General features: G+C 45.4%; 57 protein-coding genes, 4 tRNA genes and 1 pseudogene (1 of these 62 only partly in view). 37 read left to right on the forward strand and 25 right to left on the reverse strand.

The window, feature by feature from the left end; all coding sequences use genetic code 11:
* The first annotated feature begins 11 nt into the window (after positions 1 to 11).
* From rpsP to MHN00_RS13715, 5 genes and pseudogenes are all read left to right on the forward strand, one after another.
* Positions 12 to 263 carry a 30S ribosomal protein S16 gene (gene rpsP, locus MHN00_RS13695; RefSeq protein WP_014948832.1) on the forward strand — a complete coding sequence of 84 codons (252 nt, stop codon included), beginning with the start codon at positions 12 to 14 and terminating at the stop codon, positions 261 to 263.
* A 23-nt stretch (positions 264 to 286) separates the two neighbouring features.
* Entirely contained in the window at positions 287 to 808 is a 522-nt protein-coding gene (gene rimM / locus MHN00_RS13700) for a ribosome maturation factor RimM (protein WP_014948833.1), read from the forward strand.
* Entirely contained in the window at positions 809 to 1,570 is a 762-nt protein-coding gene (gene trmD, locus MHN00_RS13705; protein WP_014948834.1) for a tRNA (guanosine(37)-N1)-methyltransferase TrmD, read from the forward strand. It abuts the gene before it with no gap.
* An 18-nt stretch (positions 1,571 to 1,588) separates the two neighbouring features.
* On the forward strand, positions 1,589 to 1,948 hold the full coding sequence (rplS, locus tag MHN00_RS13710; protein WP_024015986.1) for a 50S ribosomal protein L19: 360 nt from the start codon (positions 1,589 to 1,591) through the stop codon (positions 1,946 to 1,948).
* Positions 1,949 to 2,077: 129 nt separating this feature from the next.
* Positions 2,078 to 2,706 (forward strand): annotated as a pseudogene (locus tag MHN00_RS13715) (trimeric intracellular cation channel family protein).
* Positions 2,707 to 2,803: 97 nt separating this feature from the next.
* Here MHN00_RS13715 and MHN00_RS13720 read toward each other — a convergent pair.
* Positions 2,804 to 3,520, reverse strand: a complete 717-nt coding sequence (locus MHN00_RS13720; RefSeq protein WP_014948837.1) for an enoyl-CoA hydratase/isomerase family protein — start codon at positions 3,518 to 3,520, stop codon at positions 2,804 to 2,806.
* Between the two features lie 429 nt (positions 3,521 to 3,949).
* On the opposite strand from MHN00_RS13720, the gene MHN00_RS13725 reads away from it, so the two are divergent.
* From MHN00_RS13725 to MHN00_RS20565, 7 genes are all read left to right on the forward strand, one after another.
* On the forward strand, positions 3,950 to 5,038 hold the full coding sequence (locus tag MHN00_RS13725; RefSeq protein ID WP_014948838.1) for a 3-deoxy-7-phosphoheptulonate synthase: 1,089 nt from the start codon (positions 3,950 to 3,952) through the stop codon (positions 5,036 to 5,038).
* Positions 5,039 to 5,113: 75 nt separating this feature from the next.
* Positions 5,114 to 6,268: a bifunctional chorismate mutase/prephenate dehydrogenase gene (gene tyrA / locus MHN00_RS13730; RefSeq protein WP_014976023.1), complete on the forward strand. Its 1,155-nt coding sequence runs from the start codon at positions 5,114 to 5,116 to the stop codon at positions 6,266 to 6,268.
* A gap of 45 nt (positions 6,269 to 6,313) precedes the next feature.
* Positions 6,314 to 7,606 carry a pepsin-like aspartic protease gene (locus MHN00_RS13735; RefSeq protein WP_239219035.1) on the forward strand — a complete coding sequence of 431 codons (1,293 nt, stop codon included), beginning with the start codon at positions 6,314 to 6,316 and terminating at the stop codon, positions 7,604 to 7,606.
* Positions 7,607 to 7,631: 25 nt separating this feature from the next.
* A complete protein-coding gene (locus MHN00_RS13740; RefSeq protein ID WP_014948841.1) occupies positions 7,632 to 8,402 on the forward strand; it encodes an SAM-dependent methyltransferase in 771 nt (256 codons plus the stop codon).
* Positions 8,402 to 8,905 carry a GNAT family N-acetyltransferase gene (locus MHN00_RS13745; protein WP_239301471.1) on the forward strand — a complete coding sequence of 168 codons (504 nt, stop codon included), beginning with the start codon at positions 8,402 to 8,404 and terminating at the stop codon, positions 8,903 to 8,905. The genes MHN00_RS13740 and MHN00_RS13745 overlap by 1 nt, the downstream gene beginning before the upstream one ends.
* Before the next feature lie 171 nt (positions 8,906 to 9,076).
* Positions 9,077 to 9,289 carry a hypothetical protein gene (locus tag MHN00_RS13750; protein ID WP_239219039.1) on the forward strand — a complete coding sequence of 71 codons (213 nt, stop codon included), beginning with the start codon at positions 9,077 to 9,079 and terminating at the stop codon, positions 9,287 to 9,289.
* 17 nt (positions 9,290 to 9,306) lie between these two features.
* The gene (locus MHN00_RS20565; protein ID WP_239219041.1) at positions 9,307 to 11,067 is read left to right on the forward strand and encodes a GGDEF domain-containing protein; all 1,761 of its coding nucleotides are present in this window, start codon (positions 9,307 to 9,309) and stop codon (positions 11,065 to 11,067) included.
* A 42-nt stretch (positions 11,068 to 11,109) separates the two neighbouring features.
* Here the strand turns inward: MHN00_RS20565 and pheA are convergent, their stop codons facing one another.
* The 3 genes from pheA to yciH all read right to left on the reverse strand — a co-directional run bounded on the left by pheA (position 11,110) and on the right by yciH (position 13,843).
* Positions 11,110 to 12,291: a prephenate dehydratase gene (gene pheA, locus MHN00_RS13760; RefSeq protein ID WP_239301473.1), complete on the reverse strand. Its 1,182-nt coding sequence runs from the start codon at positions 12,289 to 12,291 to the stop codon at positions 11,110 to 11,112.
* Between the two features lie 355 nt (positions 12,292 to 12,646).
* Positions 12,647 to 13,447: a response regulator gene (locus MHN00_RS13765; RefSeq protein WP_014948846.1), complete on the reverse strand. Its 801-nt coding sequence runs from the start codon at positions 13,445 to 13,447 to the stop codon at positions 12,647 to 12,649.
* 63 nt (positions 13,448 to 13,510) lie between these two features.
* Positions 13,511 to 13,843 carry a stress response translation initiation inhibitor YciH gene (yciH, locus tag MHN00_RS13770; RefSeq protein WP_014948847.1) on the reverse strand — a complete coding sequence of 111 codons (333 nt, stop codon included), beginning with the start codon at positions 13,841 to 13,843 and terminating at the stop codon, positions 13,511 to 13,513.
* 171 nt (positions 13,844 to 14,014) lie between these two features.
* Between yciH and MHN00_RS13775 the strand changes: the two genes are divergently transcribed.
* The 8 genes from MHN00_RS13775 to MHN00_RS13810 all read left to right on the forward strand — a co-directional run bounded on the left by MHN00_RS13775 (position 14,015) and on the right by MHN00_RS13810 (position 22,947).
* Positions 14,015 to 14,320: an STAS domain-containing protein gene (locus MHN00_RS13775; RefSeq protein ID WP_014948848.1), complete on the forward strand. Its 306-nt coding sequence runs from the start codon at positions 14,015 to 14,017 to the stop codon at positions 14,318 to 14,320.
* Positions 14,321 to 14,363: 43 nt separating this feature from the next.
* Positions 14,364 to 16,040: a fused response regulator/phosphatase gene (locus MHN00_RS13780; protein WP_049585867.1), complete on the forward strand. Its 1,677-nt coding sequence runs from the start codon at positions 14,364 to 14,366 to the stop codon at positions 16,038 to 16,040.
* Positions 16,041 to 16,291: 251 nt separating this feature from the next.
* A complete protein-coding gene (locus MHN00_RS13785; RefSeq protein WP_239219043.1) occupies positions 16,292 to 16,732 on the forward strand; it encodes a TerB family tellurite resistance protein in 441 nt (146 codons plus the stop codon).
* A gap of 181 nt (positions 16,733 to 16,913) precedes the next feature.
* Positions 16,914 to 18,986 (forward strand): EAL domain-containing protein, encoded by a 2,073-nt coding sequence (locus tag MHN00_RS13790; RefSeq protein ID WP_239301475.1) that lies wholly within the window; start codon positions 16,914 to 16,916, stop codon positions 18,984 to 18,986.
* Between the two features lie 298 nt (positions 18,987 to 19,284).
* Positions 19,285 to 19,566 (forward strand): calcium-binding protein, encoded by a 282-nt coding sequence (locus MHN00_RS13795; protein ID WP_223866688.1) that lies wholly within the window; start codon positions 19,285 to 19,287, stop codon positions 19,564 to 19,566.
* 60 nt (positions 19,567 to 19,626) lie between these two features.
* The gene (locus MHN00_RS13800; protein WP_014948855.1) at positions 19,627 to 21,024 is read left to right on the forward strand and encodes a HAMP domain-containing sensor histidine kinase; all 1,398 of its coding nucleotides are present in this window, start codon (positions 19,627 to 19,629) and stop codon (positions 21,022 to 21,024) included.
* A gap of 1 nt (position 21,025) precedes the next feature.
* A complete protein-coding gene (locus MHN00_RS13805) occupies positions 21,026 to 21,610 on the forward strand; it encodes a hypothetical protein (protein ID WP_014948856.1) in 585 nt (194 codons plus the stop codon).
* Entirely contained in the window at positions 21,607 to 22,947 is a 1,341-nt protein-coding gene (locus tag MHN00_RS13810; RefSeq protein WP_014948857.1) for a sigma 54-interacting transcriptional regulator, read from the forward strand. The genes MHN00_RS13805 and MHN00_RS13810 overlap by 4 nt, the downstream gene beginning before the upstream one ends.
* Before the next feature lie 86 nt (positions 22,948 to 23,033).
* On the opposite strand, the gene MHN00_RS13815 is transcribed toward MHN00_RS13810, so the two are convergent.
* Both MHN00_RS13815 and MHN00_RS13820 read right to left on the reverse strand, forming a co-directional pair.
* Entirely contained in the window at positions 23,034 to 23,519 is a 486-nt protein-coding gene (locus MHN00_RS13815) for a GAF domain-containing protein (protein ID WP_061094617.1), read from the reverse strand.
* A 128-nt stretch (positions 23,520 to 23,647) separates the two neighbouring features.
* Entirely contained in the window at positions 23,648 to 24,499 is an 852-nt protein-coding gene (locus tag MHN00_RS13820) for a DUF72 domain-containing protein (protein WP_239301477.1), read from the reverse strand.
* 248 nt (positions 24,500 to 24,747) lie between these two features.
* Between MHN00_RS13820 and aspS the strand changes: the two genes are divergently transcribed.
* The 17 genes from aspS to MHN00_RS13905 all read left to right on the forward strand — a co-directional run bounded on the left by aspS (position 24,748) and on the right by MHN00_RS13905 (position 37,028).
* Entirely contained in the window at positions 24,748 to 26,508 is a 1,761-nt protein-coding gene (aspS, locus tag MHN00_RS13825; protein WP_239301479.1) for an aspartate--tRNA ligase, read from the forward strand.
* Between the two features lie 3 nt (positions 26,509 to 26,511).
* Positions 26,512 to 26,952 carry a dihydroneopterin triphosphate diphosphatase gene (gene nudB / locus MHN00_RS13830; protein WP_014948861.1) on the forward strand — a complete coding sequence of 147 codons (441 nt, stop codon included), beginning with the start codon at positions 26,512 to 26,514 and terminating at the stop codon, positions 26,950 to 26,952.
* Complete coding sequence (gene ruvC / locus MHN00_RS13835) at positions 26,952 to 27,470, forward strand: crossover junction endodeoxyribonuclease RuvC (RefSeq protein ID WP_014948862.1); 519 nt, start codon at positions 26,952 to 26,954, stop codon at positions 27,468 to 27,470. The genes nudB and ruvC overlap by 1 nt, the downstream gene beginning before the upstream one ends.
* Before the next feature lie 36 nt (positions 27,471 to 27,506).
* Complete coding sequence (ruvA, locus tag MHN00_RS13840) at positions 27,507 to 28,127, forward strand: Holliday junction branch migration protein RuvA (protein WP_014948863.1); 621 nt, start codon at positions 27,507 to 27,509, stop codon at positions 28,125 to 28,127.
* Positions 28,128 to 28,195: 68 nt separating this feature from the next.
* On the forward strand, positions 28,196 to 29,200 hold the full coding sequence (gene ruvB, locus MHN00_RS13845) for a Holliday junction branch migration DNA helicase RuvB (protein ID WP_014976035.1): 1,005 nt from the start codon (positions 28,196 to 28,198) through the stop codon (positions 29,198 to 29,200).
* Positions 29,201 to 29,786: 586 nt separating this feature from the next.
* Entirely contained in the window at positions 29,787 to 30,185 is a 399-nt protein-coding gene (gene ybgC / locus MHN00_RS13850; protein ID WP_014948865.1) for a tol-pal system-associated acyl-CoA thioesterase, read from the forward strand.
* A complete protein-coding gene (gene tolQ, locus MHN00_RS13855) occupies positions 30,175 to 30,864 on the forward strand; it encodes a protein TolQ (RefSeq protein WP_014948866.1) in 690 nt (229 codons plus the stop codon). Before ybgC ends, tolQ begins: the two co-directional genes overlap by 11 nt.
* 29 nt (positions 30,865 to 30,893) lie before the next feature.
* Entirely contained in the window at positions 30,894 to 31,313 is a 420-nt protein-coding gene (gene tolR, locus MHN00_RS13860; RefSeq protein ID WP_014948867.1) for a protein TolR, read from the forward strand.
* 7 nt (positions 31,314 to 31,320) lie between these two features.
* Positions 31,321 to 32,172 (forward strand): cell envelope integrity protein TolA, encoded by an 852-nt coding sequence (gene tolA, locus MHN00_RS13865; RefSeq protein ID WP_239301481.1) that lies wholly within the window; start codon positions 31,321 to 31,323, stop codon positions 32,170 to 32,172.
* Positions 32,173 to 32,176: 4 nt separating this feature from the next.
* Positions 32,177 to 33,532, forward strand: a complete 1,356-nt coding sequence (gene tolB, locus MHN00_RS13870) for a Tol-Pal system beta propeller repeat protein TolB (protein ID WP_239301483.1) — start codon at positions 32,177 to 32,179, stop codon at positions 33,530 to 33,532.
* A gap of 40 nt (positions 33,533 to 33,572) precedes the next feature.
* A complete protein-coding gene (gene pal, locus MHN00_RS13875) occupies positions 33,573 to 34,139 on the forward strand; it encodes a peptidoglycan-associated lipoprotein Pal (protein WP_014948870.1) in 567 nt (188 codons plus the stop codon).
* Positions 34,139 to 34,933: a tol-pal system protein YbgF gene (gene ybgF / locus MHN00_RS13880; RefSeq protein WP_239301485.1), complete on the forward strand. Its 795-nt coding sequence runs from the start codon at positions 34,139 to 34,141 to the stop codon at positions 34,931 to 34,933. The genes pal and ybgF overlap by 1 nt, the downstream gene beginning before the upstream one ends.
* A 292-nt stretch (positions 34,934 to 35,225) precedes the next feature.
* Positions 35,226 to 35,301, forward strand: a tRNA-Lys gene (locus MHN00_RS13885).
* A gap of 24 nt (positions 35,302 to 35,325) precedes the next feature.
* Positions 35,326 to 35,401, forward strand: a tRNA-Lys gene (locus MHN00_RS13890).
* Positions 35,402 to 35,439: 38 nt separating this feature from the next.
* Positions 35,440 to 35,515, forward strand: a tRNA-Lys gene (locus MHN00_RS13895).
* 244 nt (positions 35,516 to 35,759) lie between these two features.
* Complete coding sequence (gene nadA, locus MHN00_RS13900; RefSeq protein WP_239301487.1) at positions 35,760 to 36,815, forward strand: quinolinate synthase NadA; 1,056 nt, start codon at positions 35,760 to 35,762, stop codon at positions 36,813 to 36,815.
* A gap of 122 nt (positions 36,816 to 36,937) precedes the next feature.
* Positions 36,938 to 37,028 (forward strand) — tRNA-Ser (locus tag MHN00_RS13905).
* Positions 37,029 to 37,135: 107 nt separating this feature from the next.
* Here MHN00_RS13905 and MHN00_RS13910 read toward each other — a convergent pair.
* The 19 genes from MHN00_RS13910 to MHN00_RS14000 all read right to left on the reverse strand — a co-directional run.
* Positions 37,136 to 37,399, reverse strand: a complete 264-nt coding sequence (locus tag MHN00_RS13910) for a hypothetical protein (protein ID WP_239301489.1) — start codon at positions 37,397 to 37,399, stop codon at positions 37,136 to 37,138.
* A gap of 13 nt (positions 37,400 to 37,412) precedes the next feature.
* Positions 37,413 to 40,247 (reverse strand): PKD domain-containing protein, encoded by a 2,835-nt coding sequence (locus MHN00_RS13915; protein WP_239301490.1) that lies wholly within the window; start codon positions 40,245 to 40,247, stop codon positions 37,413 to 37,415.
* Position 40,248: 1 nt separating this feature from the next.
* Positions 40,249 to 41,043 (reverse strand): hypothetical protein, encoded by a 795-nt coding sequence (locus tag MHN00_RS13920; RefSeq protein WP_239301491.1) that lies wholly within the window; start codon positions 41,041 to 41,043, stop codon positions 40,249 to 40,251.
* An 11-nt stretch (positions 41,044 to 41,054) separates the two neighbouring features.
* The gene (locus MHN00_RS13925; protein ID WP_239301492.1) at positions 41,055 to 43,946 is read right to left on the reverse strand and encodes a hypothetical protein; all 2,892 of its coding nucleotides are present in this window, start codon (positions 43,944 to 43,946) and stop codon (positions 41,055 to 41,057) included.
* A complete protein-coding gene (locus MHN00_RS13930) occupies positions 43,939 to 45,363 on the reverse strand; it encodes a hypothetical protein (protein ID WP_239301493.1) in 1,425 nt (474 codons plus the stop codon). The genes MHN00_RS13925 and MHN00_RS13930 overlap by 8 nt, the downstream gene beginning before the upstream one ends.
* On the reverse strand, positions 45,360 to 48,716 hold the full coding sequence (locus MHN00_RS13935) for a fibronectin type III domain-containing protein (protein WP_239301494.1): 3,357 nt from the start codon (positions 48,714 to 48,716) through the stop codon (positions 45,360 to 45,362). Before MHN00_RS13935 ends, MHN00_RS13930 begins: the two co-directional genes overlap by 4 nt.
* Positions 48,704 to 49,120 (reverse strand): hypothetical protein, encoded by a 417-nt coding sequence (locus MHN00_RS13940; protein WP_239301495.1) that lies wholly within the window; start codon positions 49,118 to 49,120, stop codon positions 48,704 to 48,706. The genes MHN00_RS13935 and MHN00_RS13940 overlap by 13 nt, the downstream gene beginning before the upstream one ends.
* Entirely contained in the window at positions 49,117 to 49,758 is a 642-nt protein-coding gene (locus tag MHN00_RS13945) for a hypothetical protein (RefSeq protein ID WP_239301496.1), read from the reverse strand. The genes MHN00_RS13940 and MHN00_RS13945 overlap by 4 nt, the downstream gene beginning before the upstream one ends.
* The gene (locus MHN00_RS13950; protein ID WP_239301497.1) at positions 49,755 to 50,366 is read right to left on the reverse strand and encodes a hypothetical protein; all 612 of its coding nucleotides are present in this window, start codon (positions 50,364 to 50,366) and stop codon (positions 49,755 to 49,757) included. The genes MHN00_RS13945 and MHN00_RS13950 overlap by 4 nt, the downstream gene beginning before the upstream one ends.
* A complete protein-coding gene (locus tag MHN00_RS13955) occupies positions 50,363 to 53,035 on the reverse strand; it encodes a tape measure protein (protein WP_239301498.1) in 2,673 nt (890 codons plus the stop codon). The genes MHN00_RS13950 and MHN00_RS13955 overlap by 4 nt, the downstream gene beginning before the upstream one ends.
* On the reverse strand, positions 53,032 to 53,373 hold the full coding sequence (locus MHN00_RS13960; protein ID WP_239301500.1) for a hypothetical protein: 342 nt from the start codon (positions 53,371 to 53,373) through the stop codon (positions 53,032 to 53,034). Before MHN00_RS13960 ends, MHN00_RS13955 begins: the two co-directional genes overlap by 4 nt.
* A 20-nt stretch (positions 53,374 to 53,393) precedes the next feature.
* On the reverse strand, positions 53,394 to 53,726 hold the full coding sequence (locus MHN00_RS13965) for a hypothetical protein (RefSeq protein ID WP_044446733.1): 333 nt from the start codon (positions 53,724 to 53,726) through the stop codon (positions 53,394 to 53,396).
* A gap of 91 nt (positions 53,727 to 53,817) precedes the next feature.
* Entirely contained in the window at positions 53,818 to 54,765 is a 948-nt protein-coding gene (locus MHN00_RS13970; RefSeq protein ID WP_239301502.1) for a hypothetical protein, read from the reverse strand.
* The gene (locus MHN00_RS13975) at positions 54,762 to 54,968 is read right to left on the reverse strand and encodes a hypothetical protein (protein ID WP_239301504.1); all 207 of its coding nucleotides are present in this window, start codon (positions 54,966 to 54,968) and stop codon (positions 54,762 to 54,764) included. The genes MHN00_RS13970 and MHN00_RS13975 overlap by 4 nt, the downstream gene beginning before the upstream one ends.
* Positions 54,965 to 55,390 (reverse strand): hypothetical protein, encoded by a 426-nt coding sequence (locus tag MHN00_RS13980; RefSeq protein WP_014976438.1) that lies wholly within the window; start codon positions 55,388 to 55,390, stop codon positions 54,965 to 54,967. The genes MHN00_RS13975 and MHN00_RS13980 overlap by 4 nt, the downstream gene beginning before the upstream one ends.
* Entirely contained in the window at positions 55,390 to 55,812 is a 423-nt protein-coding gene (locus MHN00_RS13985) for a phage protein Gp36 family protein (protein WP_239301506.1), read from the reverse strand. The genes MHN00_RS13980 and MHN00_RS13985 overlap by 1 nt, the downstream gene beginning before the upstream one ends.
* A gap of 23 nt (positions 55,813 to 55,835) precedes the next feature.
* A complete protein-coding gene (locus tag MHN00_RS13990) occupies positions 55,836 to 56,186 on the reverse strand; it encodes an HI1506-related protein (RefSeq protein ID WP_239301508.1) in 351 nt (116 codons plus the stop codon).
* Positions 56,187 to 56,263: 77 nt separating this feature from the next.
* Positions 56,264 to 57,196, reverse strand: a complete 933-nt coding sequence (locus tag MHN00_RS13995; protein ID WP_239301509.1) for a Mu-like prophage major head subunit gpT family protein — start codon at positions 57,194 to 57,196, stop codon at positions 56,264 to 56,266.
* A 42-nt stretch (positions 57,197 to 57,238) separates the two neighbouring features.
* Positions 57,239 to 57,671: the 3' end of a phage protease gene (locus MHN00_RS14000; protein WP_239301510.1), read on the reverse strand. 779 nt of this gene lie beyond the right edge of the window; 433 of the gene's 1,212 nt are visible here — the last part of the coding sequence; its start codon lies beyond the right edge, outside the window — the gene reads right to left on this strand; it ends in the stop codon at positions 57,239 to 57,241.

A 57,671-nucleotide genomic window follows, 5' to 3' on the forward strand; every position in this document is an offset into this window, starting at 1 on the left:
TTGAGGCATTTATGGTTACTATTCGTTTACAGCGTGGTGGCGCGAAAAAGCGTCCATTTTATCAACTAGTGGTGGCTGATAGCCGTCGTGCAAGAAACGGTCGTTTCATTGAAAACATCGGTTTCTTCAACCCAACTGCACAAGGTCAAGCGGAACGTCTTCGCGTAGATCTAGAACGTGTTGAATACTGGGTTGGTGTAGGCGCGAGCTTATCAGATCGCGTTTCTAGCTTGGTAAAAGAAGCGAAAAAATCTGCAGCGTAAGCTGTTATTAACTGGTGGTATAGATGAGTCTAGCGTCTGACAAAGTGATTGTTGGCAAAATTGGTGCACCGTACGGTGTTAAAGGTTGGGTCAAAATCAACAGCTATACAGAAACGCCAGAAGGTATTTTTGATTACGCGCCATGGTTTCTTGGCGATGAAAAAGAATACCAAATTGACCAGTGGCGACCGCACGGTAAAAGCCTCGTTGCAAAAATTGTGGGCGTTGATAGTCGAGATGATGCTGAGCGCATCAAAAACTTGGATATCAACATAAATGCTTCACAGCTGCCTGATTTAGGCGACGAAGGGGTTTATTGGCGTGAGCTCACCGGCATGAAAGTAGTAACAACGCAAGGTTACGACTTGGGTGTGGTGAAAGAAGTGTTTAATACAGGTGCTAACGACGTGATTCACGTTAAAGCGAATGTAGGCGATGCTTTTGGTCAAAAAGAAAGACTATTACCTTTTGTGTTCGACGAAGTCGTACAAGAGGTGGATAAGGAAGCGAAGGTCATTAAAGTTGACTGGGACCCGGGGTTTTAAGTGACACCGGAAAAGTGGTTCGGCGTTGTTAGCCTGTTTCCAGATATGTTTGCCCCTTTTACCCAACAGGGTGTTATAGGTCGAGCAGTTAAGTCTGGAACGTTATCGGTTGACACCTTCAACCCCCGTGACTTTACACATGATCGCCATCGTACAGTAGACGATCGCCCCTACGGAGGCGGACCCGGTATGCTGATGATGGTAAAACCGCTAACCGACGCAATACAAGCTGCCAAGAAAGTTGGTGGCGAAAAAAGTAAGGTGATCTACTTATCACCACAAGGGAAACCCCTTGACCAAGCAGGCGTACAGCGCCTTGCTAACATTGACCGCACAATTTTAATTTGCGGCCGATATGAAGGTATCGACGAGCGAGTAATCGAAAGCCATGTAGATGAAGAAGTCTCTATTGGTGATTACGTGCTAAGCGGCGGTGAACTGCCAGCAATGGTTCTTATGGACGCGGTTGCTCGATTAGTTCCTGGCGTGTTGGGGCATAAAGCCTCAGCAGTTGAAGATTCTTTCACTGACGGTCTTTTGGATTGTCCGCATTATACGCGGCCCGAAATACTTGATGGTCAAAAGGTACCTGATGTGTTGTTAAGTGGGGACCATGAAAAAATTAGGCAGTGGCGATTGATGCAATCATTAGGTAGAACCTGGCAGCGTCGCCCTGAATTGTTAAATCACCTAGCTCTGACTGAGGAGCAGCAGCGTTTGCTTGAATTATTCCAAGCGCAACTGCAGCAAGATGACAGTTAACTAGGACGAGAGGATATGATGAGCAAAGTCAGTCAAGATATCATCAAAAAAATCGAAGAAGCACAGCTAAAGACTGATGTTCCTGCGTTTGGTCCAGGTGACACAGTAGTTGTTAAAGTTCGCGTTACCGAAGGTGACAAAGAGCGTCTTCAGGCTTATGAAGGTGTTGTTATCGCTAAACGTAACCGTGGTCTGCACTCGTCTTTTACCGTGCGTAAAATTTCTAGCGGCGAAGGCGTTGAGCGTGTGTTCCAAACACACAGCCCGGCAGTTTCTTCAATTGAAGTGAAACGTCGCGGTGCGGTTCGTCGTGCTAAGCTTTACTATCTACGTGAGCGTTCAGGTAAATCTGCACGTATCAAAGAGAAGCTTAACTAAGATTACTAATCCTTGCGTTATTGTTAACTTCGAAAAAGCCCGCTTTAAGCGGGCTTTTTTGTGCCTGAAATTCGATCCATTCAACCTGTTTTTTAATACAAACATTAAGGTTTCTTAATAGAGAGAAGGATGAGTACAGAATACTTTATCGTGTTAGCGTTGTTGGCGTCGCATTTTTTGCTGTATCGGGCGCATTACTGGGGCATGACAAAAGTATCAATGGGTTTGGCATCGTCGTTGTCGGCGTGATGACAGCCCTTGGCGGAGGTACTTTAAGAGACCTCCTATTAGGAAAACCTATTTTCTGGGTAGAAACCTCAGAGTATCTACTAGCAACCTACTCAGCTATATTCGCGACAGTCTTATTCATTCGCTATATGCCTTCTCCTTCCAATTTTTACTTTATACTTATCGACACCATAGGGCTTGCTATTTTTAATGTCATAGGCATCGAGAAAGCACTCATTAGTGGAACCGGAATGATTGTCGCCCTAACGATGGGTATGACAACCGGTATCTTCGGGGGCTTGATGCGCGATGTGGTTTGCAGAGAAGTACCTTACGTTATGCGTGGAGATGTTTACGCGAGTGCATGTTTTGCAGGTGGTCTCACTTACGCCGCCTTTTTTGCCCTAGACATCCCTTACATTTGGTGCATTTTAGGTTCTATCTCTGTAACAGTTTTAATGAGAATTGCATCGTTGCACTGGGGGGTTAAAGTCGATCTTTTTAGGAAGAGAACACCAAGGCCTAACTAACAGTGTAGAGCCCAACATCGATATGCCCATGAAAAGACTTATTAGCAAATATCGGTGAAGCGTCTTAAGTGACGCTTCACCATAGTGCCTATTATTGTTATGCCATGAGTGAAAGCGATTCTATTAACGGTTTGTTCTCGTTATCGATAGTGTGGATGATATGTTTGTGTAGACGCTTTTTGTGTTCGCCAAAAATGCCACGCTTTTTATCAAAGGTCTTAGCGTAATTCAGCGCACCTTCCATCAAGCTTTCTTGTGTATCGTACGCCTTTTCTACCACGTGATCTTGCTCTAATTCTTTACCAGATACACGCCTTCCGGAAAGCTTCATTTCATTAAATCTGTAATACGGCATCGCTTTTTTAACAAACTCAATCATACCGGGCAGAAAGGGGATTGATAAATCTACTTCAGGGAAACAGAAGAAGCCTTTGTCTGCGCGCATAAATCTGAAGTCACAAGCGCACGCCAAAATTGCTCCGTTTCCGAAGGCGTGTCCGTTGATTGCAGCAATAACCGGAAGAGGGAACAGAAGCAGCGCTTTAAACACGTCATCCATACCGTACATAAATTGCTTTATTTCCTCAGTGCGAGCTGCTTTCATTGCTGGCATTAGCCAGTCTGTGTCTATACCTAGACTAAAGCATTTCTCATCATTTGATGTGATCACTAGCGCTTTACAGCTTTCATTACTTTTAATGGTATTTAACGCTGAAAGCATCTCCTTTGCGAAGAGAGGATTGTGGCGGTTCTCTCCATTTTGCATGGTTAGAATGGCCACGTCGCCAGTGTAGGTTAGGGCTAAATTTTGCATTGTGTTCTCATTATTATTTCATTGTCGCAATGATACAAAATCCTGACAATAAATGAGAAATTTAGCTTATTTATGTTGGTCAATTACGCCATTAAATTCGTGGAGCATTTGAAAACGTAAGGGCGGGATGTCACTACAAAGCGTTTGACTAATGAGGTAATTCGGAACAAGCCTCACTGTCGATTAAAAATTGTGCTATCCCTATGCACTATTGCCATTCAGTCATGCTCATTCGCTTCGAATCTACCCTAGATTAAAGTATTATTCGTTATTACTTGCGCTATTACGCTTGAGTTGCTAAAAAGTCAATGACGTTAAAGAAATATAGAAAAAGCTGGTTGTACAATAAAGTTTACATGCAGATTGCACACTCTTTTGGCGTTTAATTTTCCGTTTTTTATTTGTAGTTAAGAGAGTAAGAGAGCTCCCATGATCAAGGACACCGTAAATAATGTTCACGTAAGTACCGAAGATGTACTTATAACCCCTGAAGCGCTTAGTGCTGAATTGCCTGTGTCAGACAAAGCGTTAGCGGCTATCTCTGAGTCTAGAAAGATTGTTTCAGATATCATTCATCGTCGCGACCATAGATTGCTTGTAGTGTGTGGACCATGTTCTATACACGACGTTGAAGCCGCGAAAGAGTACGCACTTAAGCTTAAAGAGCTTCATGAATCATGCAAAGACACACTATTTATCGTTATGCGTGTGTACTTCGAAAAGCCGCGTACCACAACAGGTTGGAAAGGTTTAATTAACGACCCGCATATCGACGGTACATTTGATATTGAAACCGGTCTTCGTAAGGCAAGAGAGTTGTTAATTTGGCTTGCAGAATTAGAGCTGCCTGTTGCAACAGAAGCACTGGATCCAATTAGTCCACAATATCTTGCTGAGCTATTTAGCTGGGCTGCTATCGGTGCGCGTACCTCTGAATCGCAAACCCACCGTGAAATGGCCAGCGGCCTGTCTATGCCTGTAGGATTCAAAAATGGTACAGATGGAAGCCTAGATATTGCCATAAACGCCCTTAAATCGGCGGCATCGGGTCACCGCTTTATGGGAATCAATAAGCAAGGCCAGGTAAGTATTATCGGGACCAGCGGTAATCCAGATGGCCACATTATTTTGCGCGGTGGAAAGCAGCCTAACTACGACTCGGTTTGCGTATCAGAGTGCGAGATTGAGTTGCAGGATGCTGGTTTAACAGCGGGCTTAGTAGTAGATTGCAGCCATGCGAACTCTTCAAAAGATTATCGCCGTCAGCCATTGGTTGCACAGAACGTGGTCAATCAAATTCTAGAAGGCAATCAGTCTATCATTGGCGTTATGTTGGAAAGTCACTTGAAACCCGGTAATCAAAAAGCTGAAGGTAAAAAGCCAGAAGAACTTGAGTATGGTGTTTCAATCACAGACGGATGTATTGATTGGGAAACAACAGAGAACTTAATATCTCAAACCAGAGATAAGTTAATAACTGTGTTACCCTTACGCCAAAATAAGCGCACGGTGGCATAAATCCAAGCAACGCCTAAAGTGGCAAGAAAAATTTGCCAATAAGCCCCGTGCCATTTGATTCAAGGATAAGACAGAATGGCCGATTTATCGCAGCACTTAAAAAAGTTAGATACGCTGCGTGAAGGTATCGACGAGCTGGATACCCAGCTTGTCGAATTACTCGCAAAACGCAATCAAATTACAACCCAGGTCGGTCAAATTAAGGCTGAAGCTGGTATGCCCGTTTATGTACCAGAGCGTGAAAAAGCGTTGATCGCATCCCGCCGTGCTCAGGCAGAAGCACTTGGGGTGTCGCCCGATCTCACCGAAGACTTATTACGTCGAGTAATGCGAGAGTCTTATCACACGCAAAACAACAAATATCGCTGTGTGAAACCTGATGTCGACAACGTTGTTGTAATTGGTGGAGCAGGGGCACTTGGCCGTGTGTTTGTGAGCTTGTTCGAACGAAGTAATTACAACGTTTCAGTTGTTGAAAAAGACGACTGGGAAAGTGGTAGAGCAACCTCGTTATTAAGCTGTGCTTCACTGGTTGTTGTTGCAGTGCCTATTAATCTAACCGAAGCCGTGATTAGCAAGCTTACTATGCTGCCAGAGGATTGCGTGCTTGCAGATATAACCAGTATTAAAGCTAAGCCACTTGAGGCGATGCTTGCCGCACACAATGGTCCGGTTGTTGGACTGCACCCCATGTTTGGTCCTGACGCGCCTGGCATGATTAAACAGGTAGTGGTAGTGTGCGACGGGCGTGGCAGTGAGAAATACAGTTGGCTCATTGAGCAAATGCGAATTTGGGGTGCTACCATTCACGACTCCAGCGCACAAGAACATGACCAAGCCATGGCTTATATTCAGGTAATGCGTCACTTCAACACGTTTGTGTACGGGCAACACTTAAAAGGTGAAGATCCTAATCTGGAATCACTCACCATGTTTAGCTCACCTATTTATCGTTTAGAACTCGCAATGGTAGGCAGGTTATTCGCTCAGTCACCACAACTTTATGCCGATATTATTTTCAATAACCCTGATAACTTTGCACTTCTACGTCGCTTTTACGAACGTTTTGGGATTGCATTGTCATTACTTGAGAATGGCGACAAAAAAGGCTTTGTAGAACAGTTCATGAAGGTCGGCGCGTGGTTCGGAGATTATGCGAAGAAGTGTTTAGTAGACAGCAAACAGATGTTGTTAAAAGCGGATGATGGTCAGCTTTTAAGAGACAAGTAGTTTTGACCGACTGTTTATAGCGATAGCTAATTTAAGGTAGCCAACGTGACTCGCTCTCTTCGTTTGCCAATTACCAATACTTTCGCTGATGGCGGCTATTGTGTGAGAGCACATATAGGCGCGCATCAGCAGACCGTTCATCTTATTTTAGATACGGGAAGCTCAACCTTAGTGCTAGGCGACATTCATTATCATGTTGAACGTGATGGTGATGTGAGGTTCACCTACTACTCTCAATCAATTAAATATGCTGCAGGAAGTTGGCATGGCCCTGTTGTTAAGACCACGGTGCGCCTGGGCATTTTCGGTCACAGCATTTCGTTGCCGCAAACTTATGTAGCAATAGCGAAAGAATCGCAAGAGACAAAAGAATCTTGTTTTAAAAAAGCTGACGGAATTATGGGGTTAGCTTATCAACCGCTAAATCACGCCTATCGTTGCACTGACAAAATTACGTGTGAAATGAGCGAGCAAGCGTTTTTTGAAAAAGCGTTGGCCGAGCCTAACGAGTCAGCAATTATTAACCTAAAGACAGCTGATTACGTTGCGACCACACTCCCTAGCTACTTTTCTGAGTTAGAGCAGCGTCAAATTAACGCCGATAAATTCGCTTTTTGGCTACATCGCTCAAGCGTCTATAACGTAGATGGAAATTGTCTTCGCGCTGCGCTTGCACATAGAAAAAATCATGGCCTTTTTGTAATAGGTGAGCCTATTTTTCATCGAGACTTATATGCTCCTCCTATTATGTCTGTGAAGGTACTCCGCGATAAGTATTATAACGTCACGTTAAAAGCCGTAAAATGTGGAGAAAACGAAGGCATTAAAGCGCCGGCTTTGGATAAATCGGACGAAGCACGCTGGTGTTCAAATGCGATAGTAGATTCAGGAGCAACGGTGATTGGTTTGCCAGAATCTTTGTATAACGAAGTGATCGAGCAGATTTTTTGCTGTGTTGATAACGCGAAAACATTGCTTGAGCCCTTCGCTGCTTTCTCTTTAGAGGAGCAAGGAATAGACTTGGAAAAGCTAGATTTGGCACAATGGCCTGAACTAACGTTTGTTCTTGAAGGCGATGAGGGTGAAGATATTTTACTTTCGCTACCGCCTGAAGCCTACTGGCAGGAGCACGCCCCCACATTTAACCAAGCGTCCTTTAAAATATTCCCACTAAAACACTGGCCGAATCAAAGCATCCTCGGTCTTCCGCTGATCTCTCAATACTATACAATTTTTGACAGAGGACAGGGCACTAATGGTGTTGTATCGTTTGCACGAAAAGTGACATTGAGTGATACGGTTGACGCGCTTAAACATGTTTTTGATAAAAACAGCTAAAACCTAATAATAAAGGAACAGTTACATGCAACAAGGCAGCCTAGTATGTGTAGGAACCGGGATGATGGTTGGAGCGCATTTATCGCCTATTTGTCAAAGTCATATTGAGCAAGCCGACGTCGTTTTCGTATGTGTAGCTGAGCACTACATGGAGGCATGGATCACCTCTTTGAACAAAAACACAGTAAACCTACAAACTTTCTATGGTGAAGGCAAAGATCGCCACGATACCTATGCTCAAATGACTAGCGCAATGCTAGAGCGTGTGGAGAAAGGCGAAAAAGTAGTTGGCGCTTTTTATGGACACCCTGGGGTTTTTGCAAAGGTGCCTCATGACGCTATCGCAATCGCTAAAAGTCGAGGGTTTGATGCTTACATGTTGCCGGGGATCTCAGCTGAATCGTGCCTATACGCCGATTTGGGCATAGACCCAGGTGCTCTAGGTTGCCAACACTACGAGGCAAACCAGTTTCTACTATATAAACGAGAAGTAGATACGGCTGCGTATTTAGTTTTATGGCAGGTTGGGGTTGCAGGAGATTTCTCAAGTGCCGTTTTTACCTCCAGCTCTCTTCAACGAAAAAAGCTTACTGATAAACTGTTATCTATTTACCAAGCGAATGACAGCGCTATTTTATATGAAGCTGCAACCTTGCCCATCGATGAGTTCAGAGCTACGACGATTGCTATTGGTGAACTGCATAATCACGAAATTAACCAGCACTCTACACTTGTCATACCACCAGTTAGTAAACCAGTGATAGATGATGTCGATTACTCCAAAGGTACTAACTAGTGCAGTTCGCTACACCTCGTTTTACCAGCGCTTTACTTTGCCAGCAGTGGAAAGAGGAAACAGCAAGCTTGTACCAAAATAGAAAAATTATGCGATTAATAGGTGAGCCCCTTTCTGAGAAGGAAAGTGAAGTAGTCGCTAGTACTTTCATTGAAGCAAACAAAAGGCCTTGGCCAGCACAGAAGGTCTGGTCGATAACGTGTAATCAAACGCAGGCATTTTGTGGAATTCAGATGCTTTGTAAAAGCGTTTTACAAGACACTGCAGAGATTGGAATTATATTAGCGCCTTCAATGAACGGAAAAGGCGCGGCACGAGAAGCGATGGGCGCGCTAGTCGAATTTGGCTTGGAAAATCTCAATCTTCACCAAATTGTTGCCCAATTTGAAAAGCGTCACCTCGCTACAAAACGTCTAGTTACCCAATTAAACTTCAAACAGTCAAAGGACAGCCGTTTTCAGCCAAGTAAAACCAACTTGGTCACATTTACCTTTAATCGCTAGAATATTTGGTTACTTCATACCTAATAAACCAGTAAGTATTTCTGTTTTCAAAGGTAATTGATGCAAATAGTAACTGGTATAATATGTCTAAAATGCTATATATTTGATTAACAACTCATCAAATAGTTGCTAACCTATTAAACATTAATAACTATAAAGTAGAACAAACTCATGAAAGCGCTAAAAGAACTTCTCGCTATTGCACAAGATGCATCTAAGCAACGTGACACTGATGTAATTGCACAATTTAAAGCTGACCACGCAGACGCACTTTCTCAAGAGAAAGAAAAAATGTGGTGTCTTTTGATGCCAGAAGATGAAGAGCAAGACGCGCCTGGTGATGCACAAGAGAGTGAAGAAAAGAACCAAGTGTCACTTCACTAACTTTGATAGTTTAAATTGTGGTTAGGTTTTTAATAGGGGCGTTACTTTGCCCCTTTTTCATATTTCCGCTTTCTGCTGACGAAATTGATCAGCAGTTAGTGCGCGCTGATGCACTTCGCAGTCAAGACGTGGAGGCGTTTCGTACGTCATTGTCGGCTCTCAGTAATAAATCAGCCTCCTTTTCACCGGCCCAAGTCCAATACTTTAACTATCTCAATGCTTATAGCTTATCGTATTCAGGAAAACTCATAGAGGCAGTTCCACTTTATGAAAGTGTTTTTCAAAGTGCTTCAGATAAATCGTTACAACTACGAGCCAAAAATTCAATTCTCAACAACTACGCGTTAGTTCGGGATTTTCCCAAAGCACTTCAGCAAATTCCTGATATTGTTCCTCTACTTTCGTTAGCGAAAGATAAAGATAAGCACCTTTCAATTTTGACGATTGCGCTTTTTTATAATCAGTTGGAAGAGTTTGAGCAGAGTTTGCAGTACAGTGCTCGCGTAATTGGACAAGAGCTTTCTTCCCGCAATGCGTGTCTGGCTCACAATCTGCGTAGTGAGTCGCTGCACAATTTAGGACGACTTGACCGAGAAACGCTAAATACAACTATTGAGGTATGTAATGCGAGTAAAGAGCCAATCGCTCTGAATTTAGCAAAATTATGGCTTGCTCAACTGATGTTAGCATCGCCAGACAGTATCGCAGGGGCGTTAGACGCCTTACTTGCTATCCAAGCAGATGTTGAAAGTACTAACTATCCACGATTAACGTCAGAGTACTATACAGCGCTAGCACAAGCCTATTTTGCCAATAAGCTCTTTCATAACGCACAGGAGAGTGCGCTTAAAGGCGCGGAGCTTGCAAAAGGCATGGGATATTCAAAACCCAGAAAAACGGCATATTATATACTGTACCAGTCGGCAATAGAGAAAGGGGATAATGCACAAGCATTAGATGCATTTATTCAATACGCTGAGGCTGATAAAGCGTACCTTGATGAGTACAACGTTAAGCAAATGGCGATTCAACAGGCTAAGTTCGATAACCTCGAGAAGAATATCGAAATTCAGCTACTGGACAAAGAGAATAGCCTACTGAAAGCACAAGCAGCCCTTTCCCGAGAAGAAAAGCAAAATCACAGGCTGTTGATAACATTGCTTGCTTCCACCACGATACTTGTCCTTATGTGGGCAATAATAAATCGTAAGTTACATGCAGCACTTAGGGAAAAGGCGCAAACTGACTCGTTAACAAAAGTGGCGAACCGTCACTATTTTACTGAGTTGGCATCGAAAGCGCTTGATCGAATGTCAGAGCAGCAGGACGTATTATCTTTTGTAATTTTCGACCTTGATCACTTTAAGTCAGTTAACGATAGCTACGGTCATCCAACAGGCGATTGGGTATTAAAGGCAGTAGTTAACGCGGTGAGGAAACACTGCAGAAAAGAAGATGTTTTCGGGCGCTTAGGTGGTGAGGAGTTCGGCCTACTATTACCAGGGTGTAATGAGAAAAAAGCAAAAGAAATAGCGGAAAGTATGCGCAATAGTATCCGTCAGATTGATACAGCTGAAAGCGGTTTTACCTTCGATATTTCAGCAAGCTTTGGTATCTCCAGCACTGCGTCATCAAAGTATCAATTCGAGGCGCTGTATGCCAATGCTGATGAAGCTTTGTATGGCAGTAAAAAGCATGGCCGTAACCGAGTTTCTGTCTTCCCGGTTAATGGTGAAAGTGACGTTGGTAATGTTGGGCAAGCCTTTCAGCCTGCCTAAATATTACAACGAAAGAAAGTAAACAATGGGGCGTGTGCTGGCTTAATCAGCCAGCGCGCTCGCCGCGGCCACTTTGGTCGGGCTAATTTCTTCGCTTGGATAGCAGCCCAATACTTTGATGTAGCGGGTAATACCACGCAATGCATCAAGGGCATTTTGTACAGGGCCATCTTCTACATTGCCTTCTACATCAATGTAGAACATCTCTTCCCATGGATTGCCTGGAATAGGACGCGATTCAAGCTTCGTCATATTGATGCTGTTCTCTCGTAGCACCAACAAGGCCTCTACAAGTGCACCTGGCTTTTGGATGGTAGACATAACAAGTGTTGTTTTAGCAGGAACTTGAAGTGGAACCACTACTGGGTTGCGCGCAACAACGATAAAACGGCTATGGTTTTCTTTTTGGTTTGCTAAGTTACTCTTTATTGCCATTAGGCCGTACAAGTTACCACCCGCTTCGCTGCCTATTGCGGCTACGTCATCGCGTTTAAGCTCACTAACTGTCAACATGGCAGACGAGGTGCTGTCCATGGTTTTCACTTCTACGTTCCCTAGTTCTGCTAAGAAATGGCTACACTGAGTGAACACTTGAGGGTGAGCGTAAAGCGTTTTGATTTTATCGATACTGGTGTTGGTTCCCACTAACAATGTATGGCGGATAGGGTGGGTGAGTTCACCAATAATACTAAGTTGGGTATGCTGTAGTTGGTCATACACTTCATTGATACTGCCAGACGTCGTGTTCTCAATAGGCAATACCGCGTAATCGGCTTCAGTACTTTCAACTTTGTAAATAATTTCAGCAAAGCTCTGACAGCCAATTTCCAGCAATTCGCCTGGGCGACGAGAGAAGTACTTTTGAGTTGCTAGATAAGAGTAAGAGCCCTTGTCGCCCAAGAATGCCACTCGGTTTAAGGGCAATGTACTGCCAGGGTTAGCGCGTTCAGCAAGCATAGCCTGCTGGTTTAAAACAGAGTCTTCAATAATAACGTGGAAAATTTGTGTCACATAATGAGGGTCTAAGCCGATGTTTTGGCCTTCTTTTATTAGGCGCACCAATAGCTGTTCTTCTCGCTTTTGATCTCTCACAGGAATGTGATGCTTTATTTTCGTCTCAGCCACTTCGTTGGTTAGCTTTCTGCGTTCTGAGAGTAAAGTAAGTAATTCACTGTCTAAAGCGGTAATCCGCTCTCTAACAGTATCTAATGCATTGTCTGACATATCATTCCCGTGCGTATCGTATAAGAAAATTCTGCTAAAAAAAAACCTCCCAGTTGGGAGGTTTTCATGCATGTAGCCGCGCCTCCCTAGTTAAAGGATATAAACGCAAAAAAGAAAAGTGCTACGTGCATAGTATTCTGTTTCATAGGTTTGAATGTATGTTGAACGCCTATGTGTGTCAACCCATTTTTACAAATTGAATAGTTGTTTTTAATGTGGAGGACTTGAAAAAGTAATTAAAATGCGCCTTTGGCTTTATAAAAAGCCAAACGGTTAGGGCATGAAGCGTTGGCAGGTGCCGTAAATATACACCTGCCGGTGGGTAATTTGAGAACGCCGTTAAATATTTTTGCGCTTAGTTACCTAATAGTGCTGAAAGCATTTGTCTTACTTCGTTGGGCTCAAAAGGCTTATCGCATAGCGCGTTCACACCTGTTTGCTGAATATTAGCCATATGTGCACTGTCAGCTGACTCTGACGTTACCATGATAATCGGTATATGTGTGGTTTCTGGATTAAAGCGGATAAATTCCGATAGTTCCCTGCCATCCATTTCGGGCATATTGTAGTCGGTAACCACGAGGTCAAAAGGTTCATCTTTTATATAAGTTAGCGCCATTGCGCCATTCTCTGCTTCTTTTATGCGTTGAAGCCCCATGCCTTCTAGTACCCGTCGAATATGATTACGCGCTAATTTACTGTCATCAACAAGTAGTACGCGAACATCGTGTACGTCAAATAGTTCTAATTCTAGTTCATCGTGATTGATTAAATCTAAGCTTGCGTTTAACGCACGAGACAAATGAAGGGGTTCAAATGGTTTAGGAAGAATTGCCGCAACACCCGCCTGCTTAAACTCTTCTAGTTTGCTCAAACGATTTTCACTGGAAACCAACATGAAGGGAATTGTTTTAAATGCGTCGTCTTCTTTGATGAATTTAAGTAGTTCTAGTGCGGTTCCATCTTCGTAGTACATCGCGCTTACGATTAGGTCAGCACCGTGCGCTTTTACCGCTGAACGAGCTTCGGAAAGGGTACTGACGGGGTCAATTTCCTTTACGTGTTCTTTTAACAACAAAGTGGTGATGATCTTTCTTTGTGTGTCAGAAGGCTCAACTAAAATAATGTGTAGATCAGAAATTGACAGCTTTTCCATTTCAGACTCTTTTTGTTATATGTTTATGAAAAAGTGAGAGCTCGCTAGCTGGCTAGCGTTACATTAGCCCCCAGCAAGCTTAACTTTATACCCTTTATCGGTAAGTAGTGTGCGGAGCTTTTCCCTGTCATCAGTTTGTACTTCAATGACACCGTCTTTCACTGCGCCGCCGCAACCACATTTTTTCTTTAGCTCAGAGCCTAGCTTTTTCAGCTCATCAGACGCGAGGTCTAATCCCTTAATCAGAGACACCCCTTTTCCTTTGCGACCTTTAGTTTCCCTGTGAATACGAACAACGCCGTCAGAAGACACCGAACGCGCTTGCTCTTTTGGCTCAGGCTTTATTTTGCCACTTTCAGTACTATAGACCAAAAGGGCGTCTTGCCAGTCTTGCATACATACCTCAATAAATTGCGTCTTTCCATCTAAATGGCGATAAAAAAAGCATTACCATACGAAAGTTTAAGATGACTTTCATGGCGATGTGTAAAAGTTCAACTAGTATAAGAATAGCAAAGTTAAAAGCATGTGATGAAGCATTTCTGCTTACATTTTTAAGGAGCGAATATGGAAATAACGTCGAGCTATCAAAATCAAGGGAAAGTACTAGTGGTAGATGTAGGCACTAAGTTTGACTTTAGTAAGGTAGAAGACTTCAGAAACGCCTATGGCGAACTGGGCGCCGATGTCTCTCACATCACCGTAGATTTATCGCGTACTGAATACATGGATAGCTCTGCCTTAGGTATGTTGTTAAACATGCAAAAGACACTCGCTGAAAGAGAATTAACCTACAGTATCGAAAATGCCCGTCCTCAGGTTGCTAAAATCCTGAAAATATCTCGATTCGATAAAAAGTTCGACATTAAGTAAGAAAAGCAAGTCGCTAAATTAACATTTTATCGAAGAGACATACGTGAAGATCCTCATTGTTGACGACGAGGCTATCAACCGTACATTGCTTACTAACATGCTTTATAACGCAGGTTATAAAGAGTGTATCGAAGCGGTGGATGGTGTTGAAGCTATCAAAAAATTTACGCACGAAAAACCCGACTTGGTTTTGTTGGATGTTGTGATGCCTGGGCTCAGTGGTTTTGACGTTGCACCCAAAATACGCAAGCTTGCGAAAGGGCCGTATCTACCTATTCTTTTTATCACCGCTTTAGAAGATAAAGAAAGTTTAGTGAGGTGTCTGGAAGTTGGCGGGAACGACTTTGCCACAAAGCCCTTCGACCGACACATTCTAATTGCCAAAATTCGAGCCCACTTAAAAATACGTGCTTTGAGTGAACACATAGAACAGCAAAATAAAGCACTTCGTTTATTCAATCAAAGAGTGGCGAGAGAGCACGCCATCGTGGAGCATATTTTTAGCCACGCTATTGTCAATCGACCCGAGGTAATGGCGCATTTCGACTGCTTCCTAAAGCCAGCTGAAACCTTTAATGGCGATCTCTTTCTATGCGAATCAAGCCCTAGTGGTGGTATTTATTTTGTGGTGGGAGATTTTACAGGCCATGGTTTGGCGTCTGCAATTGGTGCGTTGCCTGTAACCCGAGCCTTTCAGGAACTCAGCCAGCAAGGGGTATCTATTTCTGAGATTATTTCAGAATTAAATCGAATTTTAATTAAGTTTCTACCAAGTGACATGTTTATGGCCGCAGTGGTGGGCGAAATTAATGCGGGGGGCAATAGAATAAACTTATGGCAAGGTGGAATGCCGGCTGTCATTGTTCCTGCGAAAACTGATTTAGCATTGCGCTGCATTCCCTCACGTCACATGGCATTAGGGATCCTAGACGAGCATGAACTCAACACCGATTGCGATACCATTCAATTAGGATGCAATGAACAGCTTGTAATTTGTAGCGACGGGCTAATTGAGAGTACTAATCAAGAGGGAGAAATGCTTCTTGAGGAAGGCTTGGTAAGAATAGTAAAAGAGCAAATGCAGACGCATGGGAAAATAGAATCCAATTCACTTTTTCTTAAGGCGAAAGAGCATTGCGCAGCCTCTTCATTTCACGATGATGTCACGCTAGTCGTGTTTACCTCTCAACCCATTAAAACGCCCGTATCACCAAAGATGGATTTTGGATTGCCATCGGTGCATGAAGTTGCGCTTGACGCACAACATTTGAAACAGCCTGACATTCTTCAACGCGTGCTACAGCTTGCGGGGCAATGTGAGGGCATTCAAGCGGTGCGTTCGATAATTTATACCGTGTTGTCGGAACTGTTTAATAATGCGTTAGAGCATGGGATCTTGAAACTCGACTCAAAACTCAAAGCTGATAGTACAGGGTTCCATCAATATTACGAAAACCGCGAGGCTTCACTAAAAGCGCTTAGTCACGGGCGAATTAATATTAGGATAGAGTCTTTACCCCTTAAAGGTAAGGTGCTGATAGCGGTTGAAGATAGTGGTGAAGGCTTTGAGTGGAACAAGGCAAGTACGGTAGGCCGGCGTCATTCCGTTCATGACGAAAGCTTTGGGCGTGGGCTCCCTTTGCTTCACGCGCTGTGCGAACGAGTGTGGTTCGAAAATGGCGGGAGTAAAGTAATTTGCTTACTTGATACTAAAATTTAGGCGCCTTTAGAAAATATCTTTACGAGCAAAATGTTCATATTCATGTTTCTCTGAGGGCTTTTAAACTCTCACTTTACAGCTCTAGTCGTTGAGTACAGTTTACATAGACTTGCTTACTTAGTCATCGCTGTAAATCTGTCCATCTAATCCAGCAATTAATCGAATTTAGCTTTTACCGAGTAAAAGTTTTATCGATACTCAAATTTCATTAACCGCGGGCGTTTCTGCGGTGACACAAGAAGTAGGGCCCCATGCTGAAATCATTTCTTAAACTTTTCGAAGACACGCATAAGCGCACAGAGCCAACGTATACCGTTGAATTGGCGACTGCTGCATTACTTAGTGAAATTGTTAACGCTGATAATGAAGTAACGGATAGCGAGAGAAATGAATACGAGAAACAGCTCAGAAAGCATGTAAACATAGATGAGGAAGCGATGTCGTTGTTGCTTGAAAGAGGGCAAGAGACGGCTGACGATTCAGTTGACTTAGTGCGTTTTACTCAAGTACTAAATAAACACTGCAGCGCTGACGAGAAAAGAGATGTGATAAAGAGCCTCTGGGCTATTGCATACGCGGATGAATCTTTAGCGCCCCTTGAAGAGAGTACTATTCGTCAAATAGCTGATTTATTGTACGTTCCCCATAGCCAATACATTAAAACTAAACTTGAAGTAGTTGAAAGGACATAGCGTTCATCATCACTCAGTTAGTCTTTTTTGTATTAGCTAAAAAAATGGATTCAAATTTAGCGACCTGTACCTTACTATTGTGAACAAATAACAATAAAAGCTTAGCGGTGACAGTGCTGTTTCAGAGCCTATGGCATCACTTGCTTACAACAGCTTGCAGTACTGAAGTAAGGGTAGTTGAGTGTTTAGAACGTTGAAAATCCCAATTGGGCTTGTCATTGCATTGACGATGTCGGTGCTGGCGCTCTCTGTGGTAATTGTTAATAAATTAGAACACAACGCTTCTGTGGTGGATGTGGTTAAAGGCAATACCGCGACGTTAAGTAACGCTTTGTCGCTGCAGTTATCGGTTGTCATGGAGCGAAGTCCCGGTGATAACGCATTATTTTCCTCTCTTTTTCAACCGATAAAAGAACACGATAATCTTATTTCCGCCACGCTATATGACAACGACTATCAAGTCATTTCCACTATTCAACCTGATTCCTTAAGCCAGCTTTCCAATCAATCTGTTCCTCTTGATCCTGCAGAAATTCCATTTGGTGTTACGCAATACGACAATGTTATCACTGCCCATCAAATTGTAGGTAGTAGCCTATACCCACTTGGACATGTTGTTCTTTATGTGGACATTGGAGACACCATGGCGGCAAGTTCAGCCCGCCAGCTCATTAAGCAAGTGCCTATCGTTATCGCGGTTTGGCTGCTTTGCACTGGCACTTGTGTATTTATTTTATACCGTTTGATTTCTCCTATTGGGTCGCTGAGGCAGTTTACTCAAGAAGTATTTGAGTCAAAAGACTATGCGCTGCGCAGTTCACTTAATACATCTAATGAAATTGGACAGTTATCGAATAACATTAATAGTTTATTGGATACCATTGAAGTTGAGTTACTTATCAACTTTGAGCAAAAGCAAACATTGGTTGATCAACAAGAAACCATGTCTCGTCTGGCAAACTTCGATAGTTTAACCGGTCTTCCCAATCGACAGTTTGTTCTCGATAACTTAAGACTTGAGCTAGCTAGAGCCAAAAGAAATGATGAAGACTTACTGCTCCTGTTTTTTGATTTAGATGGGTTTAAGGGCATCAATGATTCTTTAGGACATGAAACCGGGGATCTGATTCTCATAGAGGTTGCTGACAGAGTTCAGTGTTTGCTGCGCGACGGCGATTTATTCGCGCGACTGGGAGGGGATGAGTTCTTAGTACTGCCCGATAGAGATGTGACCACTGACCAAGCGCAAAGCTTGGCAACGCGACTTATTACCGCATTTGATGAGCCTTTTGAACTGCGTGGCTTATCACTAACGGTAGGTTTAAGCGTTGGAATTGCTACGGCTTCCGATGCGGGCTACGACCTAAGCGAGCTGATGAGCAATGCAGACCTTGCAATGTATCGTTCAAAAGCGCGAGGGCGGGGCAGCTACACACTGTTTACACCTGATATGGTTGAGTCGCATAAGCGTAAACTCCACTTAGCTAACGGTATTGAGCAAGGAATCAGCAACGATGAGTTTGTTGTTTATTACCAGGTTAAAGTTAACAACGAAGGGAATGTAATCGGCGTAGAAGCGCTTATTCGTTGGCAACATCCTGAATTTGGCTTGGTCATGCCGAACGAGTTTATCCCCATTGCTGAGCAGGGCGGTAAGATCACTGCAATTACCCGTTGGGTAATTAAGCGCGTTTGTATTGATATGCCAGATTTAAAACAATGGGCCACGTCTCCGTTTAGAGCCTCAATCAATTTATCTGGACATGATTTGCGAAGCTCGCAGCTGTTTGACTACATCTACAATACTTTCAAGCTCTATGACATCAACCCAGAAAACATTGAATTTGAAGTGACAGAAAGTGCGTATCTAGAAAACTTTACTCTTTCAAACAAGTTCTTCAGACGCATCGGAAATATGGGGTGCGCCATAGCTCTAGATGATTTTGGAACGGGTTACTCCTCGTTAAGTTACCTGACGCAAATCAATATCGACACGCTAAAAGTTGACCGACAGTTTGTAATGGAAATTCAAACTTCAGAACGAAGCCGTCTTGTGACTGGGGCAATTATTGATTTGGCGAAAAGACTGTCACTCTCGGTATGTGCTGAGGGCATAGAAAACCTTGAACAGTGGAATTATCTTAGAGAGCATGGATGTGACAATGTGCAAGGATTTATGTTTAGCAAGCCCATCCCCTTATCGGAGCTCACTTGCTCTCCCTCCCATTACAGCGATAGTAGTTTCTCTGTATAGCAAGGTATCGATAAAACCACTTTGACATACAGTGTTTCAAAGTGGTGTTTCTTTTTTGCAACATTTAACCTGTATGCTGAGTGGTTGATAGTACACTTATTTGCATATACTGCTGTTTTTAATGTGCTTTTTCTTTTTGGTCTGAAAATCGCATAAGCAGTTTGAATGCAATTATGATAGTGGTTAATTGAAGACTAGTGGTAGTATCCATGAGCTTTAATAGCAGCATAACCTGATAACACAGGGCTGGTATCAAAGCGGATTGAGAAGGATTTTAAAAGCGTTTAGCGGAGGATTCATGATGAAACGTCTCGAAAAAGTTTTCTTAGCACTTTGTGCTGTTGCTGCAGTACAAGCCATTTCAGTAGCGGACGCGTACGCAAGTCCAGCGCGCTCGTTGATGCAGGAATTAGACACAGATAAAGATGGTCTGATATCACTTAAAGAAGCGGTTCGACACACAGGTCTACTGCGTAACTTTGGGCTGATTGATGACAACGAAGATGGCAAACTTTCCGAAGCCGAATTGGCAAAAAGCAAGTTGACGCCAGGCAATGAAAAGCTCACAGCAAGTGAGTAGATAAAATAATATATTTAAGAGGGTAAGGTTCTGATAAACAAGGTTTCGTTTGGTGAACGCTTGGTACAACTTGGTTCACTAAGGCAGTTGACGCTAGGTAGTTTTGTACTGGCCCTTATCCCTCTTATAGCCTTACTTTGGCAAAGTCAAAGCGACTTAGCCAAAGTGGGTCAAATGACAACACTTGAAACACGGTTTGTTGTCGATGTTGTTAGCGACATGCAAAGACTCGATAACGCGGTCGTTGACGTAGAGCGCAGCATTCGCCAATTTGCTGTGTTGAGAAATGATAGGGTGGCATCTCTTTCTGATAACGCCATCGATCAATTTGCCGTGGCCGCTGACAATCTATGTCAGGCTCTCTCGGTACCAACTACCTGCACACGACTTTCAGAACAGCTAAATCAATTAGCCGAATATCGAGCGATTGAAGACCAGCTTTTACTTAATGCATACCTTGCGTCAGTGGGCGATAGCGTCGACCAGCTTCGCGACGATGTAGAAGCCGCTATTACTGAACGTGTCAAAGTCCAGCAAGATGATTTAAATGCCATGCAAGCAAAACAAGCTTGGTCTACAGCTATGCTTGTAAGCGTTTCGTTATTGCTAATACTGATGGGGAGTCAGCTTATTGTGAACCCCGTTAACAACTTAAAAAAGATTATAAGGATCATGGCCCACAGCGATGGTCAGCTTCCACCCCTTTCAAGACAAGCGCCAAAAGAACTGATTGATGTAGAGAAAGATTTACATTGGCTTTATGATCGACTACAGCAGTTGGAGCATATTAGAACCGCCTTGCTGCGACACGCTGCTCACGAGCTCAAAACTCCGCTTGCCAGCATTAAAGAAGGCTGCAGCTTGTTGTCTGAAAACGTGGTGGGCGAGTTGAATAACAGTCAACGCGAAGTACTTTCGCTACTTACTGCTAGCACGCAAAGGCTCAACACGCTGGTGGAAAAGTTGCTCGACTACAACCTGCTGTTGCAACAAGCTCAGCCAAAAATGGTACAAAGTGACGTTAGTAAGTTAGTTTCTGCTTGTTTAGAAGATTACGCGCTCGCCATTCAGGATAGAGAAGTGGAAGTAAAGATAACTGCGTCCGAGGTGCGTATAGACGAGGAGCTGTTTAGAAGAATACTTGATAACTTGGTGTCCAATGCAGTCGCGCATGGCGCAGTGGGAAGACCGATAAATATTAGCCTTTATAACGAAAACGATAATCTTGTACTGGATGTTGCCAATCGCGGTAAGCGTATTGCTCCAGAGTCAGTACATACTTTATTTGAACCTTTTATCCGAGGAACCGAGCCGAGAAACGACAATGTCATTGGGACGGGTTTAGGGTTATCAATTGTTGCCGATTGCGCTCGACTGATGCATGGTGATGTGCGTGTTGTAGATGTAGACTATGCCGATGTTTGCTTTAGAGTGACCATTGGGCAACAGGAAAAATAAAATGAGAATAAGTGGTTTAATTGTCGCCTTACTGGTGCTGACAGGATGTCAGAGTTTAACCAGAAACAACGACAACGCAGGTGAGCCAGAAAAGGTGACGCCTGTAGCTAAAATAGAACGTGGCCTTTGTTTATTTGTTGAGCCTCCACAGGGGTTCGAGCACAATTGCGATGCAACCTATTGGCTTAACGCGTGGATTGACGCGGCCAACCAACCTTGGTTAGAGCGTAAGCAAGCATTAAAAGCGTTAGGTGATACAGCATCTGACACGCTTCACGCCTACGTTTTAACACTACCAACAGATACACCTTATCAAGACAGGTTGCGCGCGCAGCTTGCGTTAAATGATATTGCTGGAACATTTACACCCACTGCGCAAGAAGTGGTGACTGTTATTGCTGCGTCGCACAACAATCAGATTATGCAGCTTGAATCTGCCATGGTGGTGTTGGAGCAAGAAAATACTTCTCGTGGCGAGAAAGTAAAAGCACTTGAAATTGAAGCAGTTAACCTGCGCAAAAAACTAGAAGAATTGTTGCAGATTGAAGCAACACTGATGGATAAAAACAGGAGTACACAACAGTGAGCGAAAAGGCGAGTAGTAACCCTAACTTATTGTTGGTAGATGACGATAAGAGCTTATTGCGCTTATTAACCATTCGTCTGGAAGGCGAAGGTTATGAGGTGACCGCAGTGGAAGACGGTCAATCAGCGTTAAGAAAGCTTCAAAACGACAACTACGATGTAGTATTAAGTGACTTGCGTATGCCGGGCTTAGATGGTCTGAGTTTGTTTGAAGAAATTATGGGAATTAGAAAAGATATTCCTGTAATTCTGATGACGGCTCACGGCACCATTGCTGATGCGGTAGCTGCCACTCAGCGTGGTGTATTTGGGTTTTTGCCTAAACCTGTCGATCACGACGAATTACGCGCGCTGCTGCAAAAAGCACTTAGCCAGTCTCAAGCTGCTCAGCCTGGGGATTGGGCAAAGGACATCATTACCCGTTCTCCAGAAATGCTAAATGTACTAGACCAGGCGTTCCGCATAGCTCAGCGTGAAGTGTCTGTGCTAATTAGCGGTGCGAGCGGTACAGGTAAAGAGCTGCTTGCTAACGCCATTCATAAAGCCAGTAACCGCAGCGACAAACCATTTGTGGCTATTAACTGTGGAGCATTACCTGAAAACTTGCTTGAGTCTGAGCTATTTGGTCATGCCAAAGGTGCGTTTACCGGTGCTGTAGCTGCTCACCCTGGTCTGTTTAGAGAAGCCGACGGCGGTACCTTGTTCTTGGATGAGATTGGCGATATGCCGATGACGCTGCAGGTAAAACTGCTGCGTGCATTACAAGAGCGCCAAATTCGTCCAGTAGGTAGCAGCAAGCACGTAGATATCGATGTGCGTATCATTTCTGCAACGCACAAAGACTTGCACAAAGAAATGGAAGAAGGCACCTTCCGCGAAGATTTATATTACCGTCTAAACGTGGTGAACCTAAAACTTCCGTCGCTAAAATCGCGAAGTGAAGATATTCCACTTCTGGCTCGCTCGCTGCTGCAGCAAAGCGCACAGCGTCATGGCGTGAATGTAAGCCAATTTTCTGATGACGCGATGCAACAGCTGGTAACCTCATCTTGGCCAGGTAACGTACGTCAGCTTGTGAACGTGGTTGAGCAGTGTGTTGCGTTAACGCAAACGCCGGTTATTCCGCTTCACTTAGTAGAGCAAGCCTTGTCAGCCACTAAGCAAAGCTGGCCAACGCTTACAGAAGCGCGCGATGCGTTTGAACAGCAATACTTGCACAAGCTTCTAAAAATGACCGACGGCAACGTAACGCGCGCGGCAGAGCTTGCTGGTAGAAATAGAACTGATATGCACAAGCTTATGAAAAAGCACGAGCTAGACGCAGCTGATTTCAGATAGACATAGTCGAGCTTAGAGAGTTATTAAACGCATCACTTTTTAGTGATGCGTTTTTGTTTTGTGATACGCAAAGCCTAACGCTGGGGTTATGCTGGAAGGTGTTCTGAAAAAATAATAGCTTCAACTGTGCGGGCGTGGTTTTTTAAGCTTTCTATCTCAACGTCTAAAAAGTCACGTGGTTCATCAAACAGAAGGCATAACGTACCCAATTCATAGCCATCTTTGTTGCGCAAGATAGCACCTGCGTAGGCTCTTATGTAAGGGCTGCCAGTAACCAGCGGGTTATTAGCAAATAGCTTATCGGCTTTTGCGTCGGGAACAATCAAATATTCTTCTTCGGCTATCGCGTAGGTGCAAAACGAGATATTACGCGGTGTTTCGGTAGCATCCATACACTGGCGAGACTTAAACCATTGGCGATCTTCTGCAACAAGGCTTACCAAGCAGGTTTTAGCATTAAATTTTTCTTGTACGGTTTTGGTAAGTTCGTCAAGTTGTTCGCTTGGGGAAGTATCTAAAATATCTAACGATTCAAGCGCAGCGATACGCGCTTTCTCATATTCATGGTTCATTGCGGTTATTTCACAGTAAATAATGGTGTAGTACCAAAATAGATAAGGACTGTAGTTTACCGTTGAATTAGAAAAACGCTATCTATTAAAAACGAAATATCAATCGGCGCAATGTCAGTTGCTTGTCATTAAAACAGTGAATTTTGCTCTGGTTGAGTTTTAATAGACAGGTTATTTAGCGCGAGTGATGGAGTAGTGTTGTTATACAAATCGATAAACTGCTGCGCTAACCAGGGAGCATCTTTGTTGTCTGGGCGGTGACAAAAAAAGTACACGTCTTTTCCTTCACTTTGCCAAATCTTCACTTTTTTCACCCAAGGCAATAAACAGCGTTGGTTGTCATCATCAACATCATTGCCTACAAAGCGCACAATGGGAGTATGTCCTGTAGCAATAACATTTACCGGTACACGGGGCTTTTTCTCTCGCACTTCCTCTAGCATCGCACGTCTATTTGTTCCCCCTGCGTCTAAAGAGCCAGTGAAAAGCGCTCGGGTGTCCATAACGATTCTGTTCGCACCGTGGCGGATCAAAAGTTGATTAAGCGCCTTTTCCTCATCACCCTTTGCAAAAAATGCCAGGTGGCGCACCTCAACCGCTATGTTTAATTCTTGAGGTAACGCCGCTAAAAAGGTATCCAAAATGGGTAGCATTTCTGGCCCAAAAGAAGCGGGCAGTTGCAGCATCATGACTCCTAGCTTTTCTTTTAACGGGCTTAATAAAGCAAGCTGTTGGGCAACCTCTTCATCACAATGCTGTAATCGATGTACATGAGTAATGTTCTGGTGAAACTTGAAAGTAAATCTGAAGTGGTCGGGTACTGAATCGCACCATCTCGCTACAGCGTCTTGGTGGGGAAGAGAGTAAAATGTGGTATTCCCTTCAACCGTATTACACTCCTTGGCATACAGCGACAATCCATTATCAGACTTGGGATAATTAGCAAACCACGTGCTTGGCCAATGGCTGTGTTGCCACATTGGCAATCCAATATAGAGATTTCCTTGTGATATGGCTGATTTGTGCATATTTGTCATTGGGCTTTATCAAGCATTTGTTTATACTATGCGGCCTTTAAATCATTACATTATGCATGTTGTGGGCGGGCCAGCTAATTGGCCAGCAAGTTTACGCGATTTTGGGCAAAGTCTTAAGCCCAAAAATAAGCGGTTTTGAACGCCAATTCACTGCATGCGAAGCAAGAGAAAAACATCAGGGGTCAAGGACCATGCGCACAGATTACTGTGGGAATATCGATTCATCATACATTGGACAAGAAGTTACCCTTTGCGGGTGGGTTAATAAGCGTCGCGATTTAGGCGGTGTAATTTTCATCGACTTACGCGACCGCGAAGGTATCGTACAAGTGGTGTTCGACCCAGATTTACCAGACGTACTATCGGTTGCTAACACATTGCGTAGCGAATTCTGCGTAAAGCTAACGGGTAAAGTGCGTGCGCGCCCTGAAGGTCAAGTAAATAAAGACATGCGCACAGGTGAGATTGAGATCCTAGGCACAGGCCTTGAAGTGATCAACAAGTCTGACGTGCTTCCACTGGACTGGAACCAAGAAAACTCCGAAGAACAGCGCCTTCGCTATCGTTATCTAGATCTTCGCCGTCCTGTAATGAGCCAGCGTTTACAATTCCGTGCAAAAGTAACCGGTGCTGTACGTCGCTTCCTAGAAGAAGAAGGTTTCCTTGATATTGAAACCCCTATTCTTACTAAGGCAACGCCAGAAGGTGCACGTGACTACCTAGTGCCAAGCCGCACGCACAAAGGTGAGTTCTTTGCACTTCCGCAATCGCCACAGCTTTTCAAACAGCTTCTGATGATGTCGGGCATGGACCGTTACTATCAAATCGTTAAGTGCTTCCGCGACGAAGACTTACGTGCCGACCGTCAGCCAGAATTTACCCAAATCGATATTGAGACCACGTTCTTAGATGCCGATGGCGTAATGTCTATTACCGAGCGCATGATCCGCGACTTGTTCAACAAAATGCTAAACGTTGACCTTGGCGACTTCCCGCGCATGACGTACAAAGAAGCCATGACGCGCTTTGGTAGCGACAAGCCAGACCTACGTAACCCGTTAGAGTTAACAGACGTTGCCGACTTGCTTGCTAACGTTGACTTTAAAGTATTCAGCGGCCCGGCAAACGACCCTAAAGGTCGCGTAGCAGCTATTCGCGTACCTGGTGGGGCGTCGCTTTCGCGTAAGCAAATAGACGAATACACTAAATTTGTAGGTATTTACGGCGCGAAAGGTCTGGCTTGGATTAAAGTTAACGATGCTGGTGCAGGTCTTGAAGGTCTACAGTCGCCAATCCTTAAATTCCTAACTCAAGACATCACTAACGCTATGCTAGAGCGCACAGGCGCACAAAGTGGCGATATTCTATTGTTTGGTGCAGACAGCTACACTGTGGTTACCGAAGCGATGGGCGCACTTCGTCTTAAGCTTGGTGAAGACTTTGAGCTTCTTGAAGGCGAGTGGAAGCCACTTTGGGTTGTTGACTTCCCAATGTTTGAAGAGTTTGACGGTCAGCTTCACGCTATTCACCACCCGTTTACCGCGCCACGTGGTTTAACGCCAGAAGAACTTAAAGCTAACCCAGCTGAAGCCTTATCTGACGCTTACGATATGGTATTGAACGGTGTTGAATTAGGCGGTGGTTCTGTACGTATTCACAATGAAGACATGCAGTCTACGGTATTCAACATTCTTGGCATTGACGATGAAGAAGCGAATAACAAGTTTGGCTTCTTGCTAGACGCACTGCGCTTTGGTGCGCCGCCGCATGCAGGTCTTGCGTTTGGTCTAGACCGTCTGGTAATGCTTATGACTGGCGCGACGTCTATTCGTGATGTTATGGCATTCCCTAAAACGACCACAGCGGCATGTCCGTTAACATCGGCGCCTAGCCCTGCGAACCCACAGCAGCTTGAAGAGCTCGCTATTGCAACGGTGAAAAAGCAATCGTAATTTATGGCGTATAAGAAGCCTGAATCTGCACTGGTAGTGTTGTACGACCAACACTACCGAGTGCTGCTTTTGCAACGACAAGACGACCCCACCTTTTGGCAGTCGGTAACCGGCGCGTTAGAAGAGGGGGAGTTACCCTTAGAAACGGCATATCGTGAAGTGTGTGAAGAAATTGGCATCGATGCCAAAGCACACGGCTTTGTGGTTAACGACCACGATAAGCAAAACCAATATGAAATTCGTAGCCGCTGGCTACATCGTTATCCTCCTGGTACTGTGCACAACACAGAACACGTATTTTCCCTTCAAATAAACAGCGATTTACCTCTTGTCTTAACAGAGCACTTGCAGTACGAATGGGTGTCGAAAGACGAAGCGCTCGCGCGTTTATGGTCTCCCTCTAATAAAGAAGCGGTATCTTTGTTTGTACCGAGTGTGCCTTAATGGTTATACTGGGTATAGATCCAGGTTCTCGGATCACAGGCTACGGTTTAATTGCACGCAAGCAAGGTAAACTGGTGTATGTAGCAAGCGGATGCATTCGCGTTGGAACGGCAGATTTACCCTCTCGTCTTGCTAATATTTTTACCGGTGTTGGCGATATTATTCGTCAATATAAACCCGACCAGTTTGCTATTGAGCAAGTATTTATGGCGAAAAACCCTGATTCAGCGTTAAAGCTTGGTCAGGCCAGAGGTGCCGCCATTGTGGCAGCCACCCAAGCGCAACTTCCTGTTGCTGAATACAGCGCAAGGCAAATTAAGCAGTCGGTAGTTGGAAAAGGTGGCGCAGATAAAACGCAAGTTCAGCACATGGTAAAACACCTGCTGAATTTAAGCGGCACGCCACAGGCCGATGCTGCCGATGCATTAGCCGTTGCCTTGTGTCATGCACACACTGAACAGAGCCTGATAAACATGGCAGGGCAAGCCCGAAAAACCGTTCGTGGTCGTTTGCGCTAATACTGCTCGAAGCTCACGCTTTTACAGAGATAATTCATGATTGGACGAATTCGCGGTACGTTGGCTGAGAAACAGCCTCCAGAAATTCTTGTAGATGTAGCCGGTGTTGGCTACGAAATTCACATGCCTATGACCAGTTTCTACCAGCTTCCCGCGGTGGGTGAAGAAGTGGTGGTGTACACACATTTTGTGGTTCGTGAAGACGCCCAATTGCTGTTTGGTTTTGCTGATAAAATGGAAAGAGGGCTTTTCCGAGAATTGATCAAAGCCAATGGTGTAGGCCCAAAGTTAGGCCTTGCTATTTTATCTGGAATGTCGGCAAGCCAGTTCTTGGCAAGTGTACAAAATGAAGATGTTTCTGCACTCGTCAGCTTACCGGGTATAGGTAAGAAAACCGCAGAGCGTTTAGTGGTAGAGCTTAAAGACCGCCTAGCAAAATTTGGCAAGGCGCAGAGTATTGCTGTACCACCTCCAAGTGGCGACTTGCTATCCACCAACACTATTGTTGCTGTAAACGACGCTCGGGAAGAAGCACAAAGCGCGCTTATTGCACTGGGCTATAAACCTGCTCAAGCGAGCAAGCTAGTCGACAGCGTATATAAAGAGGGCATGGAAAGTGAAGCCCTTATTCGCGAATCATTAAAAGCGGCCATATAATGGCGCTCAACGAAGACAGCGGTTCTTAGTCTGCCTGTCTTCACGTCACCGTTTAAAGTAGAACTATCATGATTGAAGCCGACAGACTGATTACGCCTGAAGCCAGCACCGAAGACGAGGTCATCGACCGCGCCATTCGCCCTAAAATGCTGGAAGACTATACGGGGCAGCCTCACGTATGTGAGCAAATGGAAATTTTTATTCAAGCTGCGCGTAATCGCGACGATGCGCTAGACCATCTACTTATTTTCGGTCCGCCAGGACTGGGTAAAACCACGCTTGCGAACATTGTGGCAAATGAAATGGGCGTAAACATTAAAACCACGTCAGGCCCTGTGCTTGAGAAAGCTGGCGACTTGGCTGCACTGCTTACCAACCTTGAGCGCAATGATGTATTGTTCATAGACGAAATACATCGCTTAAGTCCAGTGGTAGAGGAAATTCTTTATCCTGCCATGGAAGACTATCAGCTTGATATTATGATAGGCGAGGGGCCTGCCGCCCGTTCAATTAAGCTAGACCTTCCTCCTTTTACACTGGTAGGCGCTACCACCCGCGCAGGCTCGCTAACGTCGCCATTACGCGACCGTTTCGGCATTGTTCAACGATTAGAGTTTTACAACGTAAAAGACCTCACCAGTATTGTGGCAAGAAGCGCGAGCTATCTGAATTTAGACATGAACGATGAAGGTGCGCAAGAAGTGGCTCGTCGTTCGCGTGGCACACCGCGTATTGCTAATCGTTTGTTACGACGTGTTCGAGACTACGCAGAAATTAAAGCAGACGGCACGGTGGGAGCCGATACGGCAGCGAAGGCACTGGATATGCTTGACGTTGATAAAGAAGGTTTCGATTACATGGATCGTAAATTGCTTACTGCTATTATCGAAAAGTTTGATGGTGGGCCAGTAGGCTTAGACAATTTGGCAGCAGCCATTGGTGAAGAGAAAGAAACCATAGAAGACGTGATTGAACCCTTCCTTATTCAGCAGGGCTTTTTACAGCGCACGCCTCGAGGCCGTATTGTGTCGCAGCGCGCTTATCTTCATTTTGGCTTCGCTCCGTCTGAATAATTTACCGTCCCTTTGTAAGAAGGTACAGATTCGTTTTAAAGGCCTAGCAGAATTGCTGGGCTTTTTTTGGCAACACAGAAAATACAGAAGCCGTTTCAAACGCTACAAGTAAATGTTCGTATGGGGGAAGCTGTAAGTTCAGAGCATTGAGATTGGATGGCGAATTATTGCATAGCGCAAGTTAAGCATGGGCCGCCAATATTTCGTTTTGTACAGATGCTAAATTACAAGCAAAAAAAAGCCCGCTCATTGAGCGGGCTAAAACAACAAGTGTTGAAGGAAATAAATCCAGGGAACTCATGTCTAACAGGAGAATAACTCTTGCATGACCGTGCTAAGCACCATCACGCTCTGTACGACTGATGCTGTGCATTATAAGGAGAGCAGAAAAAACTACAATTGAGTAAAATTGTTGTTTTGGATTAGAAAAGCTAATGTGTTAACTGGGTGTTTAATATTGGTTTACTTTTGATTAAATGTTAGCTTTGGTGGGGCTTGTGGAGTGTTTTTGTTCTGCATTTTGTCGCGCTAATTAGTTATTTTAACTCCGCTTTGGATTATTAATTTTTTGGGTGAAGGAATAGTTATGCATTTACACCAGGTAAGAGTGTATTACGAAGATACCGACGCAGGCGGTATCGTCTATTATGCGAATTACCTAAAGTTTATGGAGCGAGCCCGTACAGAGTGGCTTCGCGAGCTAGGTTTTGAACAAGACACGCTGATGGAACAATCCATCGCTTTCGTCGTCAAACACGTTGAAATGCATAACTATGCGCCTGCACGGTTCAATCAACTGTTGAGTATTGAAACTCGCGTTGTAGAATTGAAAGGCGCTAGTATGACGTTTCAACAAATTATTAAAAATGAACAAGGCGTTACATTGGTATCGGGAGATATCAAAGTTGCCTGCGTCGATTTGGCCGTTATGAAGCCAAAAAGATTACCACGTACTTTGTTAGGGGAAATTTCGCGTGTCATCTGATCTCACTTTTATTGGCTTGTTTTTACAAGCGAGTTTTATTGTTCAACTAGTTATGCTTTTGTTGCTAAGCGTGTCGATAGCGTCGTGGACGTTTATCTTCCAACGTAGCAAAGCGTTGTCGGCGGCACGCAACGAAATGCGTCAGTTTGAAGATAAGTTCTGGTCAGGCGCTGACCTTAACCGTCTTTATCAAGAGCTTTCTGCCAGAACTAACCTAACAGGCATGGGCAGCATCTTTTGCTCAGGCTTTAAAGAGTTTGTTCGCCTGCGCAAGTCTAACACCGCTACCAACGGCATAGTTGATGGTACATACCGTGCCATGCGCGTTTCTATGTCTCGTCAAGTCGAAGAATTAGAAAGTCGTCTGCCTTTTTTAGCCACGGCGGGCTCAATTAGTCCTTACATCGGTCTATTCGGAACTGTGTGGGGGATCATGAACGCCTTCATCGCATTAGGTGAAGTGCAGCAAGCTACCCTTGCAATGGTAGCGCCGGGTATTGCAGAAGCACTTATTGCAACTGCTATCGGCCTGTTTGCTGCTATCCCTGCGGTTATTGCCTACAACCGTTTCAGCCATCAGGTTGAGAAGCTTGAAAATAGCTACGGCAACTTCATGGAAGAGTTCTCTGCAATCCTTCATCGCCAAGCCGTTGCTGCGCAAGCACAACAACAAGCCTAAGCGTTTACATTCCAAACGGAGGACTTGTTATGTATGTAAGAAAACGCCGCAGGCCGGTATCAGAGATAAACGTAGTGCCCTACATCGACGTGATGTTGGTGTTGCTTATTATCTTTATGGTAACGGCGCCGCTTATTTCTCAAGGGGTAAAGGTGGATTTGCCTAAAGCAAGTGCCAACCCGATAGAGCAAGAAGATACACCACCTATTATTGCGTCAGTGGATGTTAAAGGTCGCTACTTCCTTAATGTAGGCGAAGACCAGGAATCGCCAATTAGCGAAGAAGAGCTTGGCGCTATTGTAAAAGCACAATTGACCAAAGAGCCCAATACGCCCGTAGTGGTAAAAGGCGATGGACAAGTAGCGTATAACGAAGTGATACAGCTAATGGTGTTATTACAGCAGGCGGGTGTGCCTTCAGTAGGGTTAATGACGGATCCGGTTGAGTAATATAGATATGTCGAAACCTGAAGTGTCGAGAAGCACGTCACGCGCAAACAGTGATACGAAGACTAAACAGGCCAGTAGTTTAAGCCCAGAACAAATAGGCTTATTTAAATCTATTGGCTTGCATCTTTTTATCGCTGCGCTGTTGCTAATTAGCGTCAGTTTCTCTCCTGACCCGTTGCCAAGTATGCCGTCGAATGCGCCTGTGATAGAAGCGACGTTTATTGATGCGCAAGCGATTGCGGATCAAAAAAGGGAGCAGGCACAAGCTGAAGCTCAAGCAAGAGCCGAAGAGCAAGAAAGGCAAAGAAAAGCAGAAGCCGCGGCAGAGAAAAAACGCCAGCAGCAGCTAGCAGCCAAGCGTGCGAAAGAGAAGCGTGAAGCAGAAGCGGCTGAAGCGAAACGTCAGAAAGACTTGGAGCGCTTAGCGGCGCAGAAGGAACAAGAGCGTAAGGAGCGCGAAGCAAAAGCGAAAGCTGAGGCTGAGCGAAAGAAAAAAGAAGCAGCTGAACGCGCTGAAATGGAAAGGATCATGCAAGAGCAGCTTGCAAAAGAACAAGCTGCTCAGCAAGAACGTAGGCGAAAACAGGTACTTACTGAAGTCGAGCGTTATACCGCGCTTATTCAGCAAACCATAAAGCGCAATTTGTATTCGGACGACAGCTATCAAGGCAAAACCTGTCGATTGAATATTCGGTTAGCAACGACAGGGTTTGTTACGAGTATTCGTGTACTCGGCGGCAATGATGCGCTGTGTAGAGCGGCTGAAAGCGCGGTTCGCAGGGCCGAAAAGTTACCGGTATCTGATGCGCCAGACGTTTACGAGCAGTTAAAAGACATTACTTTAAAAGTGGAATTATAGTGGTATGAAAAAACTAGGTTTATGGATAGCGCTTATTACGATGGCATTCAGTGCCAACGTGTTTGCATCCTTAGAAATTGTGATAACCGAGGGCGTAGATAGTGCACGTCCAATCGGGGTTGTGCCATTTAAATGGAAAGGTCAAGGCAGTATGCCTGGCGATATTTCTAAAGTGGTGATGGCCGACTTAATGCGTAGTGGTAAGTTCAATCCGGTATCTGTCGACAAAATGCCACAGTACCCAGAGACAGCGGAGCAAGTGTCTTTCACTGCATGGGCAACCTTAGGTGTGGACACGGTTTTAGTAGGAAGTATTGAGCCACAAGCAGGCGACCGTTACCTTGTATCCTATGAGTTGATTGATGTACTTAAAGGGCAAGTTGACAATGGGCAGGCTAAAGTACTCAAAGACGGCAAGTTGGTATCGAGTAATGATCACGTACTAGCTGCCCGTCAGGCAGTGATCAACGGTCGAGATTTTCGCCAGTATGCGCATCGAATTAGCGACATTGTGTATGAAAAAATTACCGGTGTTCGCGGTGCCTTTTTAACGAAAATTGCTTACGTCATTGTTCGCGACCGTGACACGGTTGAAAAACCTTACCAATTAGTCATTGCAGACTACGATGGTGAGAACGAAACGCGCTTGTTGTCTTCGCCAGAGCCGCTTATGTCGCCAGTGTGGTCGCCTGATGGCGAGAAGCTTGCCTACGTTAGTTTTGAAAATCGTAGACCGCAAATATTCATTCAGAATATCTACACCAGCGAGCGTACGCGCATTACTGATTTCCCTGGAATAAATAGTAGCCCGGTGTTTTCACCAGATGGCAAGCAACTTGCAATGGTTTTATCGAAAGATGGAAACCCTGAACTCTATGTGATGGACTTAGCGACAAAAAATCTTCGCCGAGTAACACGAAATAGAGCGATTGATACGGAGCCCGCGTGGCTACCAGACGGCAGTGGGTTAATATTTAGCTCGGAACGGGGTGGTAAACCCCAGATATATAGCGTAAATTTAAATTCTGGGAAAGTAAGGCGAGTTACCTTTGTAGGTGAACAAAACCTTGGCGGTACAATTTCCCCAGACGGCAAGCAAATGATTATGGTTAACCAAACTAATGGGAACTATCATATTGCGAAGCAGTCTTTGGATGGTGGATCACCTCAAGTACTGACACGGACGTACTTAGATGAGTCACCAAGCGTAGCGCCGAACGGAAGCATGATTATATACAGCACCCTTCATGAGGGAACCCAAGTGTTGTCGTTGGTTTCTCTAGATGGGCGTTTTAAAGCTAGGTTACCAGCAGCCAATGGGCAAGTTAAATCGCCAAGTTGGTCACCATTTTTGTTCTAACAATTTAACGACTAAACAATAAAATTTAAGGATTAGTAGGATGCAAATGAATAAAGTGATGAAGAGCTTCATTATCGCATTGCCAGTAGTGACAATGATGGCATGTTCTTCAGGCCCTAGCGAAGAAGAATTGGCAGCAGAGCGTAACCGCCTTGCACAAGAACAAGCGGCTGCAGAAGCGGAAGCACGTGAAGCAGAAGCACAGCGCGTTAAAGCAGAAGCTGCACAGCGCATGAAGCGTCAAGAAGAAATGGTTCAGCAAGAAATGGAAGCGTTGAAAAACGAACAAACCGTTTACTTTGACTTTGACCGCTCAAGCATCAAGCCAGAGTTCCAGCGTATTCTAGACAAGCACGCGGCGTTCTTGGTGAAAAACCCAAGCACTAAAGTGACTATTGAAGGTCACACTGACAGCCGTGGTACGCCTGAGTACAACATCGCGCTAGGCGAACGTCGTGCACAGTCTGTTGAAACTTACCTACTTAATGCTGGCGTAAGCAGCAGCCAAGTAACAGTAGTTTCATACGGCGAAGAAAAACCAGCAGTGATGGGTTCTACTGAGTATGCATTTGCTCAAAACCGTCGCGGAGTGGTTGTTTACCGCTAATGACTATTCTAACGAATAAGACATTAAAAATGGGCGTCACTTTATGTGCCGCCCTTGCTGTTTCTACCGCATTTGCGCAAGCGCCTGTGGTAGACGCCAATGGCGGCAGTGAATTAGAGCAGCGTATTGTTGTGCTAGAGCGTATTGTTAAGAGCCGAACCGAAATGCAACACAGGCTTCAAACGCAACTAGACAATATGCAAATGGAAGTCGACCAGCTGCGTGGTGCGGTTGAAGTTAATACCAATGAACTTCAAAAAGTACTTGAGCGTCAACGTGAGCTTTATCTTGAAATAGATAAACGCGTGGAGGCACTTAAGCAAAGCGGCGTGCTACAAGGTAGTGCCATGCCTAGTGCAGGTGTTGATTCGGGCTCTGTGAGCTCTCCAACAGCATCTACACCAACGCAAGCACCGCAAGCAGGTGAAGATGAAGCCTACGAAAATGCGGTGAATTTGATCCTTAAGTCTCGTGAGTACGATAAAGCCATTCCTGCGTTTCAATCGTTCATTTCACGCTTTCCCAACAGTGGTTACGCACCAAATGCGCACTATTGGTTAGGGCAACTGTTGTTTAATAAGCAGCAGTGGAGCGAAGCAAGTGAACAATTTAATATTGTAGCTAATCGCTTTACCGATTCTTCCAAGCGTCCTGATGCCTTATTAAAACTAGGTGTCATTGCTGAGCGAACGGGAGACAGTTCAACAGCACGTCAGCTGTTCCAACAAGTTGTAAATGATTACCCTGATTCTTCGGCAAAACGCCTCGCTGAATCTCGGTTAAATAACTTGTAATGAACAAAGCCTCTTTTAAAGAGGCTTTTTTATGAGTTAGAGAAAAGTTTTTTTCAAAAAATTCCATTTAGAGTGCATAAAACTTCTGCACCAAATTTCACTGTATTTCGTAGAAACCTGACTAAACTCAATTAGTATTGGTATAAATACTCAGCGAATTGTTTTCATTTTGACCGTTTAGTCGTAATTTGACAGAAAAATGAAAATAAAAGGACGTTATGGGTTGCGTCGAATAAAAATCTGAGTATTATATGCCGCCGTTGCCAAGACACAGGCAACAACAGGAAAGAAAGGGTCGTTAGCTCAGTTGGTAGAGCAGTTGACTTTTAATCAATTGGTCGCTGGTTCGAATCCAGCACGACCCACCACTTTCTCTCCTAGCATCAAATGATGGGTCGTTAGCTCAGTTGGTAGAGCAGTTGACTTTTAATCAATTGGTCGCTGGTTCGAATCCAGCACGACCCACCATCATTTGAATTGCGAAACTTATCTGTGTGTCACTTGATGGGTCGTTAGCTCAGTTGGTAGAGCAGTTGACTTTTAATCAATTGGTCGCTGGTTCGAATCCAGCACGACCCACCATCAAGTCTCAAACTCAAATATTCCTTTTTTAAATAATCTCCGCAGTACAAAACACCAATGCTTATTGCGTTTTAAAACGCTACTCGTCTCATTTGCACTTTGATCTGGTTTACCTAACCCCATGTAGTAGAACAGGTAAGCATAACTACGACTATTTAATTACCCTTATGTTGATTAGGTAGTGTGTAATTTTTATGACAGTTGGGTATAATCCGCACCCTTGTCGCAACAGAGATGTAGGTTAATGTCAGTAGCATTTCGAGTGGATCAGGTAGAGTACCCGTTCCCAGCAAAACCACAGCCATTGTCAGAAGAACGTAAAGCTGAACTAAAGGCTGAGATCAAAGCTTTACTTAAAGCCCGTAACGCTGTGCTTGTCGCACACTATTACACCGACCATGAAATTCAGGCACTCGCTGAAGAGACTGGTGGCTGCGTGGCAGACTCATTGGAAATGGCGCGCTTCGGAAGAGATGCACAAGAACAAACCTTAATTGTTGCTGGCGTTCGCTTCATGGGTGAAACGGCAAAAATTCTTAGCCCTGAAAAAACCGTACTAATGCCAACACTCGAAGCAACGTGTTCGCTTGATATTGGTTGCCCGGTAAAAGAGTTTAGCGAATTCTGTGATCAGCACCCCGACCACACCGTAGTGGTTTACGCGAATACATCAGCGGCAGTAAAAGCGCGCGCTGACTGGGTAGTAACGTCAAGCATCGCGCTTGAAATCGTTGAGCACTTAGACAGCCAGGGCAAGAAAATCATTTGGGGCCCTGACCGACACTTAGGCTCGTACATTGCCAAGCAAACCGGTGCCGACATGCTAATGTGGCAGGGCGAGTGTATCGTTCACGACGAGTTCTCTGCACAGAAACTAGCAGACATGAAAGCACTGTATCCAAACGCAGCAGTTCTGGTTCACCCTGAATCACCCGCAAGTGTGGTAGAGATGGCAGATGCAGTTGGCTCAACCAGTCAGCTAATAAAAGCCTCGCAAACCATGGATAACGACACCTTTATTGTTGCTACCGATAAAGGCATCTTTTACAAGATGCAACAACTTACTCCAGAGAAGACGTTTATAGAGGCTCCAACGGGCGGTAACGGCGCTACGTGTAAAAGCTGTGCTCACTGCCCTTGGATGGCAATGAACGGCTTAGAAGCGATTAAGGCGTCTTTAACGGGCGAAACTGATGGGCATGAAATCTTTGTTGATGATGAATTGCGTAAAGGTGCACTCATTCCACTTGATCGCATGCTTAACTTCTCAGCCGAGTTAAAAGCGAAAGGCGGGCTATAAGCGCACGTTTTATAAGCACTTGCTGAATATTTTCCAGCAAGTCCTTGATTAAGCGCGCGGCTTTACCTACTATACGCGCGCTCAAGGGTTTTCGTCGTTGAAATCTTCTTGATACAAAATTTGGAGAGATGGCTGAGTGGCTGAAGGCGCACGCCTGGAAAGTGTGTATACGTTTATAGCGTATCGAGGGTTCGAATCCCTCTCTCTCCGCCAAATTTATGCGAACGTGGGCACCTCATTTGAAGTGCCCATTTTTTTTCGAAATAATTTCTGTAGCCGCCGGAGAAGTTTGGCGAACAGCGCGGAGAAGTTTGGCGACACTATTGGACTTTAGCGGCTTTATTTATCTTCTTTTCTCTACCCCAATTGACCTGCTTAATACCTCTCTTGGTAGCCCATTCTCTTACTGCTTGTTTCATCTTCATTGTGACTGTGCCGTGACCAATATAGATGACAATGTCGTCCTCGCCTTGTGAGTGAGCATAGAACTTAAACGTTCCTTCAGGGAAAGTTAGCCGAAGAATCCACCCAGTGATGAACTCTTCGACTTCAACTTGGTTAAATACCTCGACTGTATAAGGCATATTTAAATCCCGTTTAAACAGTTCTTGCGGTTGTTGAGTAGTATTTTACTTTGGGTGCGCCTGATAGCCCTGGAGCAGTCATAACAACACCTCTCTCATCATCGCCTACAAAAACAGAGACAGTCGGTTCGAATTCTTTTGTTGATGACTTGATTGGCATATCTCCCATTCTTGCGTGCAGTTTACTTTTTTCTCTCGTGATTGAATCCGTATCAGTAGATATGATTTTAACGCCAGTGGTTTCGAGCATAGAAATTTCTACTCTCCTTACATCATTTGCTTCGAAATCGAACCATCCGTCTTCTAGAACAAGGCCTGTGGGATCACTTGGCTTAAGTCTGAATGTTTCTCTATTTGCTCGCCCTGGAAATGCCGTAATCATTCCATCTGATTCAAACGTAAATGAAATTTTATCGATAATGTTGAGTACATCATTTTGTACTACTGCAGCAACGTCAATGTTAACCAGGGAAGGGGAGCTAACTGCACCATCATCGTCAACAGTGACCAGTTGAAACGTTAAGCGCTGCGCCGCTGTTCTGCTTGGAGCCGTTGCCGTAGGGCGTGCAGGGTCTTCTAGGTTAAGAGTTACTGTATCACCAGCGGTTTGCGTCCAGCGCCATTCTAAAATTGTGCCGTCGGTATCTTGCGAACCCGTACCATCGAGCGTGAATTGCGTTGCTGCAGCTACCGATTGATCGGGGCCAGCGTTTGCTGTTGGGGGTTGATTCACTGGTATTGCCTCATCTGTAGTAACCGTTTGTATTGCACTTGGCGCTGAATCGCCAAGAGTATTAAACGCACGAGCATAAACAGTGTAGGTTGTTTCTGGCTCTAAACCTGTAAATGAACCTGTTTCATTTTGTTGGTTATCTAAAAAGAATTTATAGCCCGTAGCCCCAGGAACGGTGTTAGTGCTTAAAGCAATTGACTCACTGGTTTTAGACGTCGCGAGGCTTGGTGCTTGCGGCACAGCTACTGCGTCAGCGCTATATGTGATTAGGTCTATTTTCTCAAATGTAACGGCAGCGTCAGCCGTTGCAGGGTCAGCACCTAATGAGCTGTCAATCTTCGCTTTAATAAAGACATAAAGTGGCTTGTTATAGTCAAACCCGCTTATATCAATAATTTCTTGCCCAGCTACACCTTCAAGTACGATCAACTGACCAGTTGCGGGCACAAGGCGCAAGCCAACATTGTGGCGTGACTGGCTAGACTCATCTTGTTCTTTGTCTGAGTTGCGCCCACCACTTTGCCCAAAATAGTTACGCGATAACGTAGTACCATCGCTTGATGTACCTAACGTGTCTATAGCCATTTTCTCAGAGCGTGCGGCACTTGTGGTTGCTGTCGCTCTAGGATTCCATCGATAGTTAAACTGAACCGTTGGCGCGGTCAAACTATCGGTTAAACCAAATTCAACAAGCATCGCATCAGACGTGTCTTTCCCGATGTTCTTGAACATTACATCAATGATGTCATGGTCTTTAGGGGTAATGCCTTGCGTTGAGATTATGGACGATTCAGATTCATCCATGTTCAACAACAACGATACACAGCTCAGTCCTTCTAAATCGTAGTTTGATAGGCTGGGGGTGACCGCTAGCCCTGTGGGTAAATTAACGCCATCAGAGGCATAGGATTGCTGCACTGCCCTTTGACTTAAAGGGTTGAAAATTTCCCAGTCAGCGGCTTCTTCGGTAACCGTACAAATACCGATTGAGCTAACTGAAGCGCCATTCTGCATGGCTTTATAAAAGCCATACACAACACCTTCATATTCAAGTTCGTGAAAGTTTTGAAGTTCATCATCATCGAACTCGCCAGCGGCCCCAAGCTCGCCCATAACATTAGGCTCTGACACAAAATTAAAGTAGTCATCAACTAAAAATTCGCACGGAACCGCCCCCGCATCTACACCACCAGTTACAACGTTGGGTCTAAAAGTGCCTTTAATTTTCCAGTACGCGCCTTCTTTAATTTGGTTATGCGGGTTTTCTGGTATGTAAATCCAGTCTTCTTTTCCTGCAGGGCTGTACTGTTTAAGTTGACCTTGCATTCGGCCTACGTCGGCAATTTCAGTCCAGTATCGAGCGCTTAGGGTGTTTGAACCCACTATGCGAACACTTGGTCCACGGTTGTCAAAACCACCGCCTTTAGTCTGTTTAGCAATCCATTTAAAAGGGATAGCAGGGTTTTTGTTTAGCCCTACATCAAAGTAACCACCATGGCCGTTCCCTGAGAAAAGCTTAGGGTTGTAGGCATTGATGATACCTTTATAAGTAAAATCTATGCCGTTTGAGCCTGTGGCGTATGTGGTTGCTTGTACATTACCGCCGTATTCACTCCCGGCATTCACAGCACCATCGTGAGTAAATAAATAAACCAATCCCTGATCTACTATCATTTGTGGTGTTTCCGTCTGCACCTCTTTGTAGTAGATAGGGTTAGTTTTCTGAACTATGTGATCGAACCATGTTTCATTTGATACATTTTGCCATTCGTGCCACGCCGCCCCGTCTGTTAATGGCCCGTCTGCTTTTCTCCATACACGAACATAAATACCGCCATTGCCTGTACTATGGTCAGAAGATGAGTACATGATTAACGGGTAAATTTCACTCGGCCAACCAGGAATATAAACGGTTTTATAGACACGAGCCCAAAACTCCTCGTCATCAACCATAGAGGCAGGCTTATCAAACAACTTACCTATCTTGTTTATCTTTCTTTTGAACCCGCTGACAAACTGGGGTAGAGGTAGAGCAGGCAAATCAGGAATAGCGCCACCACTATCAACATAATTAAATGAACTTAGGCGCTGTGGCCATAATGCTGAGTTCGCCATATTACGCCTCCGTTACAGTCGCTGAAGACCACGCAATAATGTCTGTATCATCATTTGCGGCTTGTTTATCCGTAGCAATGAGTAACAGAGCATCTCCTGAATTTAACTCTGGGAACTCATCCAAACCAAAGGTGATGGTGTTTTCACTCGTATCGAGAGTGCCGCTGGCTATTGAATGTCCGAGTGGTGCAGGAGTCACAATATAATTAACATTACTTACTCCAACCAACCCTTCTGCAAGATCGAAAGTTATTGTTTTACTAGCCGCTACTGCAGGGTCAGGAATTGTGATGTAGTCAAAGTCATAATCTGCAGAACCTGTACGAATACCGTGCAATGTTGCATTTTTATTAAACGTGTCGGTTATATCTCCACCGACCTGCGTACCATTTTGGAAGCATCGAATTGTGTCTCCATCCAACTCTACGCCCAAAGTTCTAGGTGATGCGCCCCCAATTCCTGCAGGTGTTATATCCAACAAGTCGGGGGATTGGGTTACACCATCAATAACCTTGATAAGGCGAAGGCGGTTATCTTGGGCGCGATTTAGAAAATGAAAGCCATTATTTAAGTCTGTAGCCCTGAAGAAAATCGCCGCATAAGAGGGGCTTGTTTTGGGGTCGAGGATGCGCAATGCCAACGAACCATTACTTGCAGATTCCCACAGAATACGAGCATCGCCACTTGGGGCAGACCCCGTTATTCTTAAAATTCCATCTTCTAAAATCCATGAACCAGCCTGCAAGAAGCCATTGCCATAGTTACCATTTGCACCGTCAAAATTTAAAGTTGCCATTTCTTAACTCTCTATACTGTAATTGTAATTTCATTAGACCAGTTGCCAACTAGCGCACCATTAAGGCAACGACAACGGACTTTGTATGTGCCTGAAGAAAAACTAAGCGAACGCTCAAAACACCCTATGACACCAGGTAACCCCACATCAGGAACGGCTAAAGGTGACCAGCTAACACCGTTGTTACTCGACACTTCAAATTCCATGTCTGTCATAGCAACACGGCAATAGTCTTTTATTGTTGGATAAGTTTTTAGAACTGAAACGCTTCCGGCCTCTAGGCGAATAACACCCACATCGCTGAATCGATTGTGACCTGCATTTACTTGCGACTTCATTTGGTCGGTTGTCACACAGCGAATGCCATCAGCATGCGTGTTCCATAATTCAACGAAACAATATGAGTGTGTGGGGGCTATGCATTCTTTTGTGCCATCCAATCGAGTGAAATCGCAGTTGGCAACGAGTGACGTACCAACATTGTGAACCCGCAGAGAACGGTAAGCGCCGTAGAAAGTTGAATGGTTTACTTCCGTGCGCTTTTTAGTATCAATAATGCCGTCTGAAGCGTTTCGGCCATTCATGCCTAATACGTAAGCTTCGGCTTCAAAAGTTTCGGGGTTCGTCAATCCATTAAAGACAAGAATGTCACTGTTACCGAATTGGCTCGTGTAAACACCGTTACTTGAATTTAAGTAAAGGTCAGCCTTGACGTAACACGCTTGGATTTTCTCAAAGTAGGGTCCGTCATTCATTTCTGGCGAAATCGCATTTTGCCACTTTTCAAATTCGCCTGTGTAGCCACCGGTAACCTCTAGACGATATACATCTAAATTGCCCCCACCTCGTAAATTGATAGCGGTTTTGCGGCCATTGGAATACACGTTTTCGAAAAGGTAATTACCTCTGTCATTGTCGAAGTAGCCGTTTCTCACGCTCTCAGCGAGCTCACCTGTTATATAAACGCGTGAAGCGGCTTCATCTTTGAGGCGTTTTACGGGTTCAATGTACCACTCAAGGTTTATTTCATTGCCACTTTGACTAAATTCAAGCAGCGGAACGGCTGGGGTTTCTGCCCTTAGTAGTTTGCGCACATATATGTTCAACACCTTGCCTGAATAGCTTTGGCCTAAAATAGAAATCGAGCTAGCATTAGCTGGCGCACGAATTAGCCAAACTTCTGTACCTTCAAGGTAATGGCTGTATTGCCCTTGTGCGCTCCCAATTGAAGGTAAAACACCACCAGAAGTACGCCCCTCAAGCTTTAATGAGATTTGATAAATTTCACCTTGTTCGAAGTTATAGTTAGCATTCAATGAAGTGCTAATATTGTTCGCGGAATACCTTTCACCGTCTTTCGACCAGCCGCTACCCGTAAAGCTATCAGGCTGAACAACTTTCGCCCCTACTTCTGGTGAGGCGTTGATTTCAAATTGATGGGTGTAAATTTCGGTCTCTGTTGAATACCTGAAATAGTCAATTGCTGTTTCGCCCGGATCTAAGTGTAGCCATGTCTCTGCGGGGTTGTACCTTACCGAGCCAGAACGGGTGCAGGCTAGCTTAGCCCCACTAGGCAGCGTTATCACTTCATCAAACGGCCTTTCACTGCCCTGAACAGATACCGCGTTCGCCATTTGAGGGATGTGATTGTAAGGCTGATAGAGCGTCTTATTTGCATACACAGGCATTGAATCAAGCACGACACTGGCTTTCTCTCCTCGCCAGCTTTCGCCTTTGGCCATTTCAATTGTTTCGTTATACAAAACACCGTTTACAGTGACGTTGTTAAGCACAATGGTTGAATTGCCTAGCGCGGTTACGAAAGGCAATGGCAATTTAAGTTGATAGTCCCCACCATTAACCGCTACCGTTGAACCTTCGCTTAGTACGACAACACCTAGACCGCCTGTTTCATCGAGATTGCAACCACAGTTGTTAAGCTCTCCGTTCTTGGCAAAAAAGTAGGCATAACTATCGCCCTGTATCTGACGCAAAAACGTGATCATACAATCACGCGCTTTCGCCTCTTCTCCAAAATAGATACCCGCACCGCATTTGTCTGACACCAGACCTTTTACATTGGCAACGCAATTAAATATGAATGCATTCCCACTAAAGCCATTAATAGTGTTGTAGCGCACCGTTGCCGTGCCGCCAGACGCAAACACCACACCGTGATAAAGCACTTTAACTTCATCAAATTGGTGATACTCGTTGTCAATAGTGAGGGCAATTACCTCTACGTTACTGTGGCCTTCCTCGACCTTCAGACCACAATCACCCTCGCCAGTAGCATGTATGTCTTGAAGCGATACATTGCTTGAAGCCAAGGGGATGTTAAGCATTTTAGCGACTACGCCAATGAACGTTATCGTTCGCAATACCCAGCCAAGCATTCGGTAACCACCCGTATCTATTAAGGGTGTGTTGATAAGTACCGCGTTTTGAATAGTGATACCTTCGGCTTCACCTGTTAATTTAATGGCTGTGGCAGAGTCCTTGATTTTAAGCCCCAAAATACGGTGATAATCGGCGCTTATTTCGAACAGTGTGTTCTGATGTTTAATGATGTAGGGCGCATGATTCTCTAGCGTTGTATCTATGTCGGCAACGCCTTTTTGCACCCCAAAATATAACGTGTAAAGCCCACCCTCTTTTCCATCTAAATTAAGCTTCCAAGGGGATTTAACGGGCGTCCAGTCACGAATAACGTTTTTGTTTGCGCCGATGTAAAAGTTATCCCCCGGGTCTATCCGATAATTGGGGATATCATCTTCTTCACTGGCGCCATAAATGCGGTGATAAACCTCATTAAAATCTTGTGCGGGATTACAATCCACCCATTCTTCCCCTTCGGTCCACCCTGCATCATTGAGTAAATTTGTATCAAACAGCCTATTCATAATGCTTTACTCGCAAACGTAGTGACTCAACTCGTACCGAACCTGTTATAGGTGAATGCGCAGCGCGCCTTTTAAAATAAAGACGATCTTGTCGTGTGATAAATCGGTAAGTTCCTGCAAAGGGGGTAGATGACGCCTCACTGTTGCTGAGGGTGAGCGCCATTGGTTGAGTAATATCCGTGACAATAACTATCTCAAATTCAAAATCATCCCACGTGTCGCTAAAGGGGCGCAGCGCATCGCTACCGCTTTCAGCATTGGTAACGGTGAAAAGCTTTTTGTCATTTACATCTTGTGACCAGCTACCGCCCATTGAATTAGGGTTTTCGGGCATAACATCACTGCTATACCAATACCCATCTTGGCGAAGCGAGAACTGTTTGAATTGGTTTACCGTTGCATCACCGTTGCTGTTACCGTAATAGGCATCAATTGAATTGAAGTGGCTACGTGCGGTAGATAGCGTTTCATAGCCATCATCAGTTTGAATGAAATCAATTAAGCCAATAAAGCTACTCCCGAATTGCCCTAAATTACTGACTGCCGTGGTCACTGTGTGCCACTCAAAGTTAGCCAAGCTAGGACTGTCCGGCAGTCCACTCCCACCACTACCCATAGGGTAAACTCGCAGCGTTAGGTTGCCTGTGTAAGCATTATTGAAATAGACACGATTGTTCGCCGTGGTTAATAAGAATTCGCGAGTAGCGATGATGTTAGGAATAGGCAGCCACTCTTCAGTTAATGCCACATACGCCACTTGGCGCACATCATCAAACAGCATTTCACGCTTGTTGTTAGGTGAATATGTGGGAATATCCACTGTCTTTTTTAGCGTCGGATAGTCACTTAGAAGATGAGTAAGACTTTGGTTTTGTCGTACAGGCAGACTCAGCGCCTGAGTGCGCTTATTGTCCGTGTCGATATCATCGGGCAGCTGCTCAACCGAAATTTTGCCGCCAACCTCAGGGAAGGTAGGAAAGCGCGTCGCCGTTTCTGGCAACACTTCAACTATATCACCTTGCACTTGCGCCCAAGTGGGCCACTGTGTAGCGGTCACAGGGGGATCGATAATCATTGAAAAGCTAATTTCACCTACGGTACCAGGACCGTCACCATATGCTTCAGCTAGTCCGTTCTGCGCTTGTGTTAGTGAAGTTATAGCGGACAATAAGGCATCGTTCTGTCCAAGTGGTATGAGCGCCGCGCTTTTCTCTACAATATCATCGCCAATGTAAGCAATAGATAGCGTTAAGGTGCGATTCACTGTATCGCCGCTTGTCACAACCCGAGGTCTGTCACCAGCTACAACAATTACGCTTCCAGGCACCACCGAAAAGTTAGAATCATTCGTGTTTATCTGTACCAGATTGCTGTTGTTTGTAAGCGTAACGCTTGGAAACTCTCTCACTGCGCTCATTGAGGGCGTTCCTCCGCGCTTATAAGGTTAAGGTTTTGCGTCAGGATGAATTGAATCACGTGATACCGCTGCTGATTCACCACTCGCACTCGATATGAAAATGTGTCTAGGCTTGTATTGGTATCTGTATAAGTAAATGAAGAATTGGTTACTTCTGTTCGATTACAAACTCGGCCGCTAGGGTCATTAGATAATTCAGGTTCATGTAGCTCACGGTATGTTAGTTCGCCAGTAACTTCATGCGACTGGACCTGTGCCCATCCACCATTACCTAAGGCGCGTTCTAGAATAATGGTGCAACTCGGAACAAAGGTTTCACCCGTTGGGCAATAGCCATCCTCTTGACTGAAGCCACGCCAGCTAATGCCATAGCTCACTTGCTTAGGGTTTCCATTCGTTGTGAACGGACCGACGACTACAGACGGGTTTTCTGTAAGAAGGGTAGTATCACCACCGTTTAACAGTTCGCCTGTCGTTAATGAGCCGCCCACATATTGGTTAGCAAAGATGTCTTCCCAACCGAATTTGCCGTTAGATTTTCGAAGCTGGTTGTAATCGGGCTCACCCAGCGCATCAAGGATAGGCTCACCCTTCCATATAACTAAATTGTCAGGGCCGAATCCGTCATAATCCTGAACGCGCATAAAGTGTTCTCGGATAGTTACTTCTCTGGCAGCTCGCAGTGTGCCTTTAAATTCAGTGTTAGCACCTATTTCAAGTCGCCCGCTTATTGTGTTTAACCAGAAGAACACTTCACCTGCAGTGCTCGCAAAGCGAAGGTTATCCATGTAAAGCAGTATGTCACTGTCGCCATTACCGCCCTGGATACTTAGCCCGGTGAAATTTTCGTTTTCATCTACAACGCCAAGGTAATAAGTGCCGCCCAATTCGCCTAGTTGAGTCTCAAGAGCTTGCATGAAGTTGATGACTGAGAGTTCGTCACCATCTTTGTTGACGACCTTTACTTCGTCGAATGCGCGAACTAGGGGCGCACCCACTACCCACTCGCCGTTTTCATCTTCATAACCGATATTCACCTGCTTGAACTCAGTAAATTGTGCAGCGACGGTTTTGGTACCTACTTTTTGTTTAAGTCCGATTATCTCTGTGCTGTTTATCTGGTTAGCACTTACCGCTTCAGTCAGGTTGTAAATTAGCTGCTGGTATTGATTCCCTTGCTCACTGGTTTGTGTGCTCCAATGAGACACATCATTTGTGATGGCCTCAATATGATCACCCAGCGCCGCTGGTAAGCCTGGCCATTGAATTCGAGATATGATTTCTGGGTCTACTCTGTCGAACGTCGTACCTATCAAATCAGCAACACTGAAGCTTAGCCAATTCGGGTCTACTTGGTCGCCATCAACAAGTCGATACCAAACATAGATAATGCCGTCGTGAGGGGTATTTGTAATAGTAACGGTGTCGCCTTTGCCCATATAAATGGCGCTATCGAAATGTTCCTGCTCATCGCCATCATAGGAGTACTTCCATTCATATGTTGCGTTGTTATGGGGAAGAGTAGGGCCGTTAATTACAATGCGACCAGGCAACACATTTACTACTACACCTTGCGTGGGCGTCGACGGTACTCCAATAGTAATGTCTCGTCCGATGCCTAGACTGGTTCTAAATCGGTTTCGTGCAGATACTGCTACGGTATAATCTCCAACAGGCAAGTGCGCCAAGCTCTGAGCTCTGTTTGCAGGCGTAAATGTTAGTTGAGTCTCGGGTGTTTGGCTGTCTTTGTTGCTGACTGAAACAACATAGCTGATCACGTTAGCCGGCGATGGATGGTCCCACGTTAAAACACCTTGTCGCCAGCTGTCATTTGGGGTGGTTGTCCACTGTAAATTTTCAGGAGCCTGGACAACGGTAGCATCTGGCAAAGATGTGTTTGGCGTTAAGTCGCCTTCAGCAGCTTCAAAGCTGTCAGGGTAAATCTGCGGGCCATCTTCTATTAGCTGCAGTTTGGTCTGATGTTTTTCAGTATCAAAGTCTCTGTCTTCAACGGTAAATTCTTTACTCACGCCTGTTTCGACATCAACAAACTTTATACATGTACCAGGAATGATATCTAGCCTAACACCCGGGACAATGTGTGTAGCCATAAAACCCGCGCGGCTACGTTCCATTGCTAGCTTGCCTATTCGCTGCGCTTGATGGTCGCGGGTTATTAGCGTGAAGCGCAGGTTTGACTCTAAGTAAGCACCGTCGTTTTCGCGGTACTCGGCGCTCTTTACCACAGGGGCATTGGTCATTTGCCACTTGTGATTTGGGCTAACATACTCGGTTTTAACCGTATTGATTTTTTCTTTGTAAGGGCGATGAGGACGGTACTCTGGAAACGTCATTGAGTTGTTATCTACGTCAATGACTATTGTTGCTGGGCCAGCATACATAGCGGGTTTTAGGTAAACGACACCACCTACACGATAAGGTCTTCCACCCATGCACGCCATTACCTGGTTGAGCATGTCGGCTTGACGCATACCATTGTTTAAAACACCGTTAACCTCAAAGCGCGTTCCTGTTTGCTCATTGCCCTCTGCGTCTCTGTAGATAGCTTGTTCGTCACAGTAGTTGGCGGTAACAGCAATAAAGTCCATAGGAAGGCGTCGACGAGGAACGGGCTTTGCGCCGTAACGGCGTAAGCAGTCGTAACTACATAGCGATGGGTTGCTTGACCACTCCCATGTTGATTCATCATCGAAACGGTGCTCACCATCACCACCTTGCGTCGTGTCTTTTCTGGGGTCGTAAACCTTGTGGCCACGAACAACGAATTTAATTTCGTTTAGCCCGCTCGGGAACGCTTCATCATCAACTTTGATTTTTAACGTCACATAGGTTTGGTTTACGCCTATATGTTCCGATGTCCACCCACTGATATATTGGTTAGCAAGTGGGCACACTGTGGTTTGGTCGCCTAAATAGATTCGGCTGGAAACTAAACCTGAAAGCTCACTCTTGGTTTTCCCCTCTATTTCATAAATATCTACGCTCTCACACGGATGGCCAACAAGGTGAAGCACCATTATGTGGTAGTCATCACCACCGATAGTGGGCTTGGCATAGCCGACGATTTTGCCGCCAACTAGGGCCTCGCCATACACTATTTTTCTTACATCGTTAGCGTTGGTATTTAACGACTGGTCAGTGGCAGGGTCAGATGCATAGTCGCCCATGTCGGGTGTAAGGGCATCACCCAGAAAATGCGTTACTGCAGCTCCGCCAACGCCAATTGCTACTGCACTTAGTGCAGCTGAAAGACCAACACCTAAAACCGTAACCGAAGCGCCTACCGCTGCGGCTCCCAACCCTAATGCAACGCCGACAGCTACTGGTGGCATGGCACACTCCAACAACCTAACGCGCGATTTAATGGCATAGTGGCAAGGCCATTTAGTGTCGCCACCCAAATTTTACCGCTAGCAACAACCCCTAAGGCATCACCCGTGTCGGTTTCAACAAGCACCAAGTCACCGCGACCTGCGTTTAAACGGGGTTTAAGCGGACCAAATATGGCACTTAACGTACTTTTAATATCGCCATTGCCATATTTAATTAACGCCTTGGCTGCCCCTTTTTCAGTGGTGTATTTACCCCTAAACGGCTCTGCAAAATCTTTTCCTGTCATCGCGTGAACTGCATTTGCAGCGAACAAGCAGCAATCAAACGTGCCCCACTCAAACGGGGTGTCTAAATTCTTTTGCAGGTAAGTGACAAGCTTTTCTGGCCAATCCTTGTTTCTCATCGTTGGTGGGCTCCGCTTCTACCGCGCGTTGAACGTCTACCGCCACCGCCGTAATTTGTCTTAACTGGAAGGCTGGAAAGAGGGGAGCCTGCGATCACTTCCACAAGGTCAAAAAATCGGTCCCCCGGGTGAAGTTCTTGTTGCGCTGCGTCGGTGGTTTTTACCACTTCGACAGGTTGAGCCCATCGCTCGAACCAGTCGTTAATCGTAATTTTGATAACCGCAGGTTTGTTCGCTGCGCGTTTACCTGTGATAACTTTTAGGTCAACCATTTCTGCATCGATAAAATAGTCAGCGCCTTCTGTTATTTGGCGGTTCTCATCGAACGCCACTAAATGGATGAAACATTCGCGGCCGTTGGGGTCTTCGTTCATGACTTCACTGAGTAACGATGGGTCACGCACAACAAGTGAAAGCGTGGTTCTGTTGCCATTTTGGCTCGCGTTCTCTCTAACTCTGCCGATGCTGCCAAGCTCGCCTATGCCTAGATAGGTTTGCTCGTTATATACGCGGGTGCCCACACCTGTGTGAACTCGTACCCAGCCAGACTTAAAGTTTAATTCTGCAAAGGCGAGCAAGCGCGACGGGCTGGCTTGCGCGGCTTCTAACATAGTGGGTGAAATAGCGCTCTCAATCATGTAAATGCCTCTTCAAAATCAAGCGTAATATTGCGGTACAAACGGCGGTTGCCAGACAGCTGCTGTATTTGTTCTGGTTTAATCCATCGCGCGATGGTTTTAAGCGAAGAGACATCGCTTTGGATAACACTGTTGTCTGCGGCGGGCTCGCGTAATTCGTTTGTAAAGTAAAGCGTGGTGCGACCAAACTCATCGGCATAGCAGTCTTGCCTAATCTCAAGCAGCTGCTCGCCAATCACACAGCGGTCCATTGCACTTGCGACCAAAAGGTTCGGTACAAACCCATCGGCGTTTAACATCATGCCGTACTGGCCTGCACCATTTACTCTAGGAACGCCTGCCCACAATCCGCTTTGTTGATTAAAGGTTGTGTCGTACAAACGCGTTTTATTAACAGGGCCGCGCAAGTGAGCCAAGTGCGCCTTCAGCACCTTACATTCTTCAAATGTCAGCACTGAAAACTTGTAGGAAACAATCCATCGCTCGCCTGGGTTCTCTACAATATGCTCAAATCCATTAAATGAACTTCTGTTCATTTTGGTATTGAACTGAGGAACAAACAGGCAACGGCTAACGGGAAGTTGAGGGAAATCAAAAATCTCATTCATGCGGCCATCGTCCCACTTAAGCTTTGCGATAATTCGCCACCACTAGAAAAGTCTTCTCGCAGCTGGGCTTGCCACTGCAGCTGCGCCATTTCCACGCTCTCGCGTATTTTTTCTTCCATGCCTGGTACCGCATTTGTTGCGTCTATGTTGAATGTCGCTTGAAAGGTTGTATTGCCTTGGCTGCCTTGTTTCATGCCTCGCGCTGCATCGACCATGTGCCCAAAGTTGTCCGCTTGAGCGGGGTTAAGAACCATCTCGTCTTTGCGAAGTAGCCATGTCCCTTCGTGAGAAGCGGGAACGCGGCCAATACCATCGTGAGCAATTCCGAGAATCGAAAGGCTTTCAGCTAGTCCCACTGTCGCTGTCATACCTGTCATGGCTGGCGCAGAGTTAGCGCCAAAGGATGCGAGTGAGGCAAATGCGGCAGCAGGCGCGTAAGCTGAAGCTAGCGCCGTTCCCGTTACTGCTGCAGTAGCTACGCTCGACGCTGCACCTGTCTTTTGTATGCCTTCCTCGATGGCATATAGAGCTAGCTTTTTAACGCCCAGTTCGACTAAGCCCGAAATCATTGATTGAAGTGCACCTTTTGCAATGCTCTTCATAGCATCGCCAAAGCTTTGTTGCTCAAACAGTGCCGTCGCAGTTGCGTCGCCAATACCCGATGCGAAACGATCAAAAGTATTGCCCCACATGGCATCAAAATTTTCTGTTGTCCGCTCAATATGACCTTGCATCTTTTCCCAAAACGTTTGATTGGTTTGGGACATATCAAGCTGAAATTGCTCCTGGAGAAGACGTTCGTTTTCTTGCTGGTTGCGCTTTATCTCCAACATTTTGTCAGCTTTTTCTTGCTCCAGTTGAGTAATAAGCTCCTTATTTCCTGTCGCTTTTTGAATTTCACTGTCATAAAAATCGGATATTTGCTCTTTAAGGCGGGTATACTGCTCATTCATGGCGTCTTCAGTTCGCCACATTGATTCGTAGATTGCGGCCTCTTCGGCAGTCAGATTGCCAGCCAGCACTTGTTGCTTTACTTGCAATTGACGGCTGTAGTTGTCCGTATCCTTTTCATATGCGGCAATTGAATCTTCTAATCGCTTGACGCCTTCAGAACGTGATTTGGCGGTAAGGCGCTCTTCTTGTTTAGCCGCGTCATCAACACTCAGTAACTTTTCTTTGAGTGATTGCGTCTCTACCAAGTCGTTCTTAAGCGCCTCAATCTCTGTAGAGATACTTCCTAGGGCGTTAGAATTACTTACTGCTTGGCTGATACCTGAAAACTGATTAGTTGCAGGTGCTGCGTTTCTATTGGCTGCAGCCTGTCTTTCTTGCTCATCTGAATATGCTTTTTGAAGAGCAAGCAGTTTTTCTTTTTGCTGCGTCTCTTTAACATTCAGTTTGTCTATTTCGCCTTGACGCTGAACTTTATTGAGCTCTTTAAAACGACTCACCAGCGTTGCTACTTTCTCGCTATGCTCGCTAGTCGCTACTTGTGCGTCATCTTGCTTGCTGGTGTAGTAAAGAAGAGCAGCGCCTGCAGCTATTGCTATACCAGCAGGCCCACCCAGTAAAAGTAAAGCGCTGTTGAGACTTCGCATACTTAGCGCTAACGCATTAGTGGCGATGGTAGAAGCTGTTGCTCTGCTAGCCTGAACCCCTAATGATGCACTAAGCCCAGTAACTGCAGGGGTTGCTATGAGTGCTTGTCTAATGAGTACACCTTTCGCAATCGCAGCACTAGTGAGCGCCCCTGCGTAGCGCCCTCCGACAACAATTGAGGCAGCTACAAGGATATCTGCAACGGTTTCTATGTTGTTTCCAAGCGTAGTGATTGCGGCGGTGAGAGATTCAGAAACGCCAAGCGCCTCGTCTTGCTCTCCGATAAACGCGGTAAGGTTATTTTTGGCTACCGTTAAACTTTGCTCAATTGTGGCTGTGGCTTTTGAAAATCTGGTATCAATTTCATCCGCAGCAGATGCTAAAGATTCAACGACAATACGAGCAGTAATTTGCCCCTCAGCAGCCATTTTCCGAAGCTCACCTTTTGTCACTTTCAGATACTTAGCAACAGCATTGAGTATTTCAGGGGCTTGCTCAGCAACTGAGTTAAACTCGTCGCCTCGTAACGTTCCCGAAGCCAAGCCCTGGCTCAACTGGACGATAGCCGCGTTTGCAGCTGCAGCCTCAGTCCCGCTAAGTGCAAAAGACTGATTGACCGTTTTTACTATGTCTACAAGCTCTTGGTCGGTTTCAACCAATGAACGCGCGTTGCGCTGTAACGTGGCATACAAATCAACGGACGATGCGAACTCAGTTCTGGTTTCGTTGGCAACCTGTAGTAGCGCTTTCTGTGCTACTTCTAGCGCCTCGGCGCTTTCAGAAACGTCTCGCAGCTTATTCTCTATAAGTGTTGCTTGGTCTGCGTAGTTTGATATATCTCGAAGAGCAAATGCGCCCGCTAACGATGCTCCAAGCCCAAGGGTCGTAGTCTTGATGCTTGATATAGAGCGTTCAACAGAATCGATTTGTGAGGACGCACGTGATGCTTGACGGCCAGCTTGTTCGGTTTCATTGCCAAACTTCTCAATCTCGTCTCGCGATTTCTTTACACCGCGCACAAGTCCATCGTTGTCTGCTTTAAGTCTTAAGCCAACTTCGATATCACTCATAGGGATGCTGCCTTATCGTTGAGTTCGTTTGAAATAAATGTCGCTAGCTTTCTCAGCAGAACATACTCTTTGGGTGAAAATTGTCTTTCAGACATTTGCGCGTCAGCTTGAACCGCGCTGACATCTAACCCTTGATATCTTCCACCCCAAAACTTGAGTAGGTGCCTTACTTCGCTAAACCAGGCAATGACTGCCATGTTTTCACGAAATATTTCAAAGTCTGAGTGGTGTGACATCGCATCAATTTGCTTTTTAATGTATTCAGGCTTTGCGCCTAGTGCTTCGAGTTGCTCACGTAACTCGCTTACTTCATCTTTTTTGGGGCCGTGCCCATTCACCCAATAATGGGCTGCCCCCTCTAGTTTTTTTCCAGATGCCCTGTGGCCGCTTCGTGATAGGCTCTGATATAGCCTGCGCGAACGTAGCCAAAGCTTTTAAACAGCCTTTGCTTATTTTCTTCACTGGAGGGAACGATGCTTCCGTCTTCGAACTTAACGTCGCGGCCCAAGTCCTTAACCACACGGCAGAGAAAGTCGACATCCGGTTTTGTCTTCCACGTGTCATATTCCTCAGGCTCAAGGATTTCAAAAAGTGAAGAACACTCTCTAGGCTCGGTGGTACCGCCATCAACGCTTTCGTGAATAGTTACTGGCCACCAGATTTCTTTTTTGGCTTTTAAAACGAACGGCATGTCTTTACCTTGAATAAGTTGCCGTCCTTGGCCGTAACTAATCGCTGACTCCTTTGCTCAGCGTCTTTGACGCCCTACGGGGCACGTTGTATTAACGAGTAACGAGCTGGCTGTCGTTGCCACGAATAACGCGGTAACTAATATCCCAGGCCTGTTTACCTTTCACCTCTGCAGGGCTGACCGTTAAAATCTGAACCCCTGTGCTCTTTTGAGCGACAACATGGCCCTCATTAGCGCCATGGGTAAGTTCGAACGGGATGATCACGCCAGACAGCTGTATAGCAAATGGGTCGAACGTGCCCAGCGTGGGTGTCTCGATTATCCATTTACCCTCTTCGTTCCAGTCGTTAATGAAAATCTGCTTACGCTCAGTTCCTTCATCGTATTGAACGTCTTCATTGCCGTTTAGCTCGTATTCATAGAGGTTGAGTGCTTGACCATCTAGCGTAAATGTCGTGTTGGTATTGGACATGGGCAAAGGATCTGAAAACTCGCTGAAATCTGGTTCAGGCGGTGTACCTTCCAACGTGCCCCCATAAACACCTTTAATTTCGGCGGTACCCATGAAGCGTTCATTAATTTTGCCTGCGTACGAAATACTCGCTTTACCTGCTAATAAGATGTGATACATCCCTTCCCAGTAGAAATAGATCGTACCGTCTAACTCTTCAGATGCATTTTGAATACGGTTGTGTGACACCTCAGTCGCCACATCCGTGTGTTCATCTTTACCTGATAATTGAACCAGAGATGACCAAGCTGCAGGCGAAGATGCTGTACCAGAACCAGCCAGCTCAAAAGGCGCTGTGATACTAATCATTTCACTGGTATGAATGACGGGTTGTCCGCCGTTCCTGCCGTCGTCAAGGTCGCGACTAACTTGTTCAGTTTCTAAAGGCTTTACGCTTAGGCCCGTGGTCAATATGGCTTTAGGTATTGCACCTGCAGCGATATAGTCAGTGCCTGAAGTATCACTGTCTCTGCGAAGCGCGAGTAAGATGAACTTTTTCTTTTCCTTAAACCCTGGAGTAATACTCATGATTTCTTCTCCTGTGCTTTTGGCTGCGCTTTGGTTTCAATTGAGCGGTCTTCAACAACCACGACTTTTAGCTTTGGATGTGCACTAATTTGCGCGCGTTTGCCGTCGCTTAGCTCACCCGTTTTAAACTTGTTTTCACCAGGCTTAAACGTTATTGCTGCGCGCGTAATATCGTTGTCGCTGGCATTGGTCACTATGATCATGTTGCATTTCCTCTGTACCAGGTATTGGTTGAAAATCTGTCTATCCACCAAAGGCCATCGTTGGTGAAACCGATAAGGTCGCCATTCCCCAAAATAACGCGTTCGTGCTCATCATCAGGTTTCCAACCAAACAGGCTTTCACGCAGTGTATTGCGCAGGCTTTCAAGCTCTGCAAGCGTTCGCTCGCCTGTAGGGTCGTTAATGGCACGTAATCCAATGACTACACCAAACGTCACGATAAACTCTTGCAGCGGACGGCCCATATCGACATCACGGCTGTTTGTCATGGGGCGATTGCTGACTGGCACGACAAACGCGGCGCTATTGCGATGCAGTGGTTGGCTCATTGCTTTTCGCACGTTTGCGGCGGTGCCAACCTCGTCGAACAGACTGGCGATGCGGGGTTTAACCAAATTCAGCATCAAATAAACCCCTTGGAGTTGCTACGGCTAAACACGCCTGTCTCACTCTGAATTTGTATCTGGTCGTCAGATGCGGGCGACTCGTTGCTATCTGACAGACCTAACCGCACTTCGCCTTTCCCCACCGACTTCAAAAAGTCCATTGCCGCCTTGTTGTTCTTATCGACGGTTTCAGGAACGGTGTGGTCGTACATATTGAACCTGGCGATGTCAGCGCATATTTTAATTAGCACGCTAGGTACAACATTAAGGGGTAGGGTGTAGCGCCCACCCAAATAGCCATCAATCAAGTCACTGGCATCCTCTATGGCTGCACTTACTGCTTGCTCGTCAATAAAGCCGTTATTGTCGCGGTCAGTAAGACGTAACAGTTCATCGGCTCCGTAACGGTCAATTAAGTTGTCAGTAGTGCAATACGCCATAGTGATGCTCCGACTAGCGCTAATTAGGCGCTAGCACCCGTGTCTTTGGTTGTGCTTGCTTTACCCGTAGCTTTCGTTCCCGTCGACTTGGTAGGTTCGGTTTGCGAAGCAGTCTTTTTTTCTTGCGTCTTTTCTTCAGTGGCGGCAGCGGTGAGCGCGGCAGAGATAAGTGAGGTATCAACGCCTTCTGGGATGGCATCGGACTGCACTTCACGGACAGACAGCTTTTTCTCTTTGTGAATAGCGTTGAGCTGCTCTTCTGTAAAGTAATCTTCAGGGAAGGCTTTTCCGGCGTCAGTAAAGGTTGTGCCAGCACGACGAAAGGAAGGCACACTTGAGGCGATAACTAATACGGCAATAGCGAGTTTTGACATAACGTTTCTCCAAAACAACTGACCTTAATCTAAAAGCCAGTTGTAGTAGTTGTAGTGATTGTTAAGGTTCTAGGTAATTAAGCTTGAAGGTAATCGGGGTTTAGTACCGTAAACTTGCCTTTCAGCTCGTTACTTACCGTTACACCGCCATCATCAATTTGTTCGCGTTCATTAATCTTGGTAGCGAGTTCGTGCAGTGATGACGGCACCACCAACGTTAACTTGTTCTTACCTAAACCTAATGGACGGCCGCCATCTGCTTTAAAACTGCGGAACATCTTGATAGCTTCCCAAAGGGTTGCTGGAGTCAGTTCTTTCTTAACGCCGATAGCCATCTGCCAGAATCCGTAGCCAGAGTCACAGCGGCAATCCACGCCATATCGGAACTTCTTGTTCATGAACACTTGTTCGTCGTTAGGGTTGTCCATGGCCTGAAACTGCATGCCTTTTCGGTCTTGGAAGATAAGCGGCTTTAAGCTTCGCGAGGTATCTAGCAGATACCAGGCATCGCCTGTGTAGCCTGCATCAATGATTGCGTTAGAAAACGAGGTATCTGCGCCGCTGCCATCTACTTCGGCATTTACAGGGTGGTCGGTATCAAAGAAGTATTGGCCGTCGTAACAGGTAGATGTGAAGCCAGCACCCAACAAAGGGAATACCAGTTCGTCAGGAAATACCGATGCCGCGTAACCCATCTCTTCCATCATGGGGGCATATACGCCCAAGTTATCGTCTTCGATGTCGTTTCTATCGACTTCGACGGTAGACTCAAAGTCTCTATTCGTGATGGTATAGCTGTGTTCTTTAAGCGACTTCATTTGACGCTCGCCAATCCACTCTCTAAATCCAGGCCATTGGCCTAACCATCCATAAGTGTTCGATTTGGTTGAGGAAGGAACGACAGTGGCCACGGCACTAAACATTGGCTCGCCGCGAGTTTGGCCGTCTTGGAAGTTTTTACGAAACCCAGTGCGGATTGCGTTTAATACAGGTGAGGTAATAATAGCCATGTGCTTTATTTCTCCAAATTAAGTGTGTGGTTAGGCGTAGAGCTAGTCTTTCTTAAGCTCGGTGGCGTAGTCCTCGTGGGAAATGCCCAGTTGGTCTGCTACAAGCTTTTGGTCAGCGGTAAGGGCCGCAACGCCGTTTTGGTCTTCACCGTCTGGTTTCTTTTCTTTGGTTTGTTTACCACCAAAGGCGTCCACGCTTGCGCGGCCATCAAGCTGTGCTTTAAGCGCTGCCATGCTACTTTTACCCAGGCTGCGTAAGTAAGGCAGCTCCGCTTGCGCCACGAACTTGCCGTCTTTTTGGGCCTGCTCAATGAGCTGGTCGACAGTTACCGCACTGTGGTTTGCCGATAACGCTGCTAGCTCTGCTACCACGCCGTTATAGGTTTCAATAGGCACATACTCGGCTGGGTTAATACCTTCTTTGGCTTGCTCAACTTTTGCCGTAAGCGCGGCAATTTGTTGGTCGCTTTCTGCT

This window comes from Alteromonas sp. Cnat2-8 (assembly GCF_022348355.1).
Lineage (GTDB): Bacteria > Pseudomonadota > Gammaproteobacteria > Enterobacterales > Alteromonadaceae > Alteromonas > Alteromonas macleodii.

Bases quoted from the DNA above. Each gene is read 5' to 3' on its own strand.
- rpsP (WP_014948832.1), top strand. From the start codon at position 12: ATGGTTACTATTCGTTTACAGCGTGGTGGCGCGAAAAAGCGTCCATTT.
- rimM (WP_014948833.1), top strand. From the start codon at position 287: ATGAGTCTAGCGTCTGACAAAGTGATTGTTGGCAAAATTGGTGCACCG.
- rplS (WP_024015986.1), top strand. From the start codon at position 1,589: ATGAGCAAAGTCAGTCAAGATATCATCAAAAAAATCGAAGAAGCACAG.
- MHN00_RS13720 (WP_014948837.1), bottom strand. From the start codon at position 3,520: ATGCAAAATTTAGCCCTAACCTACACTGGCGACGTGGCCATTCTAACC.
- MHN00_RS13725 (WP_014948838.1), top strand. From the start codon at position 3,950: ATGATCAAGGACACCGTAAATAATGTTCACGTAAGTACCGAAGATGTA.
- tyrA (WP_014976023.1), top strand. From the start codon at position 5,114: ATGGCCGATTTATCGCAGCACTTAAAAAAGTTAGATACGCTGCGTGAA.
- MHN00_RS13740 (WP_014948841.1), top strand. From the start codon at position 7,632: ATGCAACAAGGCAGCCTAGTATGTGTAGGAACCGGGATGATGGTTGGA.
- MHN00_RS13750 (WP_239219039.1), top strand. From the start codon at position 9,077: ATGAAAGCGCTAAAAGAACTTCTCGCTATTGCACAAGATGCATCTAAG.
- pheA (WP_239301473.1), bottom strand. From the start codon at position 12,291: ATGTCAGACAATGCATTAGATACTGTTAGAGAGCGGATTACCGCTTTA.
- MHN00_RS13765 (WP_014948846.1), bottom strand. From the start codon at position 13,447: ATGGAAAAGCTGTCAATTTCTGATCTACACATTATTTTAGTTGAGCCT.
- yciH (WP_014948847.1), bottom strand. From the start codon at position 13,843: ATGCAAGACTGGCAAGACGCCCTTTTGGTCTATAGTACTGAAAGTGGC.
- MHN00_RS13775 (WP_014948848.1), top strand. From the start codon at position 14,015: ATGGAAATAACGTCGAGCTATCAAAATCAAGGGAAAGTACTAGTGGTA.
- MHN00_RS13785 (WP_239219043.1), top strand. From the start codon at position 16,292: ATGCTGAAATCATTTCTTAAACTTTTCGAAGACACGCATAAGCGCACA.
- MHN00_RS13795 (WP_223866688.1), top strand. From the start codon at position 19,285: ATGATGAAACGTCTCGAAAAAGTTTTCTTAGCACTTTGTGCTGTTGCT.
- MHN00_RS13805 (WP_014948856.1), top strand. From the start codon at position 21,026: ATGAGAATAAGTGGTTTAATTGTCGCCTTACTGGTGCTGACAGGATGT.
- MHN00_RS13815 (WP_061094617.1), bottom strand. From the start codon at position 23,519: ATGAACCATGAATATGAGAAAGCGCGTATCGCTGCGCTTGAATCGTTA.
- MHN00_RS13820 (WP_239301477.1), bottom strand. From the start codon at position 24,499: ATGTGGCAACACAGCCATTGGCCAAGCACGTGGTTTGCTAATTATCCC.
- aspS (WP_239301479.1), top strand. From the start codon at position 24,748: ATGCGCACAGATTACTGTGGGAATATCGATTCATCATACATTGGACAA.
- nudB (WP_014948861.1), top strand. From the start codon at position 26,512: ATGGCGTATAAGAAGCCTGAATCTGCACTGGTAGTGTTGTACGACCAA.
- ruvC (WP_014948862.1), top strand. From the start codon at position 26,952: ATGGTTATACTGGGTATAGATCCAGGTTCTCGGATCACAGGCTACGGT.
- ruvA (WP_014948863.1), top strand. From the start codon at position 27,507: ATGATTGGACGAATTCGCGGTACGTTGGCTGAGAAACAGCCTCCAGAA.
- ruvB (WP_014976035.1), top strand. From the start codon at position 28,196: ATGATTGAAGCCGACAGACTGATTACGCCTGAAGCCAGCACCGAAGAC.
- ybgC (WP_014948865.1), top strand. From the start codon at position 29,787: ATGCATTTACACCAGGTAAGAGTGTATTACGAAGATACCGACGCAGGC.
- tolR (WP_014948867.1), top strand. From the start codon at position 30,894: ATGTATGTAAGAAAACGCCGCAGGCCGGTATCAGAGATAAACGTAGTG.
- tolA (WP_239301481.1), top strand. From the start codon at position 31,321: ATGTCGAAACCTGAAGTGTCGAGAAGCACGTCACGCGCAAACAGTGAT.
- tolB (WP_239301483.1), top strand. From the start codon at position 32,177: ATGAAAAAACTAGGTTTATGGATAGCGCTTATTACGATGGCATTCAGT.
- pal (WP_014948870.1), top strand. From the start codon at position 33,573: ATGCAAATGAATAAAGTGATGAAGAGCTTCATTATCGCATTGCCAGTA.
- ybgF (WP_239301485.1), top strand. From the start codon at position 34,139: ATGACTATTCTAACGAATAAGACATTAAAAATGGGCGTCACTTTATGT.
- nadA (WP_239301487.1), top strand. From the start codon at position 35,760: ATGTCAGTAGCATTTCGAGTGGATCAGGTAGAGTACCCGTTCCCAGCA.
- MHN00_RS13910 (WP_239301489.1), bottom strand. From the start codon at position 37,399: ATGCCTTATACAGTCGAGGTATTTAACCAAGTTGAAGTCGAAGAGTTC.
- MHN00_RS13915 (WP_239301490.1), bottom strand. From the start codon at position 40,247: ATGGCGAACTCAGCATTATGGCCACAGCGCCTAAGTTCATTTAATTAT.
- MHN00_RS13920 (WP_239301491.1), bottom strand. From the start codon at position 41,043: ATGGCAACTTTAAATTTTGACGGTGCAAATGGTAACTATGGCAATGGC.
- MHN00_RS13925 (WP_239301492.1), bottom strand. From the start codon at position 43,946: ATGAATAGGCTGTTTGATACAAATTTACTCAATGATGCAGGGTGGACC.
- MHN00_RS13930 (WP_239301493.1), bottom strand. From the start codon at position 45,363: ATGAGCGCAGTGAGAGAGTTTCCAAGCGTTACGCTTACAAACAACAGC.
- MHN00_RS13935 (WP_239301494.1), bottom strand. From the start codon at position 48,716: ATGCCACCAGTAGCTGTCGGCGTTGCATTAGGGTTGGGAGCCGCAGCG.
- MHN00_RS13940 (WP_239301495.1), bottom strand. From the start codon at position 49,120: ATGAGAAACAAGGATTGGCCAGAAAAGCTTGTCACTTACCTGCAAAAG.
- MHN00_RS13945 (WP_239301496.1), bottom strand. From the start codon at position 49,758: ATGATTGAGAGCGCTATTTCACCCACTATGTTAGAAGCCGCGCAAGCC.
- MHN00_RS13950 (WP_239301497.1), bottom strand. From the start codon at position 50,366: ATGAATGAGATTTTTGATTTCCCTCAACTTCCCGTTAGCCGTTGCCTG.
- MHN00_RS13955 (WP_239301498.1), bottom strand. From the start codon at position 53,035: ATGAGTGATATCGAAGTTGGCTTAAGACTTAAAGCAGACAACGATGGA.
- MHN00_RS13965 (WP_044446733.1), bottom strand. From the start codon at position 53,726: ATGCCGTTCGTTTTAAAAGCCAAAAAAGAAATCTGGTGGCCAGTAACT.
- MHN00_RS13970 (WP_239301502.1), bottom strand. From the start codon at position 54,765: ATGAGTATTACTCCAGGGTTTAAGGAAAAGAAAAAGTTCATCTTACTC.
- MHN00_RS13975 (WP_239301504.1), bottom strand. From the start codon at position 54,968: ATGATCATAGTGACCAATGCCAGCGACAACGATATTACGCGCGCAGCA.
- MHN00_RS13980 (WP_014976438.1), bottom strand. From the start codon at position 55,390: ATGCTGAATTTGGTTAAACCCCGCATCGCCAGTCTGTTCGACGAGGTT.
- MHN00_RS13985 (WP_239301506.1), bottom strand. From the start codon at position 55,812: ATGGCGTATTGCACTACTGACAACTTAATTGACCGTTACGGAGCCGAT.
- MHN00_RS13990 (WP_239301508.1), bottom strand. From the start codon at position 56,186: ATGTCAAAACTCGCTATTGCCGTATTAGTTATCGCCTCAAGTGTGCCT.
- MHN00_RS13995 (WP_239301509.1), bottom strand. From the start codon at position 57,196: ATGGCTATTATTACCTCACCTGTATTAAACGCAATCCGCACTGGGTTT.